The following is a 57,671-nucleotide window of genomic DNA, read 5'->3' as shown; positions in this document are numbered from 1 at the left end:
GTAATAGCTTTTCGCATACGCGATTGAGCCACTGTCACCTTCTAAGCCATAATCCGTGACCTGCCATGTCGCGTTCTGGTTGATGTTAATACCAAACAGGCTGAACAAGGTGTGGTCTGCGTTAACGTAATGGATATCTTCCGCCCGTGTAATATCGCCGGTGGAATATTTAAAGTACAGCGTCCCTTCTGCATCGTGGCTAAACGTAAAATCGGCAATATGACATTCCGTTACGTAGGTGTTGGTCCCTGCGCCACCATAAATAACATTGTAGCCGCTGTGATCTTTAAAACTGTCATCTCCCCCACCACCGCAGAGATAATCGTTACCCTTCCCGCCTTGTAATAAATCATTTGTTTCGGTACCAATAATAAATGTCGACCCCACATGTGTTACGGATTTATTGAGATCCGAAACCCAGGTCGTGGAACGGTATGCTTCAGAAAGATTAGAAACAATGATATTGGAATTTTGATGGGTGAAATCATAGATTTCAGAATCCATAATTCGTAATGCACCGTCCGTATAGCCCTGACCGGAGTGCCCGGCCCAGGACGCCATATTCGCGATCGAAAAGATCTTACAATCGTTGGTCAGGCCGGCATAGTAATCATTAAAGGAGACGATGTTGTTGGTGCAGGTTTCAAGCGGCGTGTCGTGGTTAAATAAACTGTCCAGCGTCAAGCTGTGACCCGTTAACACACGAAATACCGGATCGTTCTCATAACCAATATTAAGCACTTTGTCATCGGCCAGGTTTTGAGTCGGAGAGGCGAATGCGACGTAGCTTGCGTCCTCAAAGAAACCACCCCACTGGCCCTGTGCGGACAGGGTTGCCATGCTGTTAACAGCCAGTCCGCCAAGACTATGTCCGGTAATGATGATGTCATGACCGGTCAGGCCATTTGCCGTGGCAAACGCGGCCACCGAACTCATGAGGTTTTTATACGCGTTGAGAACATAGTTATCCGCATAGCCGTCGACCAGTGCAGATAATACGTCGCTGACGGTATCCATCGCGGTATTGATGGTATGCTGAAGTGAAGGCGCGCTGGCGTAAGTGCCCGTCCCCCAGAAGCTAATGCCTATATTGACCAGCTTGCCATTGGCGTCATATTTTCCCATAACATTGCATTCGGCGCTGGTTTCAAGAAGACTTTCGCCATAAAAAGCACCATAGGGATTAGTACAGCCGCTGTAGTTAAGCGTGGTCCCGTCTAATACTTTCCAGCCATTTTCTTCTGTATAGGTATAATCAGCATACGTAGCTGCACCAAAATTGATACTTTCAATGGTCAGTGCATCCTTAATAAGCTGCGTGTTTTTCTCGCCCTGATAATCGAATACAGGCATAGTCGTCCCTCTGTTTATTATCAACAATCATTGAGCAAAATACGAATCAAGTAACATAACGTTATCATTGTTTATTTCGCCCGTCTGCGCGAGCAAACTGACCCATGCCTTAATGACAGCATGTTTTTCTGCAGTAAGCTCAACTTTGGTTTTATAGAAAGATTGTTCTGCATTTAATAAATCGATATTCATGCGCTGACCAGCCTGAATGCTTTTTTTCGTCGCTTCAATCTGTCGCCTGGCGGCGTCCACCGCGGAAGCATAGGCAGCAAGGCGCTCTGACGCATGGAGGCATTTATTTAAGGATTTTTTAATTTCGCTGTAGGTCGCCAGCCGCTGTGCATCATGAAGATATTTTGCCTGCTCATAGCGGGCCGCTGCCTGACGCAGGGACGCTGAAACGCCGCCCCCGGAAAAGAGATCCATGCTGACGCGCAGGCCTATGCTGTCGGTACGATATTTCTGATGAATGGTATTGTCGTTGCTTGAATCGTTCTCCGAATGCATCGCGTAAAGCTGTACCCGGGGAAGCGCGCCAGCGCGGCTGCGTTCAATTTCATAGCGTTTTTCTTCCACGTTATGTCCGGCAGAAAGGATATCGGGATTATGCGCGGCCGCCTTTTGTTCCCAGTATCGATAGTCTCCTGATGCCAGCGGCAGCTTAAGCGGCTTTTCACCGAGTATCGGCAGCGCTGCCGTCTGCGAGAGATCCACACCCACGATCGCTGATAACGCAACGTTAGCCGTATCCAGCGTATCACGCGCCTCCACCTCATCCGCAATCGCCAGGCTGAGCGCAGAGGCGGTCTCGGTGACATCCGTTACTGCGCCCTCACCGGCCTCGAACTGTCGCTGAGCCTGCTTTTTCTGCTCTTCCAGCCCCTGACGATGCAGAGCCGCAAGCTGAAGCCGTTGATGCGCCTCGGTAAGATCCAGCCAGGCGGTAATGAAACGGTTTTGCAGATCAATCAGACTGCTTCGGTAGCGTTCATCAGACTGCATTTTTTTGATAATGCCGATGCGATACCCCGCATAGGCATCGTAATCAAACAGCGGCTGAACAACGGTAACCGATCCCGAATAACTGTCATATTGTTGATGCTGCACCACCTCAGAACGCTCCCCCAACAAATTTGTCTGCTGGTACTGCTGCCGTTGCCAGTTACGCGGTGCGCGCTGATAGCTAACGCTGACTTTTGGCAGTAACCCGGCGCGACCAATGGGGATGTACTCTTCTCCGGCAAGCTGATCCTTCACAGCAGCGCGGTACTGCGGATCGTTGTCCAGCGCCATGAACCAGCCCTGGGTCAGTGTCAGCGCACCTGCTGAAAAGGACGTCATCAGCGCGAGCAGATACACAACAGGTATGAATTTTGCGGTAAGCATCTTTACTCCTCGATGAACGACCGCGATGCACGATCCACAATGGGTTTCAGCAGATAGCTCAACAGCGAGCGCTCTCCGGCTTTAATAAAGACCTCTACTGGCATACCCGGTTTAACCTCCTCGCTCTTCAGCTTTTTCATCCCCTCCGGCGTAACAGCGATCTGAATCTTGTAGTAGGGCTGCTGGGTAGTGGGATCGGTCTGGCGATCCGCTGACACCAGCGATACCCGGGCCGGAATTTTCGGCGTGCTTTGCTGGTTGAAGGCGGTAAACATCAGGGTAACGGGCATGCCCTTATGGACTTTATCGATCAGGGCGACGTCAATTTGTGAGTCGATAATCAGGGGGGAGGCCTGCGGGACAATTTCCAGTAGCTGCTCGCCCGCACTCACCACCGCGCTGTCGCTGGCAAGCGCGAGGTTCATTACCACACCATCCTGCGGTGCGACAACGCGGGTCAGGGAGAGATCGACACCGGAGAGCGTCAGCTGTTTTTTGCTCTCGCTGACCTGCAGGCGAAGCTGGTCAATTTGCGTTTCAATATCTTTCCGGTTATCAATCAACCGCTGCTGCATGCCGCGTTTGAGCTGGGCGATCTGATTCCCTAACTCTACGATTTTGCTGCGGGTTTCACCCACCTCGCCCGCCAGAGACGCCGATTGCACCTGGATATCGAGATAGCGGTTACGGGGGAAATAGCCCTCTTCCATTAGTGGTTTCAGGTCTTTGAGTTGACGATTTAACAGTGCGAGTCCTTGCGCTTTCGTCTCGCAGGTTCTGACAAGAGAATCGCGCTGGCGAGCCAGCCCTGCAATGGCCTGAGCGTCGTTTTCCTGAGCATTTTTCAGCGCCTCCTGCCGGGCATGCATAAGCTGGCGTTGCTGAGCCACTATGGGCTTGATCGCATCCCGCAGGGCTTCGTCTTCTGTCTCAGGGGGTAAGGTCAGCGTTTGCATGCCCGCCAGCTCAGACTGCAGGCGACTTTCAGCAATGAGCGACGTCAGATAATGCTGGCGCGCAGCGGAGAGTTGGGCGAGCGTCGATTGCTGGCTGAGCAGCACCAGCAGGTCGCCTTTATGTACCGTCTGCCCCTCTTTGACGGCGATGCTTGTCACCACACCGCCTGTGGGTGCCTGTACGGCCTTACGGTAGCCGTCCACCACCACGGTTCCGGTGGAAACAACACCTTTATCCAGCGGCGCCAGTGCCGCCCAGAGCAAGAAAGATCCCAGACCTGCCAGCAACACTACCCAGCCAAGGCGGACAAACGGAACGACGTCAACAAGGGGCGTCTTCTGCGCATCGCTATTATGCATGGGCTTTTCCTTGTTCAGCAGGGACGCTGTTTGTCTTATTTACCGGGCGAGTTGACTGCTGTAAGAGTTGTGCCGTTGGGCCATAAAGCTTGGTTTTTCCGCCTTCGAGGACGAGCAGATGGCTGGTCAGCGGCAATATTCCCGGACGATGAGAAATGATGACAACGCTTTTTTTCTGCTGCCGGAGCTGTCGGATAACCTGCTGCAAAGCCTGCTCACCCGATTCATCGAGGTGAGCGTTGGGCTCATCAAGGATCACGAGTGCCGGGTTGCCGTACAGCGCCCGGGCCAGGCCAATGCGCTGTTTTTGCCCACCCGACAGGGACATCCCCTGCTCGCCGGTCAGGGTGTTATACCCGTCAGGCATACGCAAAATCATGTCGTGGATCCCGGCCATCTTTGCCGTGGCGATCAGTTGCGTTGAATCAATCTCACCAAACTGGGCAATATTCTCAGCGAGGGTTCCCGTGAAAAGCGTAACGTCCTGCGGCAAGTAGCCGATTCCGGGACCCGGCTTCTGCTTCTGCCACTGATAAATATCCGCCCCATCCAGCCTGACATCCCCCTCTCCGGCAGGCCAGACACCGCACAACACTCTGGCGAGACAGGATTTCCCCGATGCACTGGCTCCCACAATTCCCAGCACCTCACCCGGGTTTACCCGCAGAGTGATGTTTTGCAGTATGGGCTGCCGGGGGTTTCCCGGAGGGAAAACGGTGACATTTTCCACTGTGAGCACTCCCTGCGCAGCCGGCAGGCGAATGCTCTCCTGCGCCGGGGGAAAGTCTCCCGTCAGACGAACCACGCGTTCCCATGCCAGACGAGCTGACCGGTAGCCTTTCGCCACGCTGATGAGTTGTTCCACCGGTGACAGCGCTCTTCCGAGCAAAATTGACCCCGCGATCATCATACCCGGCGAGATGTCTCCCAGGATCGCCAGCCAGCAGCCCAGCCCCAACATCAGGGACTGAAGCGCCATGCGTACGGTTTTGGTGACGGCAGACATCAGTACAGCGCGTTCACTGGCCGCACTCTGGCAATAAAGGAACTGTTGATGTCCGCGCCACCAGCGCGCTTTAACGTTGTCAGTCATCCCCAGGGCATGCAGCGTCTCAGCAGATTGTAAGGAGCTGTTAGCCTGGTGATTTGAGATCAAGGCATACCCCCCCGCTTCATTCAAAAGCTGACGCGTCGTTTTTTCGTTAATAAACGCCAGGGCCAGCAGCAGACACGCGCCTGAAAGCGAGAACACCCCGAGCCAGGTGTTAAAAAGGAAAATAACGCCGAGGTAAACGGGAAACCAAATGGAATCAAAAACCGCAAATAACGCCGGGCCGGTAACAAACTGGCGTATAACGGTGAGGTCGCTGATAGCCTGCCCGGCATTCGGGCTGTGCTTAACGAGATTACTTTCACATGCAGCGGTATAGATTGCAGGCGAAAGCGCATTATCAAATTGATTACCCAATCGGATGATGACGATGCCACGCGCGTAATCAAGGAGTGCCATGACGGCAAACATAAATAACACCAGCAGCGTCAACATAAAAAGCGTTGTGGTATTCCCGGATGACAGCGCGCGATCGTAAACCTGCAACATATAAATAGATGGTGCCAGCATCAGTATATTTATGACCGATGAGAAAAACGCAATCGTCACGAATATGCGCGTGCGAACGCGTGCAAAATTCTTAATTAGCCCCAAAGGTTCAATCATTCCCTAACTCTCTGATGTTTTGGTCACTTCTCATGCCATGAGAAAGACGCGAGACGTCCATAATGAAAAAGATTTAACATCAAATATAAAAAAGCAGACAATCAGACGCAGTGCCGTTCGGTATGCCCCAACAGTAAACTGTAATTTTCTTAGATGTTATGATGATTCATTTTATTCTTTTTTTCTTTCGCCCTACCAAATTGCAGGATCAGAGGGTCAGTATATAAATCAACATTACTCGTAACGCAACCATTAATTAAACAAGTATACGTTTAGTGAATATTTCTTATTGTAATACATCGACTCAATAATAATTCACGCCATCGCATCATGCTTGCACAGGATAAACAGCGCGCACTTTATTATAGGGGATTTATTGCCCCCCCAATATCGCATCGCGAGGTAACGGGAAGAAGTCTGTCGTGAGTTCCATCAGCCAATCACGCACGCAGTTGCTAACCGCATACGGTCTGTCGGGGCGAATCCTTCGTTTATAGCGAGTCAGACAGGGCATGAAAATGCTAAGATGGTTTATGAGGTATATTCAAAGTGGAGAGTCGGTATGAATGCCGATCAGGTTGGTATGCTGAATGAGCGACTGCAAACGCTACTGCCCCCAGGATGCCCTCAGGGATAAACGACACTGGATAATTTCGTTTAATATTAGTAAGATAGCCACTTAACATATCATACCTTAAAAATTATGCGTCTGGTTTTATCGTCCTTTTTTGCACTCAGTCTGTTCAGTAGCCAGGCCTTTGCTGCCCCCGAGCCAACTGAGCAGCCTGATATTCGTGACAGTGGCTTCGTCTACTGCGTCAGCGGACAGGTTGATACCTTCAACCCACAAAAAGCGGGTAGCGGCCTGATTGTGGATACTCTCGCCGCTCAGCTTTACGACCGTCTGCTTGATGTTGATCCGTACACCTACCGTCTGGTGCCGGAGCTGGCGGAAAGCTGGGAGGTGCTGGACAACGGCGCAACTTACCGTTTCCGTCTGCGTGATGACGTTGCGTTTCAGCATACGCCGTGGTTTACCCCCACGCGCAAGCTGAATGCAGACGATGTGGTCTTTACGTTCCAGCGTATCTTCAACCGCCATCACCCCTGGCATAACGTCAACGGGGGGAACTTCCCCTATTTCGACAGCCTGCAGTTTGCCGACACCGTTAAAAGCGTCCGCAAACTGGATAACCGGACGGTTGAATTTTCCCTGACGCGCCCGGATGCCTCTTTCCTCTGGCATCTGGCGACCCACTATGCGTCCGTCATGTCCGCTGAGTACGCGGCAAAGCTGAACAAGCAGGATCGTCAGGAGCTGCTTGACCGCCAGCCGGTCGGCACCGGTCCGTTCCAGCTGGCCGAATACCGCGCCGGGCAATATATTCGCCTGCAGCGCCACGAACACTTCTGGCGCGGCACGCCGCTGATGCCGCAGGTAGTGGTCGACCTCGGGTCTGGCGGTACGGGGCGGCTCTCAAAGCTGCTGACCGGCGAATGTGACGTGCTGGCCTGGCCTGCCGCCAGCCAGCTCACTATTTTACGCGACGATCCGCGCCTGCGCCTGACGCTGCGCCCGGGTATGAACATTGCTTATCTCGCTTTTAACACCGATAAGCCGCCGCTGAATAACCCGGCAGTTCGTCATGCACTGGCGCTGGCCATTAACAACCAGCGTTTGATGCAGTCCATTTATTACGGCACCGCGGAAACCGCCGCCTCTATTTTACCGCGCGCCTCGTGGGCGTATGACGGTGAAGCCAAAATCACGGAATACAATCCGGCAAAAGCACGCGAACAGCTTAAAGCGTTGGGCGCTGAAAACCTGACGCTGCAGCTCTGGGTACCGACCAGCTCTCAGGCATGGAACCCTAGCCCACTGAAAACCGCCGAGCTGCTGCAGGCTGATATGGCGCAGGTGGGTATAAAAGTGATCATCGTTCCGGTTGAAGGGCGTTTCCAGGAAGCGCGCCTGATGGATATGAACCATGACCTCACGCTGACGGGCTGGGCGACTGACAGTAACGACCCGGACAGTTTCTTCCGTCCGTTGTTAAGCTGCGCGGCAATAAACTCACAGACCAACTACGCTCACTGGTGCAACCGCGAGTTTGACGCCGTTCTGCAAAAAGCGCTGGCGTCACAACAGCTCTCGTCACGCATTGATGCCTATGATGAAGCGCAAAAGATCCTCGCTAAGGAACTGCCCGTGCTGCCGCTGGCCTCTTCCCTGCGTCTGCAGGCCTATCGTTACGATATTAAAGGCCTGGTACTGAGCCCGTTTGGCAACGCCTCCTTCGCCGGGGTCGACCGTGAAAAAGAACAAGAGGTGAAAAAACCATGATCATTTTTACCTTGCGTCGACTCCTGTTACTACTGGTGACGCTCTTTTTACTGACCTTCGTGGGCTTCAGCCTGAGCTACTTTACGCCGCACGCCCCGCTTCAGGGATCGTCGCTGTGGGATGCCTGGCTGTTCTGGTTCAATGGCCTGCTGCACTGGGATTTTGGCGTCTCCAGTATCAACGGACAGCTTATCTCTGAGCAGTTGAAAGACGTGTTCCCGGCCACAATGGAGCTCTGTATTCTGGCCTTCGGCTTTGCCCTGATGGTGGGAATTCCGGTGGGCATGCTCGCGGGGATTTATCGCAATAAATGGCAGGATAAATTTATCAGCGCCCTCGCCCTGCTCGGCTTTTCTATCCCGGTCTTCTGGCTGGCGCTGTTGCTGACGCTGTTCTTCTCTCTGACAATGGGCTGGCTGCCGGTTTCAGGCCGCTTTGACCTTCTCTACACGGTTAAATCGGTGACCGGTTTCGCCATAATTGATGCATGGCTCTCTGACTCCGTCTGGCGTCACGAAATGATCGTCAGCGCCCTGCGTCATATGGTGTTGCCGGTGCTAACGCTTGCGGTGGCGCCAACAACCGAAGTGATCCGCCTGATGCGCCTGAGCACCATGGAAGTGTTTGATCAGAACTACGTTAAAGCTGCGGCCACGCGCGGTCTCTCACGCCTGACTATCTTGCGTCGTCACGTACTGCATAACGCGCTCCCGCCGGTTATTCCGCGCCTTGGGCTGCAGTTTTCGACCATGCTGACCCTGGCGATGATCACCGAGATGGTCTTTAGCTGGCCAGGTCTGGGCCGGTGGCTCATTAACGCCATTCGTCAGCAGGATTACGCCGCCATTTCAGCAGGCGTCATGGTGATTGGTTCGCTGGTGATTATTGTTAACGTGATTTCCGATATTTTGGGTGCAATGGCCAACCCGTTGAAGCATAAGGAATGGTATGCCTTACGATAGCGTATACAGTGAAAAGCGCACGCCCGGTGCGCTACGTACCGTGTGGCGTAAATTCTATGGTGACACCACGGCAATGATCGGCCTGTACGGCTGTGCCGGTCTGGTCTTGCTGTGCGTATTTGGATCGTGGTTTGCGCCATACGGTATCGACCAGCAGTTCCTCGGCTATCAACTGTTGCCCCCGTCGTGGTCGCGCTATGGGGAAGTTTCCTTCTTCCTGGGCACCGACGATCTGGGCCGTGATGTGCTGAGCCGCCTGCTGAGCGGTGCCGCCCCAACGGTGGGTGGTGCGTTTGTGGTGACGCTTGCCGCCACAGTTTGCGGTCTGGCGCTGGGCATTTTTGCTGGCTCCACCCACGGTCTGCGCTCGGCGGTGCTGAATCACATTCTGGACACCCTGCTCTCTATCCCATCGCTGCTGCTGGCGATCATTGTGGTGGCCTTTGCCGGGCCGCACCTGACGCATGCCATGTTTGCCGTGTGGCTGGCAATCCTGCCCCGTATCGTTCGCTCTGTGTACAGCATGGTGCATGACGAACTGGAGAAAGAGTATGTTGTTGCTGCCCGTCTGGACGGTGCCACCACGCTGAATATTCTCTGGTTTGCCGTTCTGCCGAATATCGCAGCCGGGCTGGTCACCGAGATCACCCGCGCCCTGTCGATGGCGATACTGGATATCGCTGCGCTGGGTTTCCTCGATTTGGGTGCCCAACTGCCGTCACCGGAATGGGGTGCGATGCTGGGCGATGCGCTGGAGCTTATCTACGTCGCCCCGTGGACAGTTATGTTACCGGGTGCGGCCATTATGGTCAGCGTGTTGCTGATTAACCTGCTGGGCGACGGTATTCGCCGCGCAATTAATGCGGGGGTGCAATAATGCCGCTTCTTGATATCCGCAACCTCACCATCGAGTTTAAAACCGGTGAGGGCTGGGTTAAGGCTGTCGATCGAATCAGCATTACCCTTGCTGAAGGTGAAATTCGCGGGCTGGTGGGCGAATCCGGCTCCGGGAAAAGCCTCATCGCCAAAGCCATTTGTGGTGTAGCGAAGGACAACTGGCGCGTCACCGCCGACCGCATGCGTTTTGATGATATTGACCTGCTGCGCCTCTCTCCGCGCGAGCGTCGCAAGCTGGTGGGCCATAACGTCTCGATGATTTTCCAGGAGCCACAATCCTGCCTTGACCCGTCCGAGCGCGTAGGTAAGCAGCTGATGCAGAATATCCCCGGCTGGACCTATAAAGGCCGCTGGTGGCAGCGTTTCGGCTGGCGCAAACGCCGCGCCATTGAGCTGCTGCACCGCGTCGGGATCAAAGATCATAAAGACGCAATGCGCAGTTTCCCCTACGAACTCACCGACGGTGAATGCCAGAAAGTGATGATCGCCATCGCGCTGGCCAATCAGCCGCGTCTGTTGATTGCGGATGAACCAACAAACGCCATGGAGCCGACCACGCAGGCGCAGATATTCCGTCTGCTGACGCGGCTGAATCAGAATAACAACACCACCATTTTGCTGATCAGTCATGACCTGCAAATGCTCAGCAAATGGGCGGATAAAATTGATGTGATGTACTGTGGGCAAACGGTGGAAACCGCCCCCAGTGAAGATCTGATTACCACGCCGCACCACCCCTACACCCAGGCGCTGATTCGTGCGATCCCGGATTTTGGCAGCGCCATGCCGCACAAGAGCCGTCTGAACACGCTGCCGGGTGCGATCCCGCTTCTGGAATCATTGCCGATAGGCTGTCGTCTTGGGCCACGTTGCCCGTATGCTCAGCGTAAGTGTATTGAAACGCCGCGTCTGACGGGGGCGAAAAACCATCTTTACGCCTGTCATTTCCCGCTGAACATGGAGAGAGAGTGAAATGGTCGAAACCTTACTGGAAGTACGCAACCTGAGTAAGACCTTTCGCTACCGCACCGGGCTGTTCCATCGCCAGACCGTGGAAGCGGTGAAACCGCTGAGCTTTACGCTGCGCGAAAAGCAGACGCTGGCGATTATTGGCGAGAATGGTTCCGGCAAATCCACGCTGGCTAAGATGCTGGCGGGCATGGTTGAGCCAAGCGGCGGTGAAGTGCTGATTGACGATCATCCGCTGGCATTCGGCGATTACTCCTTCCGCAGCCAGCGCATCCGTATGATCTTCCAGGATCCCTCCACCTCGCTCAATCCGCGCCAGCGTATTTCGCAGATCCTGGATTTCCCGCTGCGGCTGAATACCGATCTGGAGCCTGACGCTCGCCGTAAACGTATCTTTGAAACCCTGCGTATGGTCGGACTGCTGCCCGATCACGAAAGTTACTATCCGCATATGCTGGCTCCGGGACAAAAGCAGCGTCTGGGGCTGGCGCGCGCCCTGATTTTGCGCCCGAAGGTGATTATTGCTGACGAAGCCCTCGCCTCACTGGATATGTCGATGCGTTCGCAGTTAATTAACCTGATGCTGGAACTGCAGGAAAAACAGGGGATCTCTTATATCTACGTGACCCAACATCTTGGCATGATGAAACACATCAGCGACCAGGTGATGGTCATGCATCAGGGAGAAGTTGTCGAGCGCGGCAGCACGGCGGATGTGCTGGCCTCCCCACTCCACGATTTAACAAAACGCCTGATTGCCGGACATTTTGGTGAAGCGCTAACTGCTGATGCATGGAGAAAGGATCGTTAAAAATATCCCTTAGCTATTGCGTAACCCGCCAGCCAGAAGAGTGAATACCTCAATGGCATGGGGCAGCGTTTTCTGCGGGTCGTCACTCGCGGCAATGAGCAAGGCAGCATTCAGCGCAGCGCCATTCAGCAGATGGGCTGCGACTTTTGCATCAACCGGTTTAAGAACGTCGCATGCGATCATTTTTTCGATGGTGTGACGAGTCGACTCCAGGCAACTGTTCTGGCTAGGCCATTGCGCCGGATCGCCCAGAACAGCTGGACCATCAAGAAGAACGATACGCTGCACTTCCGGAACCAGCGCCATTTTGATATAAGCGACGCCTTCCGCCAGCAACCTCTCCCAGTCATTTTCCGCAGTGGAAGCAATGGTTTTCGCTTTTTCAGCCATTTCACTGTCTATCTGTGCGACTACAGCCGCCAGTAACCCTTTCTTATCGCTGAAATTATGGTACAGCGCACCGCGCGTTAAGCCCACGCTGGCAGTCAGTTCATCCATTGAGGCAGCGGCATATCCTTTTTCAGCAAACGCCTTACGGGCTGCCTGTATCATTTTTTCGCGATTTTCCTGTGCCGTCTCAGCACGACGTTTTGCAGCCATGGGGGTTCCTTGGTTAAGCAGCGTTTTCCATTTGACATACACGGCGTATGTGGATTACATTTTTTCACATACATCGCGTATGTTACTTCTACTTTGTCATCACGACAATAACCTCGACTATAAAAGGAAATGCTATGCACCCACGTGAACCTGTATTCCCGGCCAACCGTCATGCCCTCTATCAAGAGCATGGCTATTCTGCTGCCATCCGCTCGGGCGATTTGTTATTTGTTTCTGGCCAGGTCGGCAGCCGCAGCGATGGCACACCTGAGCCCGATTTCGCCGCTCAGGTACAGCTCGCATTTGATAACCTCCAGGCTACCCTTGCGGCCGCGGGATGTACCTTTGACGATATTATCGATGTAACGACATTTCACACCGACCCTGAAAACCAGTTTCCCGTCATTATGCAGGCGAAAAAAATGGCGTTCCCACGTCCTCCTTACCCAAACTGGACTGCCATAGGCGTTAACTGGCTCGCTGGTTTTGATTTTGAAATTAAAGTTATTGCCAGAATCCCTTCGCCAGTCAATTAACTTTCGGCATAATTTGCCCAGCATGAAACTCATTTACCGTTAAGTAATAACTGACACGCCAATGAAAGACAGCATCAGAAGGTATATTCTCTCCTGGGTGGAGGAAAATAACTTTACTATTTTACATATTGATGACCTGGTTGCGGATATCGGATACAGCAGACGAACCATTGAAACCTGGTTTAAGGAGCACTATCAGCTCTCGTTAGGAGAATATATTCTCAGAAGAAGGCTGAGCCGTGCTGCTATTATGCTAAGGATGACGTCGATTCCGGTGACGGATATTGCTTATCTTTTCCATTACCAGAGTAGCCAGGGTTTTTCCAGAGCCTTTAAAAAAATGACCGGGCTGACACCCTCTGAGTACAGACGTGCCAGAGTGTGGAATTTTGATGTTTTACAGCCCTCTTTTTTATTAAGCGACCATCAAACTCCAGAACTCGAAATTTGTGAACTGAATGAAACATTTCTCTATACACATCAAATTATCGAACATGATCATCTTTTTGATACCTCGGTCCATGATATTACTAAAAAAATCAAGAAACTGCTTATCGAAAATCGTCATGAGATTGATCGCATCACCCTTGTGCCTCGCCCACCCGAACGCTTAGGCAAAAGCCGATCTTATCTTGTTGAGGTCTTAATCTCGTATTCCTTACAAAGCGACACGACTGCAAAAAGAGGGACGTGTGTAGTAAAAGGAAAATACGCAAAAATGACCTTCAGCGGTAGCTGGGAGGGCTACAGCGCCTTTAACAAAATTGCCTTCGTTAAAGCAATGGTTAAAAAGCGTCTGGCGTTGCGCGAGGGCATTTATTTAATGCAGTTTAATTCTTACAGCGATGAGCATGTTAATTTTGACGTTTTTATCCCCATTTTATAAGCTCACCCGCATTCTGCGTGTCTGCTTACGATTCTGTTTTTACCGTTGTGCTTGGCCTCATAGAGCGCCTCATCCACGTTACGAATAATATCGGTGCTGTTGAGGTTGCTCTGAATGGCTGAGCACACGCCGATACTCAGCGTCACCTCTGCAGGAAGCGCGTAAAGGTTACCCTGTCCGGTCCGGTGCTGGACATTATGGCGAATACGCTCGGCAACGGATACCGCCAGGCTCTCGTCAGTATTCGGTAGCAGAAGACCAAACTCCTCACCGCCCAGTCTGGCAAAAATATCCTTATCCCGGATACTGTCTTTGATAATATCCACCACCGCCAGAAGGACGCGATCCCCTACCGGATGACCCCAGGTATCATTAATAGACTTAAAGTTGTCGATATCCAGCATCATTATGCTCGTGCCTTTTTCTGTCCTGAGCATGCGGTTACGTTGAAGCGCCTCATAAAAATACTTACGGTTGAAGATCTGCGTAAGCGGATCGCGATTAATTCGATCACCAAAAATCTTTAACGTGCTGAATACGTGAAATAACAAGGTGAAAATAACAAATAATTTACTAAATACCTCTACTGTACGGCTAATATACCAGAGTGACATATTATACGTATCGAGCAGCAACAGGAAAAAGTTGTAAATGATGGCGGAGAGACACACCACGATAATACTGTTCCACATGCCTGAGGACAGTCGCGTCACATAGGTCATATAGCAGAGTAAAAACGACCAGAGCGTGATCAGAACGTTAACGTACCGGACATCCCAGACGGGAGCATGCTGGTCACGACCATCTGCCGCTATCGTTAATGATAATGCAGGATGATAGCTGCTCATATAATGGGCCAGAACCGGGAACACAACCAGCGGAATAAATAATGTTAACGCCAGGCTGAACTTATTAATCCGTCCTGACGACGAACGTGTTGTGATTTTTTCCACCCGAACGGCGAGCGCCAGTAAAAAGATAAAGCTTAGTTGCCTGAAAAAATAGAATACAGCCGTGTCGTTTGTTTTTACCGCATTAGAAAAACCAGCGTATTCAGGATATTGAATAATAACGATCGTTTCAATGAAATAAACCAGTCCACTTAAAAACGCCATACTCAGAATCAATGAGGACAGGTGTGTTCTGTCAGACGCATACTGCATCTGGATAAAAATAAAGATGATGGTATCCAGAAAGAACAGCGCAATCATGACGATTAAATATGTGGTCATGGGTACTCTGAAGCCTGGATTATCATTCACGCAAAAAGAGTTTACCGCGATCATCAGTGCAAACAGAAATGCACCGGAAAGCATGATCATTTTCTCGGCCAACGTAATGTTATTCATCATCCTTCTTACCGCATAACTATAAAGACGCAAACCGCCCCCTGACCGGCACGGTCAGGGGGATCGTACTACTACTCTGAGGTGACATTTACCACGTCACCATGGTTGTCAAAATCAACGTATAACTTTTTATTAGCCTGGAACTGCTGATAAACCGGCAGGGAAAGTGAAAAGCTCATCGCCAGTTCCGCCTCACTCGCCACACGGGCAGGAGGAACCGCAATTCTCTGATGCTTATAGCGGTTGTAAATCGCCCAGAGCACCAGTACCAGCGCGTTAAGTATCGCCAGGATGAAATAGAAGAACAGCCGCAAAAAAGCGTCATTCCCCTGCGTAAACCCCTTCAGGAATAAAGCGATAAACCCCGAGGCAAAGTACACAAACACAGCCCACAAAAGACAGGTTACGATCAGTTCCAGACACTCCCGGAAGACGCTTTTTTGCGAATTGATAATCCAGTGTTTCATGTTACCCCCTTGCAATCCCGCGATCCGGACTGACCCAACGCGCACGGGTGCTACGGGGATTCAGCATCACAACAGTGAACGCGACAAGCGTGGTGAATAAACTGATAAGCCAGAAGATGATCGGATACCAGATGATCCAGAACAGCGTGGCAACGATGTTATGCTCATAGCGGTACTCAATCAGGATACTCACCAGGAATTGCACCAGACACAGGCTGCAAAGCAGCACTCCGGCATTTTCTGACACCGATGAAATGGAGAGCCCTCCCGTTGATCCGTTCTGGATTACCTCCGCCAGGATGACCACCCCACTGACCAGGCAGGTGAATGCCCATGCCGTCGTCGCGCAATATTCCATAAAAAGGGGCCACATATGCCTGTGTTTCCAGCGCCAGAGGGAGCCCATGTTTTTCAGGAAAACCTCCGCGCCCCCCTTCGCCCAACGTAAACGCTGTTTCCACAGCCCGCGCAGCGTTTCCGGCATTAAAATCCAGCACAGCGCCCGCGGTTCATAGAACACAGACCAGCGACGAAGCTGTAGTTTCCAGCTGATATCAATATCCTCCGTGATCATGTCATCGCTCCAGTAACCCACATCCGCCAGCGCGCTCCGGCGGAACGCCGCAATTACCCCTGAAACGGTAAACACCTGGCCATAGACCCGTTGCGTACGTTTGATAAGACCAATGATCGATGAAAATTCACCGACCTGGACTTTGCCGATTAACGTTGAGCGGGTGCGGATCCGCGGATTGCCGGTCACAGCCCCCACACGCGGGTTATCAATCATCGGCGCGACAAGCCAGGCTGCGGCGTCACGATCCAGACAGGCGTCGCCGTCAATGCAAACCAGAAACTCCCCTTTTGCAGCGGCGGCACCACTTTTCAACGCAATCGCTTTTCCCTGGTTCTCCATCAAATGCACAACACGCAGGCGGGGATAACGCTCGGCCAACATATTTAGCTGAAAGCCCGTGTCGTCCGACGATCCGTCATTCACTGCAATAACTTCAAAATTGTCATACCGCTGTGACATAGCCGCCGCGATGGTCTCCTGAATATTTTTCGATTCATTAAAACAAGGGATAACGATCGAAATTAAGGGGTTATCTTTAATCATCAGTACCGACGCATCTTTACCCCACTCCCAGTGCCGCTCGCGATAGAACCAGAAAAAGACGCTGCCTGCTATCCAGAATATCGACATAAAGAACGGCCAGAAAAAGACATATCTCAGCATCACCTCTGCGGAAAACAGCAGGGTTAACCCGACAGGGATACACAACACCAGAATTAAAATAACGATTGAGAAATAGCGATTATTCATCTTCAGGGTACCAGTTCGTTGAGAATTCCGGCCGAATAACATTTATTTTCGGCTGATTATTCAAAAAGTCATCAGGGTAATAGCCATAATGTTTCATTCCAGAGAGCTGCATAATACGCATCCACTCCGCAATCTTGCGGGATTCAATACGCTGGTGTTGCCCGTCCGGTCGCCAGTCCCGAGCCTGAAGCTCGATAATCATCTTATTTTTCCCGTCAGATAAAGCCGCTGCGCGCGCAATAAGTGCCTTAAACCACTTGTCGCTCTCCCGATCCTTCACACCCTCCATGTAGGGCATCGCCATGACGGCCGTCCAGTCATAGTGCGTAAGAAAGTCATTGGGGTTCTGTGCAAACCACGCTTCGCTTTTCGGTTCAATCAGCGGTAGCGCATACAGGTTACGCGCCGTTTTGATTTGCGGGCCACGGATAGCTTTTACTTTATCCGCCAGTTCAAGGGTGAAACGGGTGAGTGTTTCGGTTTTGAACCGGGTCCATGCCTCAAATTGCTGCGCGTCATCGCGAATTGCCCTGATATCACGGCTAAAACCCGCTTTTTCATAAGCGGCCAGTGCTACAGAGCTGGCGTCCTCCGTATCGGTCAGCACGGCGTCGTCATGAAAAAGAATGCCGTCAAACGAGGCATGCGCCGCCAGATCTTGATACATATCACCAATGCGCTGCCTCGCCTAAGCATCAAATGGTGACAGACGCCGATACTGTGATGGACTGACCTGAGGACGTTCGTCATCGTCTGCCGCCAGGCTATGCACGCGGGTTAAGTTTGCCGACATATCCCAGCTCAGGACCGGCATCCAGGCATAAACGGCCGCGTTTGCCCGGGTGCGAAGCTGCCACGCAATGCGACTGAAAATGTCAGCCTTCACCGGCAGCCAACGGTTTGGGAAGTAGACCGCCTTCACCAGACCATCACCCGCCGGATCGGCAAACGCCTGCAGGTAAACGGTGGTGATCCCCATATCTTTAACCCTCTGAATGAGGGCATCGATATTTTTTTCCATCTGCCCGGCATCGGGATCAAACACATAGTCCAGATCGACATGCATCACGCGCTGGAACGCTTGTTCCTGCACCCCCGTGACCTGAAGCGCAAACTCTTCAAGGGTAGGGTTGCCATTTATCAGGATCCTCGGAATTGAATCCAGCTCCGTGGCCGTTGAAAGCCCATCCTCCAGCGTGAAAAACATGTCAAAGCCGAGAGCCTTAAGCTCCTGAATTGCCGTCCCGTTCGCCGCGCCATATGGCCACACCCAGGCCGTAGGGGCTTTACCGGTATGCGTCTTAAAGTGGCTTATCAGCATCTTTGCGTCTTGCCGTATGCGCGAACGATACTCCTTTTCGGTTTCGTAGCGCTGATCGCTCTTGAGAAACCGACGATTCGCAAATGCAGGCAGCATGCTGCCGCTCGGATTCGCCAGGGTGCCAAAATGGCTGTTCCAGGTATGCGCACCTATCTCCACCAGCGGAGAACGGGAAAGCTCCTGTACCTGCTGCCAGGTTGCAAAGCGTTCACGCGCGATCTTTTCATCGCCGTACTGCACCGGTTGCCCGGCGGGGGTGTCAATCCAGTTGCCAACCGGTGCCCATAAAGCAGGCCACTGAAAGGCAACAAGCAGCGGGAAGACACGCGTATAAAAGCTACTGAAGCCGTCGTCGAAGGACAATAAAACCGCTTTTTCCGGTAAGGGCTTACCCCCGCGGTGTGCCTCACGGATCTGCGCCAGGCTAACCGGCTTGTAGCCATTTTCACGTAGCCAGGCAAACTGCTCTTTCAGCGCGGAGGTGCGCACGGACATAAAACGCTGATCCGTTTCGCCATCTTCCACTTCATGATACGCAATCGTCACGAAGCCATTCGCCGGCCATGGCATTTCGGCACGTAACTTTTCGCGCAGGGCCGGGCTGGTATAGGCAGGCCCGCGCCCGTCGACGCACGCTGCTACGAGCATAATGCCAAGCAGCATGAGTAATGTTTGAAATCCTTTCCGTAACATACGTTGCCTCAGAATCGAAGGTTCACATTAAAATCAACAGATAGATTGTGTTCCTGCTTTCCGTCGTAGGGGCGTTTATCCCAGCGTATCGTCGCACTCGCTTCTCCCCCGTAGCGCCAGGACACGCGCTGTCCATAGCCCAGTTGGGTGATGAGCCCGCTGCCATAGCTCTTCTGCCACGCATTTCCTGCACCGGCACTGAATCTCTGCGTCCAGCTGTTTTCGTACCGGCGCCACAGCCGATGATCCAGTGTCATCCCGGCCATCACGTCCATACGTTTTTCCGGACTGAAGTAAGGCACGTCTGACTGGCTGTTAATGCCGTAATAGACGCCCGGCTGGAGGTTCAGGCTCACATCAGGCGAAGCCCAGACCTGTTCCTGACCGTTGAGGAAATATTCATTCCGGTGGTTTCCGTCAGAGAAATCGGTCTTCAGATAGCGCGCGCTGTATTGTCGACTTTCATGCTGATACCAGCGTATCTCCACCCCACCGCTGTTCGCGGTAATGCCGTTTTTCATGGCACGCATCGGCGCATTACGCGACACGCGTTCACCTTCCAGCCCCAACTGCCAGCTATCGTTAAAATCGATACGGGTCGAAAGCCGGGCCCCGATTTTTTGATCGCCACTGAAACGTCGGCCCGAGACTTCAGCCTCCGCCCAAAGGTCTCGCGAACGCCATTCCAGCCCCATGAGTCCGTCATGCACTACGCCTTTTCCCTCCTGGAAACGGCCGTCAAAAAAGCCGTAGCCAACGAATCCTCGCCAGTTATAATTCAGCGGAGCGCTATAAAGGGTGCTGTTGAAGCTAACATCGTGACGTCCTGCGTCAGGAGAGTCAGAATCAATACCAACCGTTCCTGCCACTCGTAATTCGGCACGCTGGTGGGTAGCAAGCGCCCTACTGAGCTGCTTTACCGCCGCATTGTCAGGAGCGCGTTGCACCACATCCTTTGACAGCTCCTCAGCCTGTTGCCACTCCTGAAGATCCAGCGCGGCATAGGCCTGTTCGGTTTCCAGGGCAATGCTGGACGGTTCAAGCAATTCGGCCTGCTTTAGGCTCTCTTCTGCGGCTCGTGGCAGTCCGCGTGCAAGAAGAACGCGCGCATGATCAATACGCAATCCCTGGTTACCCGGCGCCGCCTGCGCAAGGTTGCGCGTCAGTGATTCCGCTCGGGCCAGGTCCTGTTCGTACATCGCCAGCGAGGAACGGAACTGTTGCCCTTCAAGCCACTTATCATTCGGCACGGGCACTGACGATCCGCGTGGATAAACGGTGGCTGGCGTGGTATCAACGACGCGTTTCGTCAGCAGCATCGCAGGGCGGTAGTTTTCACTCTCCAGGTGGCTATAAAACAGATCGGCACGTTCCTCCTCCGAAATGTCATCGACCTTCTGGGGTGTCTGATAAAACAGCCTTGAGAGCATTGCCTGCGCCCGATCGGGCTGACCCGTTTTGAGATACGCCGACGCCACCCAGTACTGGGCATACTCCGGCAGCACGAAGTCATCCTGTTGCATCTGCTGATATTGCGCGATGACCTCTTCGTGGCGATTGCGTGAAAGCAAGGCCCCGAGTCTGTCGACGTAAATTCGGCGGTATACCGCGTCATACTCCGGCTTATTTTTCCACTCGGCGATCATCCCGTCATAAAGGGATAAAGCCCGATCGGCGATAACGTAGCGCTCTTTTTCGCTGCGGGTCGGCATGAACGCCAGCCTGACTAACTCAGCCGCCGCGTCCGCGCGCTCGCTGGCCTGTGGCTGTTTCCCCTGCGCCTGCACATGCTTGAGTTCGGCTGCCGGCAACTGATTGTTTGCCAGCGCCTCACGCCAGGCATCAAACAACATTTCCGGGTGTGCTGACTGGCGCATCGCCTGTGTGATGGCCAGTAATTCTTCGGGGTAATGGCCGGCAAGCCTGTGTACATACGCTTCCGCCAGAGAATTTTTGCTGTCTGGCGCTCTTTTTTGCAGCAGGCGTATTTCGCGCAGCGCCCCGTCATACTCACCGCTGTCGGCGAGGGTCAATACTCTTCCCCGGCAAAACTCCGCCGTGTACGGGCTTTCATCACAGATACGGTCCCAGACTTGTAGCGCTTTTTTCCACTCCTGCTTATTGCGCCAGGCAACCGCCAGTGCGGCCAAGGCTCTCGCCGGCAGCGTGTAATTCTGGTGACGGGAATAGACCTCGATGACCTCGTCATTTTTGCCTGCCCAGAGGGCGATCTGCATCCAGTCGGCAACCTGAGATTCATCAAGCTGGTGATGACCCGAAAACCAGGTTAATGCAGGTTGTGTATTGCCTTTTCTCGCCTCGATAATCATGGCGTCGTACTGATTATTATCCGCGGGCATCATGGCCGACACCGTCACGTATGGGAGAGAAAACGTTCCGGCAATTAACGTTTTTGCTAATAACTGTGCAATCCTCATGCATATAATCCATATATCCGTATAAAATAAACTTAGCGCTGCATTTTATTTTGTATTAGATAACGTGAAAAATATTCTTCTCCTGATGCGTATTGAAAAAAATGGCGAAATTCAGCTAACTTACTTTCATATTTTTCCCTGTCCTTCTCTGAGATCCTTTTCAGAACGCAATCCTGTAATGAGTCCATTCCCAGCCACTCGCTAAATGCGACGGACCAGGCAATCGAGTCGATATCATCGTCATCGTATTGATACATTTCCTCTTTCATCAATTACAACTCCCTTTGTAAGATATTTATTTCTAAGCGAAGGCACGAAATATTTCCTGTTTTCAAATTTTTACTTTACGCGTAAATATAAGAATAAAATTTCTGATGTGCTTCGACCCGCGATAAATTTTAGTCAGTTGAAACGGCTGAACGGATCATTTTGCGCAAAAGGTCCGGGCGTATCGACGCGGCGGCGTCGTTCTCCCTTCTCTGGTTGGATGAGGCGAACCTGACGCGCAGTGGTATACTGCTGAGAACCCTGTGAAACAGAGTAGTAAAGCGTCAGCTCAATACTTCCCGGGAGCCCCGTCGCGGCAGAAGAGCAAGAAATAGCGTGACACAAGGGGCAGTGAGTGGGCTATAATTTCGAGCTGATTTCGAATAATTTTGAAATACTGCCTGTAACGCTATGAATTACAAGGCAAAATAAGCAATGAATATAAGGATTAAAGCTATGGGTTTTCTTTCCGGTAAGCGCATTCTGGTAACCGGCGTTGCCAGCAAACTGTCCATCGCATACGGCATCGCACAGGCAATGCATCGCGAAGGCGCTGAGCTGGCGTTCACCTACCAGAACGACAAGCTGAAAGGCCGTGTTGAAGAATTTGCCGCGCAGCTGGGTTCCAGCATTGTTCTGGAATGTGACGTTGCACAAGATGAAAGCATCGATGGCATGTTTGCTGAACTGGCAAAATCGTGGGACAAATTCGACGGTTTCGTTCACTCCATCGGCTTCGCACCTGGCGACCAGCTGGACGGTGACTACGTGAACGCGGTAACCCGCGATGGCTTTAAAATCGCTCACGACATCAGCTCTTACAGCTTTGTTGCGATGGCGAAATCTTGCCGTGCCATGCTGAACCCGGGCTCCGCCCTGCTGACCCTGTCCTACCTGGGCGCAGAGCGCGCAATCCCTAACTACAACGTGATGGGTCTGGCTAAAGCGTCTCTGGAAGCAAACGTCCGCTACATGGCGAACGCAATGGGCCCTGAAGGCGTGCGCGTTAACGCCATCTCTGCAGGTCCAATCCGCACCCTGGCGGCTTCCGGTATCAAAGATTTCCGTAAAATGCTGGCACACTGCGAAGCGGTTACCCCGATTCGTCGTACCGTTACCATTGAAGATGTGGGTAACTCTGCAGCATTCCTGTGCTCTGACCTTTCCGCGGGTATCTCCGGCGAAGTGGTTCACGTTGACGGCGGCTTCAACATCGCTGCAATGAACGAACTGGAAATTAAATAAGTTTGTGACTCTCTTCCCGCCCGGGAAGAGAGTTTTTCCCGGCCCGCCCTCTCTCGTTATTCCGTTCTGCTATTTGTTATCACCTAACAATATTTTTCCCCTCATCCGCCTTACGCCAGGATATTGATCGCCATTTTGAGATCAAGGAACGCCCATGGAACAACGCCGTTTTTCCGGCAAAGGCCACTGGTACCACGAAACCCAGTCAAACCACGCGCAGACGGATGTCCTGCCTCTGGTGCCCGAAGCCGCTAACGTCGACGATCGTTTTTTGCTCGATTTAGCCTTACCGGATGAGATTGTTACTGCCTGTGCTGGCTGGCTTACTCCTGCCCGGGCGTTATGTCACCGGCTGTTTCCACTCGATATCGCCGTCAACCGTCTGCATACGCTGAGTGCCTACGACAGGCTGAGCACCGCGCTGACGGTGGCGCAGGCCTGCGGGGTTCAAAGGCTCTGTAACCATTACGCCGCCCTTCTCGCCCCCCTTCCCGGCCCGGACTCCTCTCGCGAAAGTAACCGCCGTCTGGCCCAGATCACGCAGTATGCCCGCCAGCTTGCCAGCTCACCGGATGTCATCGATGATAAAGCGCAGAACCAGCTTGATGAGGTGGGCCTGACAACGTATGACATTGTGCTCATCAGCCAGATTATTGGCTTCATCGGTTTTCAGGCCCGCGTGGTAGCAGTATTTCAGGCGCTGCTGGGCCACCCCGTACGCTGGCTGCCGGGACACCATATTCAACCGCACACGCTGCCCGCCAGGCCCGGCGCCTGGATCGCTCTACTGCCTGTCGTGGAACTGCGCTATGCCAGTGCACATCAACTTGAGTCGCTTTCACGCTGGCAAGCCGAGCCCGCACTTCAGGCGCTGACGCCTGTGCTCTGCCACGAACCCACGTTGCTCGATCTGACGGGAGAAATCCTGAACCATTGCCGCAATGAAGACCGGGCCGCGTCGCCAGCGCTCTTAGCGGCCGTGGAGTTGTTGACACGTTCACCGGACCGTTTCAGTGCAGCACAGTTTAACCCGCTCACGGAGGAAGGACTTCCCGCTGGCCGGGCGATTGCACTGCTTACGCGAAGCGCGTTAGACGGCTGGCTGGAGCGTTTGAAAGTGGCGCTTGGCAAAGCGGAATAACCATACTATTTACCCAAAGAGCGCTTGCTGTGGCAGTGAGAATCGCGTAAAACTGTCAGCCGCTCAATGGCTACGAAAATAGAACATTATGTTTCAGGACAACCCGCTGCTAGCGCAGCTTAAACAGCAACTGCATTCCCAGACGCCGCGTGCAGAAGGGGTCGTAAAAGCCACGGAAAAAGGCTTTGGTTTCCTTGAAGTCGACGCGCAGAAAAGCTACTTCATTCCGCCACCGCAGATGAAGAAAGTGATGCACGGCGACCGCGTCATGGCGGTTATTCATACCGAAAAAGAGCGTGAATCTGCCGAGCCGGAAGAACTGATCGAGCCGTTCCTGACCCGTTTTGTGGGCAAGGTGCAGAGAAAAGACGATCGTCTCTCCATCGTGCCGGATCATCCTCTGCTGAAAGGCGCCATCCCCTGCCGTGCCGCTCGCGGCGTTGAGCATGATTTTAAAGAAGGTGACTGGGCCGTTGCGGAAATGCGCCGTCATCCACTGAAAGGCGATCGCGGTTTCTATGCGGAACTGACCCAGTTCATCACGTTCGGTGATGACCATTTTGTACCGTGGTGGGTTACGCTTGCGCGCCATAATCTTGAGAAAGAAGCCCCGAACGGCGTCGCCACCGAGATGCAGGACGAAGGTCTTGAGCGTCGCGATCTGACCGCCCTGGAGTTTGTTACTATCGACAGCGCCAGTACGCAAGATATGGATGATGCGCTGTACGCTGAAGAACTTGCCGACGGCAAACTGCTGTTAACCGTGGCCATTGCCGATCCTACCGCCTGGATTGCTGAAGGCAGCAAGCTGGACGATATCGCGAAAGTTCGTGCGTTCACCAACTATCTGCCGGGCTTTAACATCCCGATGTTACCGCGTGAACTCTCCGACGATCTCTGCTCGCTGCGTCCGAATGAAGTGCGTCCGGTTCTCGCCTGCCGCATGACCATTGCTGCGGACGGCACGATTGAAGATGATATCGAATTCTTCGCTGCCACCATTGAATCAAAAGCCAAGCTGGCTTATGACGACGTTTCTGACTGGCTGGAAAATACCGGCACCTGGAAACCGGAGTCAGACGCCATTGCTGCACAGATTCGTCTGCTGCACCGCATCTGTCTGAACCGCAGTGAATGGCGTCAAACCCATGCGCTGGTATTCAAAGATCGTCCGGACTATCGCTTTGTTCTGGGTGAAAAAGGCGAAGTGCTGGATATCGTGGCCGAGCCGCGACGTATTGCAAACCGCATCGTCGAAGAGGCGATGATCTCCGCCAACATTTGTGCCGCTCGCGTGCTGCGCGACAAGCTGGGCTTCGGTATTTATAACGTCCATACCGGCTTTGATCCGGCCAATACCGAAGCGCTGGCAGCCCTGCTGAAGAATCATGACGTGCATGTTGACCCGGAAGAGGTGCTGACCTTGCAGGGCTTCTGCAAGCTGCGTCGCGAGCTGGACGCACAGCCTTCTGGTTTCCTCGACAGCCGTATTCGTCGGTTCCAGTCCTTTGCTGAAATCAGCACAGAGCCTGGCCCGCACTTCGGCCTCGGTCTGGATGCCTACGCGACCTGGACATCTCCAATTCGTAAGTACGGCGATATGGTTAACCACCGCCTGCTCAAAGCGATCATCAAGGGCGAATCCATTGCACGTCCTCAGGATGACACGACCCTGCAGATGGCAGATCGTCGGCGCCTGAACCGCATGGCGGAACGTGACGTAGGTGACTGGCTGTACGCCCGCTTCCTGCAGGACAAAGCCGGCACAGACACTCGCTTCGCTGCAGAAATCATTGATATCAGCCGTGGGGGGATGCGCGTACGTCTGGTGGATAACGGGGCGGTGGCCTTTATCCCTGCGCCGTTCCTGCATGCCGTTCACGATGAACTGGTCTGTAGCCAGGAAAACGGGACTGTGCAAATCAAAGGTGAAACGGTTTACAAGGTCACCGACGTGATTGACGTAACTATCGCCGAAGTCCGCATGGAAACCCGCAGCATCATCGCGCGCCCTGCCGCCTGATAAGCTGTTCAATTGTCGGCCCTTTCCTTGCCGGACGGGCCGACAATTTTTTCTTTTACGCCACGCTGCAAATTCTTCATTTTTTCTTACTATTTTCAGACTTCCCCCGCCCAAATTCGCCAGAATTATCTACAGTAAAAGAGTGCCGTTATATTCGGTTACGTGAATTTTTATTTGCTAAGTATCCTTTTTTACCTGACTCGTTTTATTATAAGAAACCCGGGAAAAAACAATAAGTTCACATCGGTCTGGCCGTGGTCTCACCTCGAAAAAGCCGATTACAACTGAATAAATTGTGCGCTAACAGGTAGCTGCAGGAGAAAACATGATGGACGATCTGGAGCAGAATTTGCTGTTTCGTTACATGGGAACTCACAGCCCCTGGTGGCGACTGACAGCGGACAGCAATGCTCTGCACCTTTCCACCAGCGAAAATGCCGATGTCACTCAGGTGGTGGCGCTGGATGATGAACAGGCCGAACTTATTCGCCAGTTAACCGTCATTACGTCCAGTATCTCTATGACGCTCTCTTTGTACGGCGAAGATGTTCCTGTTCACCTTGTAGGACGCAAAATAACCCGTAATGAGTGGGCCGGAACAGCCTCTGCGTGGAACGATACGCCTTCCGTAGCCCGGGACCTTGCTCAGGGGCTGTCCTTTGCGGAACAAGTGGTTTCGGAAGCCAACTCCGTTATCGTAATCCTCGATCAGAACGGCAATATTCAGCGGTTTAACCGCCTGAGCGAGGAGTACACCGGCCTGAAAGAACAAGAAGTTATCGGCCAGAACGTGTTTAAGCTGTTTATGAGCCGCAGTGAAGCGGCAGCCTCTAAGCGCAACATCACCGGCTTCTTTCGCAACGGCAGCTCTTACGAAGTCGAGCGCTGGATCAAAACGCGAAAAGGACAACGATTGTTTCTGTTCAGAAACAAATTTGTCCACAGCGGTAGCGGTAAAAATGAAATTTTTCTTATCTGTTCCGGCACCGATATTACGGAGGAGCGCCGCGCCCAGGAGCGCCTGCGGGTGCTGGCCAATACCGACACCATCACCGGGTTGCCGAACCGCAACGCGATCCACGAACTGATTTCAGATGCCATCGACAGCCGCGGTGAGACGCAGGTTGGCGTGGTGTATCTCGATCTCGATAACTTCAAAAAGGTGAACGACGCCTACGGGCACATGTTTGGCGATCAGTTATTACAGGCGGTCGCGCTGGCCATTCTGAGCTGTCTGGAAGAAGGCCAGGTGCTGGCGCGACTCGGCGGCGATGAATTTATTGTCATGGCCACCAATACCTCTCAGGGTTCTCTGGAAGCGATGGCATCACGCATTCTGACCCGTCTGCGCCAGCCGTTCAGAATTGGTTTGATTGAAATTTACACCGGTTGCTCGTTAGGTATCGCCCTCGCCCCGCAGCACGGTAACGATCGGGAAAGCGTCATCCGCAATGCCGATACCGCCATGTACACGGCGAAAGAGAACGGCCGGGGTAAGTTCTGCGTCTTCTCGCCGGAAATGAACCAGCGCGTGTTTGAGTATCTCTGGCTGGATACCAACCTGCGCAAAGCGCTGGATAACGATCAACTGCTCATCCACTACCAGCCTAAAGTCACCTGGCGCGGTGAAGTCAGAAGCCTTGAAGCGCTGGTGCGCTGGCAATCACCAGAACGCGGGTTGATTCCTCCGCTGGAGTTTATCTCGTATGCTGAGGAGTCAGGGCTGATTGTGCCGCTTGGCCGCTGGGTCATGCTTGATGTAGTTCGCCAGGTGGCGAAATGGCGCGACAAAGGCATTAACCTGCGCGTGGCGGTGAACGTCTCGGCCCGTCAGCTGGCAGATCAAACCATTTTCAGCGACTTAAAACAGGCCCTGAAGGATCTGGATTTTGAATACTGCCCTATCGACGTAGAGTTAACAGAAAGCTGCCTCATTGAAAACGAAGAGCTGGCGCTGTCGGTGATCCAGCAGTTCAGCCAGCTTGGTGCGCAAATCCATCTGGACGATTTTGGTACCGGCTACTCGTCTTTGTCGCAGCTGGCACGCTTCCCCATCGATGCGATAAAACTCGATCAGTCATTTGTCCGGGATATTCATAAACAGTCTATTTCCCAGTCGCTGGTGCGGGCCATCGTCGCGGTGGCGCAGGCACTTAATTTGCAGGTCATTGCCGAAGGTGTGGAGAACGCAAAAGAAGACGCCTTTCTGACTAAGAACGGCGTCAACGAACGGCAGGGTTTTCTCTTTGCTAAGCCCATGCCCGCTGCCGCATTCGAGCGATGGCTAAAGCGATATCAGGCGCGTAAACAGCACTAACTGGCTTTGCGTAAACCCGCCGCCTGGTGGCGGTTTTGCAGCATGACCAGACGCTCCATATAGGCGATATCTTTTGGTTCAAGGCAGAACGCAGCGTCAACCCAATCTTCCGTGATATCCATCAGCTCACTGCGAGGCAGCTGCAGCACGCGGGTACGGGCGCGTAACATCGCCTTTACGCCGTTCATCTTTGGCCGCAGCGTGTCAATGAACGTTCTGACGGAGACGTAACTTTGCCCGGGTTCGAACAGGACATCCACTAACCCATGCTGTTCATACCATTCTGCCGTATGAGACTCCCCTTTGTAGATGAGCTCCTCCGCCAGCTTCATGCCTGAGCGGCGAGCAACCAGCGAGTACCCCCCCATGCCGGGGAAAAGGTTGAAGGCGATCTCAGGGAAGCCTAAGCGGGCATCGCGCTGGGACAGCACAAAGTGGTGCGCCAGCGCGGCTTCGAATCCGCCCCCTAACGCACTGCCTTCGACCATCGCCAGGGTAATAGCCCCCGTATCAAACCCCCGTGACGCCGCATGAACGCAGTCCACGCAGGCTCGGGCATAGGCTCTTAACGCTTCGCGGCGTCCGTTTTGGATACATTCGACAAAGAACTGTAAATCACCTCCCGCATTGTACATCTCGGGTACCAGCGAACCGGTAACCCAAAAATCGACCGCAAACCCGGACTGGCGAACAAGCCAGGAGAGGTTCATGATCTCTTCGATTAACGCATGGTTGAAGCAAGGTCGTGGCTGCGCCCGCAACATCATCCAGACTGTGCGGCGCTCCTCCTCATAATACCCGGACAACTGAGTGAAACGTTCAGTATCGGTAAACAGTGTGCAGGTAGTCTGATTGATAACTGTCATAGTCTAATTCCTCATATAAAAAAGCGCCTTGCGCGCAGTTTTAGACTAATCCACTCATTCATCACGCTGCATGCGGGGGAATAAATTTATTATTTTCATTTATGTAATTTAGTTATTGCATTTTTTCCCTTCTCTTTTGAATCCATTTTCTGCATCATTGAAAATATTAACTTTTCGTACCCGGGATGAGATTATGTCTAACATTGATGCGCAGGCCGTAGCCCAACGAATTGATACCGTGCTGGATATACTGGTGGCGGGCGATTATCACTCTGCGATCCGTAACCTTGAGATCCTGAAGTCTGAACTTCTGGCTCAGACTGGCGCCGAAACCGCGTCAGAAAACAGACAGCCAAAAGCCCCGTGGGAAGTTTAACCACGCCCTATCCGCCCTCGTTTCGCTTTATTAAATGGATGCTATGAATTCCCGACAACAAATCATTTTGCAGATGGTCATCGATCAGGGGCGCGTGAGCGTCGTCGATCTCGCTAAAACGACAGGCGTTTCTGAAGTCACCATCCGTCAGGATCTGAATCTACTCGAAAAACAGAGCTACCTGCGTCGTGCGCATGGGTATGCGGTCCCGCTGGACAGCGAGGACGTAGAAACCCGCATGATGAATAACTATGCCCTCAAACGTGAGCTGGCTGAGTTTGCCGCGTCCTTAGTGAACAATGGCGAAACGGTCTTTATTGAGAACGGCAGTAGCAACGCCCTGCTGGCCCGCACCCTGGCCGAGCAAAAAGACATCACCATCATTACCGTCAGTAGCTATATCGCTCACTTGTTGAAGGAGACACGCTGCGAGGTCATCATGCTGGGCGGTATCTATCAGAAAAAAAGTGAGAGCATGGTCGGCCCACTGACGCGTCAGTACGTGCAGCAGGTGCATTTCAGCAAGGCCTTCATCGGTATTGACGGCTGGCAGCCCGAAACCGGCTTTACCGGTCGGGATATGATGCGTTCAGACGTTGTGAACGCGGTACTGGAAAAAGAGTGTGACGCAATCGTGCTGACCGACAGTTCAAAATTTGGCGCGGTCCATCCTTATACGATGGGGCCAATATCCCGGTTCAGCCGCGTAATTACCGATGACCGTCTGAGCGAAGCGCATCGGAATAAACTCCAGGAAGACGGACTTATCGTCGACATTATTAAAAAACCCGCCTGATTCCGCGAGCGCCTGAATTTCAGGCGCCTCTTAACCTCTCTCTGAGAGGAATCCTAACCCCCCTTTAAGAGTTTTTACCTGTTTAACTGACCCTGAAGACGTAAAATTAATGTTAGCGATATAACAGGAAGTGACTATCACCTGCGTGATGACGTAACACCTGCGCGACCAGCTTTCACGGAGAACAGTATTTAAGTATTCATTTAGTCTATACTTAAAGCGTGCATCTTTCCGTGAATCGATAATTCAGGAGAAAGTATTATGACCTTAACCAGCAAAAAATTAGCCGCCGCTGTTCTGGCAATCACTGTAGCAATGTCCCTGAGCGCATGCTCTAACTGGTCTAAACGTGACCGTAACACCGCCATTGGTGCCGGTGCTGGTGCACTCGGTGGTGCAGTATTAACAGACGGTAGTACGCTGGGTACATTAGGTGGTGCTGCTGTTGGTGGTATTATCGGTCACCAGGTCGGCAAATAATTATTATACGCCCTGATGGGCATCGCGATATTTATCGCATTTCAGGTCTGACTTACGCACGTATAAAACAAGAGCCACGGTAAATACCGTGGCTCATTTATTTTAGCCGCCCGCCAGTTTTACTTTCATCCCTTTGGCTTCGAGATGCGATTTAATGACATCGCGTTTATCACCCTGGATTTCGATTATCCCTTCTTTGACGGCACCGCCGCAGCCACATTTCTTTTTCAGTTCAGCCGCCAGTTTCGCCAGTTCTGCATCATCCAGATCGATACCCGTGATAAGGCAAACACCCTTACCTTTACGCCCGCTGGTCTGGCGCTGGATACGGACAATACCGTCGCCCTTCGGGCGCTCTGCTTTCGCTTTCGGTTCATCAATGCGCCCGGTTTCGGTTGAATAGACCAGACGGCTGTTTGAATCGGTCATTACGCCCCCTTTTTCAGTGATGCGTTGATAGCCTTAAGCGTCTCTGCCGGATTAGCAGATTGTGTCACCGGACGGCCGATCACCATGTAATCCACGCCTGCCGCCAGCGCCTGCTCAGGGGTCCTAATACGGCGCTGATCGCCAGCCTCGCTGCCCGCTGGGCGAATACCCGGCGTGACCAGTTTGAAATTCTGGCCCAGCTCCGTTTTGAAACGCACCGCTTCCTGCGCGGAACAGACAACACCGTCCAGGCCGCAATTCTGCGTCAGCCGCGCAAGACGTTCTGCATGTTCAGCCGGTAACAACGTCACACCGAGGTCACGCAGGTCATTTTCGTCCATGCTGGTCAGCACCGTTACCGCAATCAACAAGGGGGCGTCGCTGCCAAACGGCAGAAGCGCTTCACGCGCGGCTGTCATCATTCTCGCCCCACCCGATGCATGCACGTTAACCATCCATACACCCAACTCGGCAGCCGCGGCAACGGCGTGCGCCGTGGTGTTTGGAATATCATGGAATTTGAGGTCGAGGAAAACGTCAAAACCGCGCTGTTGCAGATCGCGTACGATTTGCGGTCCAAATAACGTAAACATCTCTTTGCCCACTTTAAGGCGACAGTCGCGAGGATCAATACCGTCGACAAAAGCCAGAGCAGCGTCACGTTTATTGTAATCAAGAGCAACAACAACAGGAGAATCAGTAACTACGCGGGAAGTGGAGGAAGTAACAGACGTCATGACCAGCCCTTTTCGTCTATGGGCGCGCAGCGGCGCGGAACAGATAAACGGCGTGCATTCTACCTGCCAGCGCCACAAATTGACAGGATCGTTTTATTCCCTGCCAGGCTGGCAAACCGCACGATGCTGAATGGGATTGTAAAAAGTGATAAGTATGTTGTAACTAAAGTGAGGTGTTTTAAAAAATTACTGCCCATCGAGACCGCGAATAGGCTTGATGGTTGACCAGGCCCGGCACGAAGGACAGTGCCAGTACAGCGTATACGCGGTAAAACCACACTTCTGACAGCGGTAGCGCGGCTTGCTACGCACCTGTTCGCCCACCATGTCACGCAGCACCATCAGGCTCTCTTTAGCACGCCCTTCTTCTGCGTCGTTCAGATGGTAATCCATCAGCTTATGGAAAACCCGCATGGTAGGATGACGCTGCAGCTGACGCGTAATATAAACCTGCGCCGTGTCGCTGCCCTCATGCTGCTCCACTACGTCGGAAAGCATCAGCTCCGCAGTGGCTCCGGTGTTCTCTTCCACGCAGCGGCGCAGGAACGCTACCCACTCATCCTGTTTACCCAGCTGTTGATAACAGGTCTGCAGCATTTCAAGGGTTTCACTGACCAGCTCTTTGTCCTGATCAATGACGCGCAGCAGGCTTTCAACAGCTTTGGCATAGTCGCCACTCGCCATAAACACGCGCCCCATCATGATGGAAATACGCGCGCTGTTGCGGTCTGCGGCGGCCCCTTTCTTCAGCAACGCCATGGCTTTGTCCATGTCGTCGTTCCCCATCTGCTGCAGGGCCAGTTCGCAGTAAAAATGGGCTATCTCGACGCGCTGTTTGTCTTTACCCAACTTAACCAGACGTTCAGCGGTATCAATGGCTTTCTGCCAGTCGCTGGTGGCCTGGTAAATCTGCAGCAGCTGCTGCAGCGCACCTATGCGGAAATCTGTTTCGTCCACCAGTTGCGAGAACATGTCTTCCGCACGGTCATACAACCCCGCCGCCATGTAATCGCGGCCCAGCTGTTGTACTGCCAGCAGGCGCTGATCGTAAGTTAACGAGGCGCTTTCCATGAGGGTCTGGTGAATACGAATGGCACGGTCAACCTCGCCGCGCGAGCGGAACAGGTTGCCCAGGGTCAGGTGTGCTTCAACGGTCCCTGTGTCCTCTTTTAACATGTCGAGGAACAGGTCGACCGCTTTGTCCTGTTGATTGCTCAGGAGGAAGTTCACCCCTGCAACGTAGTCGCGGGAGAGTCGGTTCGCCTCATCCTGTTTTGTTTGTTGCGCACTTCTGCGGCCCATATACCAGCCATAGGCAGCGGCTACAGGCAAAAGCAGAAACAACAACTCCAGCATATTCGATTATTCCTTGACGACCGGCACACCAGAGCTTTCCGGGATGTCGGACGCAGGCGCAATTTGATGTTCGAGGCGTTTAATTTTACGTTCAGCGCGCGCAAGCGAAACACGTACTTTTAACCAGAACAGACCGCAAACCAGCCAGCCGATGGCGAAACCCGCTGCGAACAAGACCGCCAGCAGGCTCGAAACCCGATACTCGCCCTGCGCCAGCAGATAGTTAAACGTCACCTGTTGATCGTTTTGTGCACCCAATGTGACTGAAATGACAAAAATCGCCAATACCAGTAAGAAAATGAGTAAATATTTCACATTACTTCCCGTTATGTGGTTCAAGCGAATAAAGTGTGTTCAACTTACCGCAATCAGCCTTATAAACTACCATTTTAGCGACGGGCGCGAAACGGAAAAAGTGACGCGCCCGTCATGGATTTATGGGCTGAATGCGCAAAATCAACCTTCAGACGTCACTGTGCTCCCTTTCGGCGATCTCTTCTTTCTCTTCCGGCGGCGGCGTTAACGGACCGCAGAGCCGTTCAGCCAGCCAGGTGGCAAGGGTAACAAGCAGCCATGAAATGAGCGTCGCCACCACTAAATCGCGTGGCCAGTGCATGCCCAGCAGTAGACGGCTCCCCATCACCCCCGTCGCCCAGACCAGTAAAATGGCGATAGTGACAGTACGACGCCGCGGCCATAAAAGGCCGACGGCAAGAAGTGCCCAACTGGCGGCGAACATGGTGTGCCCGGATGGAAACGCAAAGCCGGTCTCTTTTTGCCAGTGTTTACGTAAAAACGTTGGGATATCCTGCTGTTCCGCAAGCTGTTCTTTTACCAGCGCACCGCGATCTTTACGTTTTAAATTGTAGAACTCATTCACCGGAACATGATGCGTTTTTTCCAGCCAGACCACAAAAGGCCGCGGCTCCTGCACATGGCCTTTCACCCAGGATTTTACCCCCTGGCCAACGAGAATCGCCCCACCGAGGATAGCAAAGAGCACCAGCGCTGCGCGGAGACGAAAGCGCAGGCACCACAAAAACCAGGCGCAAAGCACTACATGAGTAATGATGCCCCATGGCTGGGTGACCGTCTCTGTTATCCAGTATAACGTTTTCAGCCACAGGGTATTGTGCCCGGGCTGCCACATCCAGCCTGATACCCAAACGGCTAATGGCATTATCAACAATATGGCCGCACCTGCTGCCGTTCGTCTGGCGATTGAAAGCATGTCTTCTCCTTTTTCGCTAAGCGTCACAATCATAACTGAAATTCATCCGACGGGTGGATATGTCGGATCGTGCGTTTAACGTTCGTATAGCATGGCAGCCATTAGGCGAACCTGCTGAGCTTGTGGCAAAATGAACGGATACAGAAAGCAAAAACAGGCGGAAGACACGAAACGTGTCAGCCTACTCTGGAGAATCACATGCAGCTTAAACGTGTGGCAGAAGCCAAACTGCCAACCCCATGGGGCGATTTCCTGATGGTGGGATTTGAAGAACTGGCGACCGGACAGGATCACGTCGCGCTGGTGTACGGCGACATTTCAGGACAAACCCCGGTACTTTCTCGCGTTCATTCGGAGTGTCTGACCGGTGATGCGTTGTTCAGCCTGCGCTGTGATTGCGGTTTCCAGCTGGAGGCAGCACTCTCTCATATTGCCGAAGAGGGTCGCGGTGTGCTGCTTTATCACCGCCAGGAAGGGCGCAATATTGGCTTGCTGAATAAAATTCGCGCCTACGCGCTGCAGGACCAGGGGTACGACACGGTAGAAGCAAACCACCAGCTCGGCTTCGCTGCCGATGAGCGCGATTTCACGCTGTGTGCGGATATGTTTAAGCTGCTGGGCGTGGATGAAGTACGCCTGCTGACTAACAACCCGAAAAAAGTCGAAATTCTGACCGAAGCGGGGATCAATATCGTTGAGCGCGTACCGCTCATTGTGGGACGTAACCCAAAAAACGCGCACTACCTCGATACCAAAGCCGCCAAAATGGGGCATCTGCTGAGCGAGTGATCGCAAAGTGCCCGGCAACGCCCTCGCGTGCCGGGCTGGCTCCATCAGTCCAGCATCTTACGAATCACGTAATGTAGAATGCCGTCGTTCTGGTAATAGGTGAGTTCTGTTGCCGTATCGATACGACACCGGCAGTCGAGCACCTCTGTTTTACCGTCTGCGCGCGTTAATTTCACCGGCACCGTTTTACCCGGCTGCAGATTTTGCAGGCCGCTAATGTCAATCAGCTCTTCCCCGGTGAGGCCCAGCGTTTTACGGGTGACGCCCTGCGGGAATTCGAGTGGCAGGATCCCCATCCCTATCAGGTTTGAACGGTGGATACGTTCAAACGATTCGGCAATCACCACCCGAACCCCAAGCAGACGCGGGCCTTTGGCCGCCCAGTCACGGCTGGAGCCAGAGCCGTACTCTTTCCCGGCGATAACCGCCAGCGGCGTGCCTTCCTGCTGGTATTTGACGGCGGCGTCATAAATTGAGATCACGTCGCTCCCCGGCAAATGTCGCGTCATGCCCCCTTCCACGCCCGGCACCATTTCATTGCGGATACGGATATTGGCAAACGTGCCGCGCATCATCACTTCATGGTTACCACGACGCGAGCCGTAGGAGTTGAAATCCCGGCGCTCCACACCCCGGCTCTGCAGGTAACGGCCTGCTGGACTGTCGGCTTTGATGCTTCCCGCCGGCGATATGTGGTCCGTGGTGACGGAGTCTCCCAGCATCGCCAGAATGCGCGCGCCGTGGATATCCTGAAGCGGTGCAGGTTCAGCCAGCATCTCATCGAAGAACGGCGACAGGCGGATATAGGTCGAATCATCCTGCCAGTCATAGGTATCTGAACTCACGACGTCGATGGCCTTCCATTCCGGCGTACCTTCAAACACCTCCGCATACTCTTTGCGGAACATTTCGGTAGAAACTTTCTCTACGGCCAATGCAATTTCCCGGGCAGATGGCCAGATATCCTTCAGATAGACCGGATCATTCTTGCGATCGTGGCCAATCGGATCGGTGACCAGGTTGATATTCATATTCCCGGCCAGAGCGTATGCCACAACCAGCGGTGGAGACGCCAGCCAGTTGGTCTTGACCAGCGGATGAATACGGCCTTCAAAGTTTCGGTTACCGGAGAGAACGGCCCCGACGGTGAGATCGCCCTGCTTGATCGCCATCTCAATCGGTTCAGGTAACGGACCCGAGTTCCCGATACAGGTGGTGCAACCGTACCCCACCAGGTTAAAGCCCAGCTCATCCAGATACGGCGTTAATCTGGCCTGTGCAAGGTAATCTGAAACCACTTTGGAGCCCGGTGCCAGAGAGGCTTTTACCCACGGCTGTGGCTTAAGCCCCAGCTCTACCGCTTTCTTCGCCAGCAGACCGGCCGCCATCAGCACGCTGGGGTTCGACGTGTTTGTACAGGAGGTTATGGCTGCAATGACAACCGCACCATCCGGAAGCTGATACTGATGTCCGTTCAGGACATAGTCGATTGGGCGGTGGTCTTTTTTCGCCGTGTTAACTTCCAGTTCATTACTGGCGGCAAAGGCTTTCGGTACGTCACTCAACGCCACCCGATCCTGCGGACGTTTTGGCCCCGCCAGGCTCGCCTCGACGGTCCCCATATCCAGTTCAAGTGTGCTGGTAAATACCGGTTCATCGCCCGGGTTACGCCACATCCCCTGCGCTTTGGTATACGCTTCAACCAGCGCCACCTGCTCTTCGCTACGGCCACTCAGGCGCATATATTCCAGCGTGACAGTATCGATGGGGAAAAAGCCACAGGTTGCGCCATACTCCGGCGCCATGTTGGCGATGGTAGCACGGTCGGCAAGCGGTAATGAATCCAGCCCGTCACCGTAGAATTCGACAAATTTACCCACCACACCATGCTTACGCAGCATCTGCGTTACGGTAAGTACCAGGTCTGTGGCAGTAATGCCTTCCGACAGTTTGCCGGTAAGCTTAAAGCCCACCACATCAGGGATCAGCATCGATACCGGCTGGCCAAGCATGGCCGCTTCGGCTTCAATTCCGCCAACGCCCCAGCCCAGAACGCCCAGGCCGTTAATCATGGTGGTATGCGAATCGGTGCCCACCAGAGTATCCGGATAGGCCACCCACTCTTTATCCTGCAATTCACTCCAGACCGCTTTGCCCAGGTATTCAAGATTCACCTGGTGGCAGATACCCGTACCGGGCGGAACGACGCTAAAGCGGCTAAAGGCCTGCTGCCCCCACTTCAGAAAGACGTAACGTTCGTGGTTACGCTCCATTTCCAGACGTACGTTTTCGCCAAAGGCATCGTCGTCACCAAAGTGGTCCACGGTGACAGAGTGGTCGATAACGAGATCAACGGGAGAGAGCGGATTTACTTTAGCGGTATCGCCGCCAAGGCGCTTCACCGCTTCGCGCATTGCCGCAAGGTCAACCACAGCAGGGACCCCGGTAAAGTCCTGCATCAGAACCCTTGCCGGTCGATAGGCAATTTCTCTGTCAGCATGGGCATGCTTAAGCCACCCTGCCAGCGCCTGGATATCTTCAAGGGTGACGGAATCACCATCCTGCCAGCGTAAGAGGTTTTCCAGTAAAACTTTCAAGGACTTGGGTAAACGCGAAATGTCCCCAAGCGTCCTGGCTGCCAGCGGCAGGCTGTAGTAGTGCCAGGTTTTATTTTCTGCCTGTAATGTGTCCTTACTGGCTTCGCGTAGGGTTACCGACATAAGCTCCTCCTTAATTACAGAGATGTCCTGACAATCATCAGGGCTGTAATTAAAGATAACACAAAGATGTCGTAACGTTTTGATAACAACCCGAAATGATAAATCCAGGAATGTTCCAGTGCGGGGGAGAAAACAAAAAACCCCGCCGTAGCGAGGTTTTACGATTTAGTGAAGGGCCAGCCAGATAAGCTGTGACCAGAACAGAATCGACGCGGAAAAAACGCCGAGCCATGACCAGTATTTCATAGACATCATGTTATTCATCATAGGGACACCAGGCATTATTTATTAAAGGTTCCGAGGTCTGCCCTCAGTTCAATATTGCTGATGTGTATTTATTAAAGAGTACAAATGCATTGAGCCTTTATTCAGACTATTTGCATCATTACGCAATTAAGTAAATTATTGTTTTTTGGGTTCGTCTTCTGCGAACACATCAATAAACGCTTGCTGTTGCGGCGTCAGTTTCCAGGACGCGGGTACGGCAGTGGCAGGTGCTTTGCGCACTTTGTGGCCCCTGTCACGAAGCTGACACATCTGTTTAACTGTTTCTGTACGTACCGTCACTGCCATATTCAACCCCAATAGTTCCAGGCCAGGAAAGCAACCACCACCCAAAACAAGGCGGAGACGAGAAAGACCGCCAGCCAGGCTTTACGCTTGAGCGCAGGATCCCTTTGCGGTTCTTCACTTCCTGAAGGCATTGCTAACCTCATACAATCGATATCGCTTATCATTTAGAGACCAAACAATTGGTACAATTAATCATCTGTTGAGATAAATCCTAAAGAAACTTTAGCCGAAAAGCCAGTGAATTTACGTATCTATTGATGGGAAATATTCATTCTTTTGACCAGAAATAAATATTTGAAAGGAAATATTTGCGAAGCCAAAAATTAGTTCTATTTTTGTCGCCAATTCACGACATTATAACCACACTGAATAAATGGTTAATGACATTATACGGCAGTTAAGTGCAGATGATGATAATTCTAATTTAGCTTTGAGAGGTTATTTCGGTATCTTTCCTGGGCGGAAAGATACCGGGAGTGATTATTTTGCCGGAAGTTTGATGTCTTTAAACATCTCTTCGATATCTTCATTAGAACGTAATGCTACAGCCGTATCGACCACGTCGCGCGTTAAATGTGGGGCAAAGCGCTGAATAAAATCATACATATAGCTACGCAGGAAGGTACTGCGACGGAAACCAATCTTAGTGGTGCTATGGCTGAAAATATCATGCGCATCAAGACGCACGAGGTCAGGGTCGGATACGGGATCAACCGCCATGCTGGCAATCACCCCTACCCCCAGTCCAAGCCGCACGTAGGTCTTAATTACGTCAGCATCGGTTGCGGTGAAGACGATACGCGGCGTTAATCCTGCACGATTGAATGCAGTATCAAGCTCGGAGCGCCCGGTGAAGCCGAAGGTATACGTCACTAAGGGATATTGCGCCAGCTCTTCAATAGTGACCGACCCTTTACCGGCTAACGGGTGATCGGGCGTGACGACAATAGAACGGTTCCAGTGATAACACGGCAGCATAACCAGATCGTCATACAGATGCAGCGCTTCGGTTGCGATAGCAAAGTCCGCATTACCCTTCGAAACCGCCTCAGCGATTTGCGTCGGCGAGCCCTGATGCATATGGAGAGAAACACGTGGATAGCGCTCAATAAAGCCCTTAATAACGCCCGGCAGCGCATAGCGTGCCTGGGTATGGGTGGTGGCAATATACAGCGACCCTTTATCCGGCCAGGTATGCTCTCCCGCCACCGATTTAATGGCGTCGACTTTAGAGAGGACCTCCCGCGCGATGCGGATAATCTCCTGCCCTGCTGGCGTCACCTGGGTGAGGTGTTTACCGCTACGAGCAAAAATCTGAATACCTAACTCATCTTCCAGCATGCGGACCTGCTTGCTGATACCCGGCTGAGAGGTATATAGCCCCTCAGCGGTAGAAGAGACGTTAAGGTTGTGGTTTACCACCTCAACAATATAACGAAGCTGCTGTAATTTCATGCCAGACCATCCGATTTAGCGCATGCGGTCAATCGCTTAAGACGATTTGATAATAAGAAAAGGGTTAACTATAACCACTATATCATTTATAGCCTGACTGTATAGTACGGAACAAAAAATAATAACAAGGTAATAAAAAAGGGCCGGAAGTCCGGCCCTTTCACAGGTAAGTTACGGTAAGGAAAGATTATTTCTTGCCTTCAACCCATTTGCCATCCACAAAGAATGCTGACCAGCCGGTCGCCTTACCCTCTTTCTCTGCCGCAACATACTGCTGCTTCGTTTTACGGCTAAAACGCACAACGGTTTTATTGCCTTCCGGATCCTGCTGTGGCGCATCGGCCAGGTAGCGCAGTTTCTCAGGCAGGCGGTCGCGGAAACGGTACAACTCTTCCACCAGTGGCGCGCGGGTTTCGCGCGATTTAGGGAAGGTGTTTGCCGCAAGGAACACGCCGGCAGCACCATCACGCAGCACGAAGTAAGCGTCGGACTTCTCGCACGGCAACTCTGGCAGCGGAACCGGATCTTCCTTCGGCGGCGCGACTTCACCGTTACGCAGGATTTTACGCGTGTTCTTACACTCGTCGTTGGTGCACGCCATGTACTTGCCGAAGCGCCCCATTTTCAAGTGCATCTCAGAACCACACTTCTCACACTCAACGATAGGACCGTCGTAACCTTTAATGCGGAATTCACCCTCTTCGATCTCATATCCATCGCAGGTCGGGTTATTACCGCAGACGTGCAATTTACGTTTTGGATCGATGAGGTAGCTGTCCATCGCGGTGCCGCATTTCTTGCAGCGACGTTTTGCACGCAGAGCATTGGTTTCCGCATCATCACCTTCCAGCACGTTGAGCACTTCGTTCTCAGGTACCAGGTTAATGGTGGTTTTGCAGCGTTCTTTCGGCGGCAGCGCGTAGCCAGAACAGCCGAGGAAAACGCCAGTGGTGGCAGTACGGATCCCCATTTTACGACCGCAGGTTGGGCAGTCGATGCTGGTCAGGACCATCTGATTCGGCAGCATGCCGCCCTCTTCAGGATCTTTTTCCGCTTTTTCAAGCTGGTTGGTAAAGTCGCTGAAGAAGCTATCGAGAACCTTTTTCCACTCGGCCTGATGGCTGGCAACCTGATCGAGGCTGTCTTCCATTTGCGCGGTGAAGTCGTAGTTCATCAGTTCGCGGAAGTTGGCTTCCAGGCGGTCAGTGACGATCTCGCCCATTTTTTCCGCATAGAAACGACGGTTTTCAACACGAACGTAACCGCGGTCCTGAATGGTCGAAATAATCGACGCATAGGTGGACGGACGGCCAATACCGCGTTTTTCCAGCTCTTTAACCAGAGACGCTTCGCTGAAACGCGCTGGCGGCTTGGTGAAGTGCTGGGCAGGCACGAGATCAACCAGAGAGAGCTCATCCCCTTTGTTTACCGCAGGCAGGGTTCTGTCTTCATCACCCTTACGCAGCGCAGGCATCACTTTTGTCCAGCCATCGAAGCGCAGGATACGGCCACGCGCTTTCAGGCGGAATTCACCCGCGCCAACGGTCAGCGTGGTGGAGTCATACTGTGCTGGTGTCATCTGACACGCCACGAACTGACGCCAGATGAGCTGATACAGCTTCTGGGCATCGGCTTCCATATCTTTCAGCGATTCGGCTAATACGGAGACGTCAGAAGGACGAATGGCTTCGTGCGCTTCCTGAGAGTTCTCCTTGCTGGCGTACTGGTTTTCACTCGCTGGCAGGTATTTCTTACCAAAGTTGTCACTGATGTAGCCGCGCACCATGTTGACGGCATCCTGGCTCAGGTTTGTCGAGTCAGTACGCATATAGGTGATATAACCCGCTTCATACAGACGCTGGGCCATCATCATGGTTTTCTTCACGCCATAACCCAGGCGCGTGCTCGCAGCCTGTTGCAGCGTAGACGTAATAAACGGTGCGCCAGGTTTGCTGCTGGTCGGTTTGTCTTCACGCTCCAGAACCTGGTAGCGCGCTTTTTCCAGCAGCGCCACGGCAGCCATGGTCTGCTCACGGTTTTCAGGACGGAACGGTTTGTCATTCTGATGACTCACCTGCAGCGGCAGCGCATCTCCACCCGGCGTGGTGACATTGGCATCCACTTCCCAGAACTCTTCCGGGACGAAGGCTTTGATCTCACGCTCACGTTCAACAACCAGACGCACAGCAACGGACTGCACACGCCCTGCGGACAGACCGCGGGCAATCTTTTTCCACAGCAGTGGAGAGACCATGTAACCCACGACACGGTCCATAAAACGGCGTGCCTGCTGCGCGTTTACGCGGTCGATGTTCAGTTCACCCGGCTTCTCAAACGCCTGGCGAATCGCATTCTTCGTAATTTCGTTAAACACTACACGGCTGTAGCGTTTGTCGTCACCCCCGATCACTTCCCGCAGGTGCCAGGCAATGGCTTCCCCTTCGCGGTCAAGGTCGGTTGCGAGATAAATGTGGTCTGCTTTTTCTGCAAGCTGCTTCAGCTCGTTAACGACTTTTTCTTTGCCGGGCAGCACTTCATAGTGTGCATCCCAGTTATGCCATGGGTTAACACCCATACGGTTGACAAGCGCGCTACGTTCATCCTTTTTAGGCTTTTTAGCCCCTTTGGTGGAGGTAGAGTCTGCGCTCTTTTTGCTGGCTGAGCCACTGGTCGGCAAATCGCGGATGTGACCGACGCTGGACTTAACCACGTAGTCATTACCCAGATACTTATTGATCGTTTTGGCTTTTGCCGGGGACTCAACGATGACGAGAGCTTTACCCATATTCACCTTTACCTAATTTAATTCTTCCAGGAATACGCCGCATGTTGATTTCCCTTCCACTGACGACGAGCCATTGATATTGAGACTGCGTCAGGGGATATCAACCCCTTTGTCTTACTGAACGTCATAGCGTTAACGCCCAGGTGATTGAGTTATCGGGTATTTTTCTCACATCGGATGTAATTCGTGACGAATTCCCGGTCGAATGTCAAGCAATTCTGTTGCCAGAATGACGAAAGCGCACACTCTACCTGATAAAATTCGTTACGCAACTTTATTAGCATGCAAAAGCAAATCCTGCCAGCCAGGTCACGGCACCTTACCCCCTCACATTACAGGGAAAATTTGCCCCCAAAGCGCCCCCGGCGTAGACTATTGTCACTGTTTAAGGAGTGGATTATGCAGAATACAACCCAACCCATTGATCGAGCCTCTCTGCTTATCGAAGCAAATAAGCTGATTCGTGACCATGAAGACACCCTGGCGGGCATTGAAGCGACCGGCGTGGAACAACGTAACGGCGTGCTGGTATTCAGCGGCGAATACTTCCTTGACGAACAAGGGTTACCCACCCCGAAAAGCACCGCCGTGTTCAATATGTTTAAATACCTGGCGCACACGCTTTCAGAGAAATATCACCTGGTCGATTAACGCAAAACGCGAGGCTCTGGCCTCGCGTTTTTGTTTACAGCAGCGGTTTTTGTCCGCGTTGCAACCAGCGGAGCAGCAGGCAATCCGCGCTTTCGGCCGCGCTGTTCGTAAAGCGGTCAAGCAGTCGCTTACGCTGGGTAAAGCGCACGCCAACCAGTTCGCGCCCTTCCATTAGATTCAACAGCAGGTCGTCACTGGTGCCCACTTCATCCACCAGCCCTTTTTCCTGCGCCTGCGTACCGTACCAGTGCTCCCCAGTTGCCACCTGGTCAATATCAAGCGCCGGGCGCATACGGTGCACAAAGTCTTTAAAGAGGTGATGGGTTTCATTGAGATCTTCACGGAATTTCTGACGTCCTTCTTCCGTGTTCTCCCCCAGCAGCGTCAGGGTACGTTTGTACTGACCCGCCGTATGCAATTCAATGTCGATCTCTTTGCTTTTCAGGAAACGGTTAAAGTTCGGGATTTGCGCAACCACCCCGATGGAGCCAATAATAGAAAACGGCGCCGCAACAATTTTATCCGCCACGCAGGCCATCATATAGCCACCGCTCGCCGCGACTTTATCCACCGCAACCGTCAGCGGGATCTGTTTTTCACGCAGACGCTGTAGCTGCGAAGCCGCCAGCCCATAACCATGAACGACCCCACCCGGACTCTCAAGACGGACGACCACCTGATCCTGCGGTTTAGCCACGGCAAGCACGGCGGTGACTTCTTCACGCAGGGAAGAGACTTCATGGGCATCCATGCTGCCTTTAAAATCGAGCACATAGACACGCGGGGTTGACGTTTCCTCCGGCGCGTTAAGCTTCGCTTTGGCTTTTGCCGCTTTGGCGTCCTGCTTATGCTTTTTCTTCTGCGCCTTGTGCCACAGTTTCTGTTGATGGCTGTCAAGCAGGGCCAGCGACATCTCTTCCTGCATCTCTTTATACTGCTCGCTCAGGCGGGTAATGCGTAACTCACCACGCTGACGTTTGCGCTGCGTCAGGTTAACAATCAGAACGGCCACTACCGCAATGGCAATCACCACCGTCGCGATCTTTGCCAAAAACAACCCATATTGAGAAAGTAATTCCACGCGTTCCACCTTGATTTAACCACGAATCTTTCACGGCAGTGTACAACAGCCCTGCCCATGCGTCTCGCTCGTGACATTACCTCTGCGAGCCGTCTTCAGGAATCCCCCGATTCTGGTTTAAATATTTGCAAATTGTTAATTTTACAGCGATGCGTCCTGTAGACTGATTGAATTCTCATGCTAATTCGGGCATAAAGCCGAAAAGTCACACAATAAGGCGTCTTTGCATCACTGTGCGCCGAGGAGTCACCGTGCATTATCAACCGCAAAAAAATCTGCTGCAGAACCGCATCATTCTGGTCACTGGTGCCAGCGATGGCATTGGCCGCGAAGCGGCACTGACCTACGCTGACTATGGCGCGAGCGTAATTCTCATTGGCCGTAACGAAGAAAAACTCAAAGGAGTGGCTCAGGAGATTGACGCCGCCGGTGGCATTCCTGCCCGCTGGTACACGCTGGATCTGCTCACCTGTACCCCTGAAACGTGCCAGGAGCTTGCCCACCGCATCAGCACCCACTACCCACGACTGGATGGCGTACTGCACAATGCCGGCTTGCTTGGGGAGGTTCGCCCGATGGATGAACAGGATCCTGAAATCTGGCAGCAGGTCATGCAGGTCAATATCAACGGCACCTTTTTTCTGACCCAGGCACTGCTTCCTTTATTACTCAAATCTGATTCCGGTTCGCTGGTGTTCACCTCCTCCAGCGTAGGGCGCGAAGGCCGCGCAAACTGGGGGGCGTATGCGGTCTCAAAATTCGCGACCGAAGGGATGATGCAGGTGCTGGCGGAGGAGTATCAGAGCCGTCATCTGCGCGTGAACTGCATTAACCCAGGCGGAACGCGTACCAAAATGCGCGCCAGCGCCTTCCCGACGGAAGATCCACAGAAGCTTAAAACCCCGGCAGATATTATGCCGCTCTATCTCTGGCTGATGGGCGATGACAGCCGCCGTAAAACAGGGATGACCTTTGATGCCCAGCCAGGCCGTAAACCCGGGATTTCGCAATGAGTGAAGAACGTCACCAGCAACGTCAGCAGCGCCTGAAAGAACAGGTTGATGCCCGTGTTGCCGCTGCGCAGGATGAACGCGGGATCATCATCGTGTTTACCGGCAACGGCAAAGGCAAAACCACCGCTGCCTTTGGTACCGCCACGCGCGCCGTTGGTCACGGGCAGAAAGTGGGTGTTATTCAGTTTATTAAAGGGGAATGGCCCAACGGTGAACGTAATTTACTTGAGCCGCACGGGGTTGAGTTCCAGGTGATGGCGACAGGCTTTACGTGGGATACCCAAAACCGGGAAACCGACACCGCGGCCTGCCTCGCGGTATGGGAGCATGCAAAACGAATGCTGGCAGACCCGGCCCTGAACATGGTGTTACTGGATGAGATCACCTACATGGTCGCCTACGACTATCTGCCGCTGGACGCCGTACTGGAGGCACTCAGGAATCGCCCGGCGCATCAGACGGTGATCGTCACAGGCCGCGGCTGTCATCGGGATATTCTGGAATTAGCGGATACCGTCAGCGAATTGCGTCCGGTTAAACATGCTTTTGATGCCGGTATCAAAGCGCAAATCGGCATTGATTATTGATAAAAAAGCCCGGTGAAATTAACCGGGCTTTTATTTTTAACCGTTGTTATTACGGCTGCCAGCGCGGCGATTATTGTTCACCTGGCTGTGGCGTTTCACCGCACGACGGATCTGGTTCGCCTTCATGCGACGACGATCTTTCTCCACCGCCACTTTGGAAGTGGTTTCTGGCGCCAGGCCCACCAGTTCACGCAGGTAGTTGGTCTGCGTCAGGTCCAGTTCGGTATAGCCACCACGTGGCAGACCTTTTGGCAGCAGAATATCGCCGTAACGGACACGGATCAGACGGCTAACCTGCACGCCCACCGCTTCCCACAGACGACGAACCTCACGGTTACGGCCTTCGGTCAGGGTAACGTTGTACCACTGGTTGATCCCTTCACCACCGGTAAATTTGATGGTTTTGAACGCTGCAGGACCGTCTTCCAGCTGAACGCCACGCGACAGATCGCGCAGTTTGTTCTCATCAACCTGGCCGAACACGCGTACGGCGTATTCGCGTTCCACTTCACGACTTGGGTGCATCAGACGGTTTGCCAGCTCACCATCCGTTGTGAACAGCAGCAGACCGCAGGTGTTCACATCCAGACGCCCTACGGCAATCCAGCGTGCGCCACGCAGTTTAGGCAGACGGTCAAATACCGTCGGGCGACCTTCCGGGTCGTTGCGCGTACACAGTTCGCCTTCCGGTTTGTAGTACGCCAGCACGCGGCAGATCTGCTCAGCAGATTCTTTAACCGAGATAAGATGACCGTCGATACGGATTTTAAGCCCCGGCACGATTTCTACGCGGTCACCGAGCGTGGCGATTTTACCGTCCACACTCACGCGTCCGGCTTCGATAATGGCTTCGATTTCACGGCGTGAGCCGTGGCCGGCACGCGCCAGCACTTTCTGTAACTTCTCGCTCATTGAGCTTCCTCAGGTGTCGCCTTCACAGGCGTCGAATCAGGTCAAACCAGGGCTATGCCCTGATTTGATGGCCGCGTAGTATAGCTGCTTACACCTTTACAAGAAAGGCTTAACATCGCCCACGCCTTCGCGAATCACTTCCGGTGCATCTTCCGTTAAATCGACAACCGTGGTCGGCTGCTGACCGAGGTAACCGCCATGAATAATCAACTCAACTACCTTTTCCAGACGGTCTTTGATCTCTTCCGGATCGGACTCGGTGAATTCACTGCCGGGCAGCATCAGCGAGGTTGAGAGCATCGGCTCACCTAACGTTTCCAGCAAGGCCTGGGCAATCGGGTTAGACGGCACGCGCATCCCGATGGTTTTGCGCTTTTCCTGTAACAGACGGCGCGGAACCTCTTTCGTCCCTTTCAGGATGAAGGTGTAGTTGCCCGGCGTGTTATTTTTAATCAGACGAAATGCCACGTTATCGACATAAGCATAGGTCGATAGCTCAGAGAGATCCCGGCACATCAGGGTAAAGTTGTGACCGTCCGGCAACTGGCGAATACGGCAAATACGCTCCATCGCCGCTTTATCTTCAATCTTACAGCCCAGCGCATAACCCGAATCGGTCGGGTAGACGATAACGCCCCCTTTACGCACGATCTCCACGGCCTGATTAATCAGGCGCGGCTGCGGATTATCCGGATGAATATAGAAAAACTGACTCATACTTCCCTCTCTTCAAGTTGCTGTGGCTGTTCCCAGAGCTGCCAGACAGGCTCAACGCCTGCGGGTAACCAAAGCTTGCGTCCCAGTTCTATCCACGCACAGGGCTGATGAAAATCTGAGCCTTGTGACGCCAGCAAACCAAACTGGCGGGCGTAGGTCGCAAGCTGCGAACGCTCGTTGGGCGCCTGCTGACACTGGGCGACTTCCATCGCCTCGCCACCGCATTCGGCAAAATGCGCCAACAGTCTTTTCAGCCATTTAGCAGAAAGATTATACCGCCCCGGATGGGCCAGCACGGCCTTACCGCCAGAATGATGAATCACATCAATAGCTTGTTTTATTGTACACCACTGTGGCGGAACATATCCGGTTTTCCCGCGGGCCAGATAGCGTTTAAAGACATCCGCTATCGTTGTGGCCTTGCCGGCCTCAACCAGAAAACGGGCAAAATGACCGCGCGTTACCGCCCCCCCGTTTGCCAGCCTTTGTGCCCCTTCCAGTGCGCCCGGAATATGCGCCTTTTCCAGACGTTCAGCGATCATTTCTGCGCGCTGGTTGCGGCGCGTTTTTTGTTCTTGCAAAAACGCACACATTACCGGATGGTCTATATCGATGTTCAGGCCAACAATATGGATTTCGTGATTCTCCCAGACGGTCGATATCTCGACGCCAGGAACCAGTTTGAGTGCCAGACCACTGCGGGCAATCTCGGCGCGCGCGGCTGGAATGGCATCGGTTGTATCGTGATCGGTTATGGCCAGCGTGCCAACCCGCATTTCAACGGCACGATGCACCAACGCTTCGGGCGTCAGCAGACCATCGGAGGCCTGGGTATGGCTGTGTAAATCATAAATTACGGCGTAGGTGGTATCGCTCAAAGCACTTCCCGTCACAGGTTAGAGACATCTTAAAAGCCCATGATACCGACTTGCCACGAAATTCTGAAATCAAGGGTTGACAATACGCCATCGAACTAGTTAACTAGTACGCAAGTTCACACGAGAAAGGTATCTGAAAATGACTGCACATTTCACTCTGCACGGTTGGTGGCGCACTTCCTGATTTCCGGGCAGTGTCACACGTCTGCGTACAGCAAACAGATACCCGCCCGCTCATCAGCGGGCTTTTTTTTGAACAGAATAAATGAGAACAACATAATGCAAACAGCCAAACCACACCTCGAATTGCTGACCAGCGAGGCGGCCTATCGCCACAACCCAACCGCGCTGTTTCATCAGGTCTGCGGTGCGCGTCCAGCCACGTTGTTACTGGAATCCGCCGATATTGACAGCAAAGACGATCTCAAGAGCCTGCTGTTGGTGGACAGCGCGCTGCGCATTACGGCGCTAGGTGACACCGTCACTATCAAAGCGTTATCGGATAACGGTGCGGCTCTGCTGCCGTTACTGGATGCGAGCCTGCCTGCTGGTATCGAAAATGAACACCATCCTGAAATGCGCGTTCTGCACTTCCCGCCGGTGAGCCAACTGCTGGACGAAGACGCACGCCTGTGCTCTCTTTCCGTTTTTGATGCCTTCCGTCTGCTGCAAAATCTGGTCACCGTGCCGGAAGATGAACGCGAAGCAATGTTCTTTGGCGGGCTGTTTGCTTACGACCTGGTGGCCGGGTTCGAAGATTTACCGGACATTGAACAGGGTAACCGCTGCCCCGACTACTGCTTCTACCTGGCCGAAACCTTACTGGTGATCGACCACCAGAAAAAAAACACCCGTATTCAGGCAAGCCTCTTCACGCCATCCGCGACAGAGAAAAAACGCCTTGAGCAGCGTATTGAGCAGTTGCAGCAACAAATGACCGAAGCGCCGCCTGCGCTGCCTGTACATCGTGTCGAGAAAATGACCTGTGAGGTTAATCAGAGCGACGATCAGTACGGTGCCGTGGTTCGCCAGATGCAAAAAGCGATTCGCGCCGGAGAAATTTTCCAGGTTGTTCCGTCCCGTCGTTTCTCTCTGCCCTGCCCGTCGCCGCTCGCGGCCTATGACGTGCTGAAAAAGAGCAACCCAAGCCCGTACATGTTCTTTATGCAGGACAACGATTTCACCCTGTTTGGCGCATCCCCTGAAAGTTCACTGAAATATGACGCCACCAGCCGCCAGATTGAGATCTACCCGATTGCCGGAACCCGGCCACGCGGCCGTCGAGCCGATGGCTCGCTGGATCGCGATCTCGACAGCCGCATTGAGCTGGAAATGCGTACCGACCATAAAGAGCTCTCCGAGCATCTGATGCTGGTTGATCTGGCCCGTAACGACCTGGCGCGCATTTGTACCCCTGGCAGCCGCTACGTGGCGGACTTAACCAAGGTCGACCGCTACTCGTTTGTTATGCATCTGGTATCCCGCGTGGTGGGCGAACTGCGCAGCGACCTCGACGTGCTTCACGCCTACCGCGCCTGTATGAACATGGGCACGCTGAGCGGCGCGCCGAAAGTTCGCGCCATGCAGCTGATCGCGGCGGCTGAAGGGCGCCGTCGCGGCAGTTACGGTGGTGCAGTGGGCTACTTCACCGCCCATGGCGATCTGGATACCTGCATTGTGATCCGCTCCGCCTACGTTGAGGACGGTATCGCTACCGTGCAGGCAGGCGCAGGGATTGTTCTGGATTCTGTTCCGCAGTCTGAAGCTGACGAAACCCGCAGTAAAGCCCGCGCTGTATTGCGCGCCATTGCTACCGCACATCACGCACAGGAGATTTTCTGATGGCTGACATTCTGCTGCTCGATAACATCGACTCTTTTACCTATAACCTGGCAGATCAGCTGCGTGCGAATGGTCACAACGTCGTTATCTATCGTAACCATGTTCCGGCACAGACGCTGATAGACCGTCTGGCAACCATGCAAAACCCGGTGCTGATGCTCTCTCCTGGCCCAGGTGCCCCCAGTGAAGCGGGCTGTATGCCGGAGCTGCTGACCCGTATGCGCGGTAAACTGCCGATTATCGGTATCTGCCTGGGTCACCAGGCGATTGTGGAAGCCTATGGCGGCTACGTGGGTCAGGCAGGTGAGATCCTGCACGGCAAAGCCTCCAGCATTGAACATGACGGCCAGGCGATGTTTGCCGGCCTGCCAAATCCGCTGCCGGTTGCGCGCTATCACTCCCTGGTAGGCAGCAACATCCCGGCCGGGCTGACCATTAACGCCTCGTTTGAAGGGATGGTAATGGCCGTGCGTCACGATGCGGATCGCGTCTGCGGCATGCAGTTCCATCCGGAGTCGATTCTCACGACCCATGGCGCGCGACTGCTGGAGCAGACGCTGGACTGGGCGTTGCAGAAACTGGAGCAGACCAACACGCTGCAACCGATTCTGGAAAAGCTGTATCAGGCGCAGACCCTGAGCCAGCAGGAGAGCCACCAGCTCTTCTCTGCCGTGGTTCGCGGTGAGCTGAAACCTGAACAGTTGGCGGCCGCGCTGGTAAGCATGAAAGTGCGCGGCGAAAGCCCGCAAGAAATCGCCGGTGCCGCCACGGCCCTGCTGGAAAATGCCGCCCCCTTCCCGCGCCCGGATTATCAGTTTGCGGATATTGTCGGCACCGGGGGAGATGGCAGCAATAGCATCAATATCTCCACCGCCAGTGCCTTCGTGGCCGCGGCGTGTGGCCTGAAGGTGGCGAAACACGGTAATCGCAGTGTCTCCAGCCGCTCGGGCTCGTCCGATTTGCTGGCTGCCTTCGGTATTAACCTGGATATGAACGCCGAACGCTCCCGTGAAGCGCTGGACGATCTGGGCGTCTGCTTCCTGTTTGCGCCGAAGTATCACACCGGTTTCCGCCATGCGATGCCGGTTCGTCAGCAACTCAAAACACGCACGCTGTTTAACGTACTGGGGCCGCTGATCAACCCGGCGCACCCGCCGCTGGCGCTGATTGGTGTTTACAGCCCGGAACTGGTTCTGCCAATTGCCGAAACCCTGCGCGTGCTCGGTTATCAGCGCGCGGCAGTAGTTCACAGCGGGGGAATGGATGAAGTGTCCCTTCACGCGCCAACTCTCGTTGCGGAACTGCGCAATGGCGAAATCCTGAGCTATCAGCTGGAAGCCGCCGACTTTGGTTTAACGCCGTATCATCAGGAGGCGCTGGCAGGCGGCACGCCGGAAGAAAACCGTGACATTCTCACGCGCTTATTACAAGGTAAGGGAGAGGTCGCCCATGAGGCAGCCGTGGCAGCCAACGTCGCCATGCTGATGCGATTGCACGGCGAAGAAGATCTCAAAGCCAACGCACAAAAAGTTCTGGACGTACTGCGCTCTGGTGCAGCTTACGATCGCGTTACCGCACTTGCGGCAAGAGGGTAAAGAATGCAGACCGTTTTAGCGAAAATCGTTGCCGATAAGGCCATCTGGGTGGAAGCCCGCAAAGCGCAGCAGCCGCTTGCCAGTTTTCAGAACGACGTCGTCCCAAGCAGCCGTCGTTTCTATGATGCCCTGCAGGGCGTGCGCACCGCATTTATTCTTGAGTGCAAAAAAGCCTCCCCGTCGAAAGGCGTTATCCGTGAGGATTTCGATCCGGCGCGTATTGCCGGCATTTATAAGCATCATGCGTCGGCGATCTCCGTGCTGACGGATGAGAAATATTTCCAGGGCAGCTTCGATTTTCTGCCTGTTGTCAGCAGCATCGCGCCGCAACCGATTCTGTGCAAAGACTTTATTATCGACCCGTATCAGATCTGGCTGGCGCGTTTTTACCAGGCTGATGCCTGCCTGCTGATGCTCTCGGTACTCGACGACGAGCAGTATCGCCAGCTGGCTGCGGTGGCGCACAGCCTCAACATGGGCGTGCTGACCGAGGTGAGCAACGAAGAAGAGCTGGAGCGTGCCATTGCACTGCAGGCGAAAGTGGTCGGGATTAACAACCGCGATCTGCGCGATCTGTCAATCGACCTGAATCGTACGCGTCAGCTGGCACCGCGTCTGGGCTCTGGCGTGACCGTTATCAGTGAATCCGGGATCAACAGCTACGCCCAGGTGCGTGAGTTGAGCCACTTCGCCAACGGTTTCCTGATTGGCTCCGCGATGATGGCACATGACGATCTCAATGCCGCAGTGCGTCGGGTGCTGTTGGGTGAAAACAAAGTGTGCGGCTTAACCCGCGAACAGGATGCCCAGGCCGCCTATGAGGCGGGGGCTATTTACGGCGGGTTAATCTTTGTGGGCTCCTCACCGCGTGCGGTGAGCGATGAACAGGCACGCAAGGTGATAGCGGCAGCCCCACTCAGCTATGTGGGCGTCTTCCGTAACGCTGATATTGCGGACGTTACGGCAAAAGCCGAAGCGTTATCCCTTAGTGCAGTACAACTGCACGGTGATGAAGATCAGGCATACATCGATGCCCTGCGTGCCGGGCTGGCTCCTCAGGTTCAGATCTGGAAAGCGCAGAGCGTGGGCAGCACCCTGCCAGCACGTAACCTGAATCATGTTGATAAATACGTGCTCGATAACGGCCAGGGCGGTACAGGCCAGCGTTTTGACTGGTCACTGCTGAACGGCGAAGCGCTGGACAATGTCCTGCTGGCGGGTGGACTTAGCCCGGATAACTGTGTGGAAGCAGCCAAAACCGGCTGCGCGGGCCTCGATTTCAATTCAGGCGTAGAGTCGCAACCGGGCATCAAAGATGCCAGTAAGCTGGCCTCGGTATTTAAAACTCTGCGTGCATATTAAGGAAGAAAAAATGACGACATTACTTAATCCGTATTTTGGTGAGTTCGGCGGGATGTACGTTCCGCAGATCCTGATGCCCGCACTGCGCCAGCTGGAAGAAGCGTTTGTGAGCGCACAGAAAGATCCAGCGTTTCAGGCTGAATTTACCGACCTGCTAAAAAACTACGCGGGCCGTCCAACAGCGCTGACCAAATGCCGTAACCTGACTGCCGGCACCAAAACCACGCTGTACCTCAAGCGTGAAGACCTGCTGCACGGCGGCGCGCATAAAACCAACCAGGTGTTAGGACAGGCACTGCTGGCAAAACGGATGGGCAAAACCGAGATCATCGCCGAAACCGGCGCGGGTCAGCACGGCGTGGCATCAGCACTGGCCAGCGCCCTCCTCGGCCTGAAATGCCGTATCTATATGGGGGCGAAAGACGTTGAGCGTCAGTCTCCGAACGTATTCCGTATGCGTCTGATGGGCGCAGAAGTGATCCCGGTTCACAGTGGTTCTGCCACGCTGAAAGATGCCTGTAACGAAGCGCTGCGCGACTGGTCTGGTAGCTATGAAACCGCGCACTACATGCTCGGCACAGCCGCTGGCCCGCACCCGTTCCCGACTATCGTGCGTGAATTCCAGCGCATGATTGGCGAAGAGACCAAAGCGCAGATCCTTGAAAAAGAAGGCCGTCTGCCGGACGCGGTGATTGCCTGCGTGGGCGGGGGATCAAACGCCATCGGGATGTTCGCTGATTTTATCGACGAAACCCGTGTTGGCCTGATCGGCGTGGAGCCAGCGGGTCACGGGATTGAAACCGGTGAGCACGGCGCTCCGCTGAAACATGGCCGCGTGGGGATCTACTTCGGCATGAAAGCGCCGATGATGCAGACCGATGAAGGTCAGATTGAAGAGTCGTACTCCATCTCTGCCGGTCTGGATTTCCCGTCCGTCGGGCCACAGCATGCGTTCCTGAACAGCACCGGACGCGCGGACTACGTCTCCATCACCGATGACGAAGCGCTGGAAGCGTTTAAGACGCTGTGCCGCAGCGAAGGGATCATCCCGGCACTGGAGTCCTCGCATGCTCTGGCGCATGCGCTGAAAATGATGAAAGAAAACCCGGAAAAAGAGCAACTGCTGGTCGTTAACCTTTCCGGTCGCGGTGATAAAGATATCTTCACCGTTCACGATATTCTGAAAGCACGAGGGGAAATCTGATGGAACGCTACGATAACGCATTTGCACAACTGAAATCCCGCCAGGAAGGCGCGTTCGTTCCCTTCGTAACCCTGGGCGATCCGGGCCCGGAACAGTCGCTAAAAATTATCGACGCCCTGATTGAAGCCGGTGCCGATGCGCTGGAGTTGGGGATCCCGTTCTCTGACCCGCTGGCGGATGGCCCGACCATTCAGAACGCCACCCTGCGTGCCTTTGCCGCGGGCGTCACCCCAACGCAGTGTTTTGAGATGCTGGCCGCGATCCGTCAGAAGCACCCGACCATTCCGATTGGCCTGCTGATGTATGCCAACCTGGTGTTTAACCGCGGAATCGACGAATTTTATGCCGAGTGCGCGCGGGTCGGCGTAGACTCCGTGCTGGTGGCCGACGTCCCGGTTGAAGAATCTGCACCGTTCCGCCAGGCGGCTATGCGTCATAACGTGGCGCCGATTTTCATCTGCCCGCCAAACGCCGATGACGAACTGCTGCGCCAGATTGCCTCTTACGGCCGTGGTTACACCTACCTGCTCTCCCGCGCGGGCGTGACGGGTGCTGACAACAAAGCCGCGCTGCCGCTGCATCATCTGGTAGAAAAACTGGCTGAATACCACGCAGCACCTCCGCTGCAGGGATTCGGGATTTCATCCCCGGATCAGGTTACGGCGGCAATTGACGCAAAAGCGGCAGGCGCGATCTCCGGCTCTGCTATCGTCAAAATCATTGAGAAGAACGTAGACAAACCCGATCAGATGCTGGCTGAACTCAAAGCATTTGTTACGGCGATGAAAGCCGCAACGCGTAAAGCCTGATCCTTCCACCGTCTGGCGACTCAGCCAGACGGTCTTCCTCTTATATTCCCGCTATCACTTAAGCGTTACGCCAAAATTGATCCCATCGATATTTTCGGCGTGAATGGCTTTTCAAACCTTGCCGTAAGCGTATGATTTGGTCTCTTTTCGGCTTTAAACCTTCTGAGTTCAGAGGCTTACTCATGTCATGGCAATACTTCAAACAGACTTACCTGGTTAAGTTCTGGTCACCAGTACCGGCCGTCATCGCGGCGGGGATCCTTTCCACCTACTATTTCGGCATTACCGGCACCTTCTGGGCCGTAACCGGCGAATTCACCCGCTGGGGTGGGCAACTGCTGCAGCTCGCTGGCGTACATACCGAGGAGTGGGGTTACTTTAAGCTTATTCATCTGGACGGCACGCCGCTGACCCGCATCGACGGTATGATGATTATCGGCATGTTCGGGGGCTGTTTTGCCGCCGCGCTGTGGGCTAACAACGTTAAGTTGCGAATGCCTAAAAGCCGGATACGCGTTATGCAGGCGATTGTCGGCGGCATGATTGCCGGGTTCGGCGCCCGTCTGGCGATGGGGTGTAACCTGGCCGCTTTCTTTACCGGCATTCCACAGTTTTCGCTGCACGCCTGGTTTTTTGCTGTCGCCACGGCGATTGGCTCTTACTTTGGCGCGAAGTTTACCCTCCTGCCGCTGTTCCGCATTCCGGTCAAAATGGTGAAGGTCAGCGCTGCCTCGCCGCTGACGCAAAAGCCTTCTCAGGCGCGTCGTCGTTTTCGTCTCGGCATGCTGGTCTTTTTCGCCATGGTCGCCTGGGCGCTCTGTACGGCGCTCAACCAGCCTAAGCTGGGTCTGGCCATGTTGTTCGGTGTCGGTTTCGGCCTGCTGATAGAACGTGCGCAGATCTGCTTCACCTCGGCGTTTCGCGATATGTGGATCACCGGCCGTACAATGATGGCCAAAGCGATTATTGCGGGTATGGCGGTAAGCGCCATTGGCATCTTCAGCTATGTGCAACTGGGTGTTGAGCCGAAAATCATGTGGGCTGGTCCGAACGCGGTGATTGGCGGTCTGCTGTTTGGCTTCGGAATTGTACTGGCTGGCGGGTGTGAAACCGGCTGGATGTACCGCGCGGTTGAAGGTCAGGTGCATTACTGGTGGGTAGGTCTGGGGAACGTCATCGGCTCCACCCTGCTGGCCTGGTACTGGGACGATTTGTCTCCGGTGCTGGCCACGAACTGGGACAAGGTGAATCTGCTCAGCACGTTTGGCCCGCTCAGCGGGCTGCTGGTGACCTACGCCCTGCTGCTGGTCGCTTTTTTACTGGTTGTCGTGCAAGAGAAACGCTTCTTTCGCCGTGCCACGGTTAAACCTGAACCCCAGGAGAATGCAGCATGAAAGAGATTGTGCCTGACTACCGCCTTGATATGGTCGGTGAACCGTGTCCTTACCCGGCTGTCGCTACGCTTGAAGCGCTCCCGCGGCTTCAAAAAGGGGAGATTCTGGAAGTGGTGAGCGACTGCCCGCAGTCCATCAACAACATTCCTCTGGATGCCAAAAACCACGGTTACACCGTACTGTATATTCAGCAGGATGGCCCGACCATTCGCTATCTTATCCAGAAGTAAACCGCCAGGTGACGGGGGGCGTCCCCCCCGTCAAAAAAGCTGCCTCACCTCCCATTTTGATGGCGAACACAACGCCACTGAAAATGGGAGCACTACACTTAAAGTGGATAAAAAACAAACAGGAGGTGAGGTATGTTTAATTCAATTTTAGTCCCTGTCGATATCTCTGAAAGTCGTCTGACCGAACAGGTGATTCCCTATGTTCAGGCAAACGCAGCAATCGGTAACGGTAAAATCCATTTTCTGACGGTAGTGCCTTCTTTCCCTTACTATTCATCGCTTGGGCTGGCGTATTCGGTTGAAATGCCAAAGCTGGCGGAGATTCAGGAAGAAGCCCTTACGAAGCTCAAAGAGATGGTTAAGCAGTTCAATTTACCTGCCGATCGTGTGGAGACACACGCCATTTCAGGTGCGCCTAAAGATCAGATCCTGAAGCTG

Annotated in this window: 52 protein-coding genes, 2 pseudogenes and 1 other annotated feature (2 of these 55 running past the window's edge); of the genes and pseudogenes, 28 read left to right on the top strand and 26 right to left on the bottom strand. The window is 53.6% G+C overall.

What is annotated here, in order from left to right:
• The 4 genes in view from PUZ33_RS01660 to PUZ33_RS01645 are tightly spaced (at most 27 nt apart) and all read right to left on the bottom strand, a layout consistent with a single transcriptional unit that may run on beyond the window.
• A protein-coding gene (locus PUZ33_RS01660) for a polyurethane esterase (RefSeq protein ID WP_058681304.1) crosses the window boundary here: on the bottom strand, positions 1-1,353 show its 5' portion. It extends 381 nt beyond the left edge of the window; only the first 1,353 of its 1,734 coding nucleotides appear in the window; its start codon is at positions 1,351-1,353; its stop codon lies off the left edge, out of view.
• Positions 1,354-1,380: 27 nt separating this feature from the next.
• Entirely contained in the window at positions 1,381-2,739 is a 1,359-nt protein-coding gene (locus tag PUZ33_RS01655) for a TolC family outer membrane protein (RefSeq protein ID WP_058681305.1), read from the bottom strand.
• Positions 2,740-2,741: 2 nt separating this feature from the next.
• Positions 2,742-4,055 (bottom strand): HlyD family type I secretion periplasmic adaptor subunit, encoded by a 1,314-nt coding sequence (locus PUZ33_RS01650; protein WP_058681306.1) that lies wholly within the window; start codon positions 4,053-4,055, stop codon positions 2,742-2,744.
• On the bottom strand, positions 4,048-5,772 hold the full coding sequence (locus tag PUZ33_RS01645) for a type I secretion system permease/ATPase (RefSeq protein WP_080398905.1): 1,725 nt from the start codon (positions 5,770-5,772) through the stop codon (positions 4,048-4,050). Before PUZ33_RS01645 ends, PUZ33_RS01650 begins: the two co-directional genes overlap by 8 nt.
• A 472-nt stretch (positions 5,773-6,244) precedes the next feature.
• On the opposite strand from PUZ33_RS01645, the pseudogene PUZ33_RS01640 reads away from it, so the two are divergent.
• The 6 genes and pseudogenes from PUZ33_RS01640 to sapF form a co-directional block, all read left to right on the top strand.
• A pseudogene (locus PUZ33_RS01640) lies at positions 6,245-6,409 on the top strand (site-specific integrase); the annotation flags it as partial.
• A gap of 66 nt (positions 6,410-6,475) precedes the next feature.
• Complete coding sequence (sapA, locus tag PUZ33_RS01635; RefSeq protein WP_058681307.1) at positions 6,476-8,116, top strand: ABC transporter substrate-binding protein SapA; 1,641 nt, start codon at positions 6,476-6,478, stop codon at positions 8,114-8,116.
• Positions 8,113-9,078, top strand: coding sequence for a putrescine export ABC transporter permease SapB (sapB, locus tag PUZ33_RS01630; RefSeq protein ID WP_013096396.1), 966 nt, complete (start codon positions 8,113-8,115; stop codon positions 9,076-9,078). Before sapA ends, sapB begins: the two co-directional genes overlap by 4 nt.
• Positions 9,065-9,955, top strand: a complete 891-nt coding sequence (gene sapC, locus PUZ33_RS01625) for a putrescine export ABC transporter permease SapC (protein ID WP_020690956.1) — start codon at positions 9,065-9,067, stop codon at positions 9,953-9,955. Before sapB ends, sapC begins: the two co-directional genes overlap by 14 nt.
• Positions 9,955-10,947: a peptide ABC transporter ATP-binding protein SapD gene (gene sapD, locus PUZ33_RS01620; protein WP_013096394.1), complete on the top strand. Its 993-nt coding sequence runs from the start codon at positions 9,955-9,957 to the stop codon at positions 10,945-10,947. Before sapC ends, sapD begins: the two co-directional genes overlap by 1 nt.
• Position 10,948: 1 nt before the next feature.
• A complete protein-coding gene (gene sapF, locus PUZ33_RS01615; protein ID WP_013096393.1) occupies positions 10,949-11,755 on the top strand; it encodes a putrescine export ABC transporter ATP-binding protein SapF in 807 nt (268 codons plus the stop codon).
• A 9-nt stretch (positions 11,756-11,764) separates the two neighbouring features.
• On the opposite strand, the gene PUZ33_RS01610 is transcribed toward sapF, so the two are convergent.
• Entirely contained in the window at positions 11,765-12,355 is a 591-nt protein-coding gene (locus tag PUZ33_RS01610; RefSeq protein ID WP_058681308.1) for a TetR/AcrR family transcriptional regulator, read from the bottom strand.
• Positions 12,356-12,489: 134 nt separating this feature from the next.
• Between PUZ33_RS01610 and PUZ33_RS01605 the strand changes: the two genes are divergently transcribed.
• The gene (locus PUZ33_RS01605) at positions 12,490-12,891 is read left to right on the top strand and encodes a RidA family protein (protein ID WP_058681309.1); all 402 of its coding nucleotides are present in this window, start codon (positions 12,490-12,492) and stop codon (positions 12,889-12,891) included.
• Between the two features lie 61 nt (positions 12,892-12,952).
• Positions 12,953-13,777, top strand: coding sequence for a helix-turn-helix transcriptional regulator (locus tag PUZ33_RS01600; RefSeq protein ID WP_058681310.1), 825 nt, complete (start codon positions 12,953-12,955; stop codon positions 13,775-13,777).
• A 2-nt stretch (positions 13,778-13,779) separates the two neighbouring features.
• On the opposite strand, the gene PUZ33_RS01595 is transcribed toward PUZ33_RS01600, so the two are convergent.
• The 6 genes and pseudogenes from PUZ33_RS01595 to PUZ33_RS01570 all read right to left on the bottom strand — a co-directional run bounded on the left by PUZ33_RS01595 (position 13,780) and on the right by PUZ33_RS01570 (position 21,641).
• Positions 13,780-15,129, bottom strand: a complete 1,350-nt coding sequence (locus PUZ33_RS01595) for a sensor domain-containing diguanylate cyclase (RefSeq protein ID WP_235836500.1) — start codon at positions 15,127-15,129, stop codon at positions 13,780-13,782.
• A 68-nt stretch (positions 15,130-15,197) separates the two neighbouring features.
• Entirely contained in the window at positions 15,198-15,593 is a 396-nt protein-coding gene (pgaD, locus tag PUZ33_RS01590; protein WP_058681312.1) for a poly-beta-1,6-N-acetyl-D-glucosamine biosynthesis protein PgaD, read from the bottom strand.
• Position 15,594: 1 nt separating this feature from the next.
• Positions 15,595-16,920 carry a poly-beta-1,6-N-acetyl-D-glucosamine synthase gene (gene pgaC, locus PUZ33_RS01585; RefSeq protein WP_058681313.1) on the bottom strand — a complete coding sequence of 442 codons (1,326 nt, stop codon included), beginning with the start codon at positions 16,918-16,920 and terminating at the stop codon, positions 15,595-15,597.
• Positions 16,913-18,934 (bottom strand): annotated as a pseudogene (pgaB, locus tag PUZ33_RS01580) (poly-beta-1,6-N-acetyl-D-glucosamine N-deacetylase PgaB). Before pgaB ends, pgaC begins: the two are co-directional and overlap by 8 nt.
• Positions 18,935-18,942: 8 nt before the next feature.
• Positions 18,943-21,372 carry a poly-beta-1,6 N-acetyl-D-glucosamine export porin PgaA gene (gene pgaA, locus PUZ33_RS01575; protein ID WP_072203680.1) on the bottom strand — a complete coding sequence of 810 codons (2,430 nt, stop codon included), beginning with the start codon at positions 21,370-21,372 and terminating at the stop codon, positions 18,943-18,945.
• Between the two features lie 32 nt (positions 21,373-21,404).
• Positions 21,405-21,641 carry a hypothetical protein gene (locus PUZ33_RS01570; RefSeq protein ID WP_058681314.1) on the bottom strand — a complete coding sequence of 79 codons (237 nt, stop codon included), beginning with the start codon at positions 21,639-21,641 and terminating at the stop codon, positions 21,405-21,407.
• Between the two features lie 454 nt (positions 21,642-22,095).
• Here PUZ33_RS01570 and fabI point away from each other — a divergent pair, with 454 nt between their 5' ends.
• The 4 genes from fabI to pdeR all read left to right on the top strand — a co-directional run bounded on the left by fabI (position 22,096) and on the right by pdeR (position 28,365).
• Positions 22,096-22,884 carry an enoyl-ACP reductase FabI gene (gene fabI / locus PUZ33_RS01565; RefSeq protein ID WP_013096384.1) on the top strand — a complete coding sequence of 263 codons (789 nt, stop codon included), beginning with the start codon at positions 22,096-22,098 and terminating at the stop codon, positions 22,882-22,884.
• Positions 22,885-23,038: 154 nt separating this feature from the next.
• On the top strand, positions 23,039-24,025 hold the full coding sequence (locus PUZ33_RS01560) for a CMD domain-containing protein (RefSeq protein WP_023620804.1): 987 nt from the start codon (positions 23,039-23,041) through the stop codon (positions 24,023-24,025).
• Between the two features lie 88 nt (positions 24,026-24,113).
• A complete protein-coding gene (locus PUZ33_RS01555; protein ID WP_058681315.1) occupies positions 24,114-26,048 on the top strand; it encodes an exoribonuclease II in 1,935 nt (644 codons plus the stop codon).
• Between the two features lie 325 nt (positions 26,049-26,373).
• Positions 26,374-28,365, top strand: coding sequence for a cyclic di-GMP phosphodiesterase (gene pdeR / locus PUZ33_RS01550; protein WP_013096381.1), 1,992 nt, complete (start codon positions 26,374-26,376; stop codon positions 28,363-28,365).
• On the opposite strand, the gene PUZ33_RS01545 is transcribed toward pdeR, so the two are convergent.
• Positions 28,362-29,231: a crotonase/enoyl-CoA hydratase family protein gene (locus PUZ33_RS01545; protein WP_045903104.1), complete on the bottom strand. Its 870-nt coding sequence runs from the start codon at positions 29,229-29,231 to the stop codon at positions 28,362-28,364. The genes pdeR and PUZ33_RS01545 overlap by 4 nt on opposite strands.
• A 193-nt stretch (positions 29,232-29,424) precedes the next feature.
• On the opposite strand from PUZ33_RS01545, the gene PUZ33_RS01540 reads away from it, so the two are divergent.
• The 3 genes from PUZ33_RS01540 (at position 29,425) to osmB (ending at position 30,883) form a co-directional block, all read left to right on the top strand.
• Positions 29,425-29,607, top strand: coding sequence for a YciZ family protein (locus PUZ33_RS01540; protein ID WP_013096379.1), 183 nt, complete (start codon positions 29,425-29,427; stop codon positions 29,605-29,607).
• Positions 29,608-29,650: 43 nt separating this feature from the next.
• Positions 29,651-30,403, top strand: coding sequence for a DNA-binding transcriptional regulator YciT (gene yciT / locus PUZ33_RS01535; protein ID WP_058681316.1), 753 nt, complete (start codon positions 29,651-29,653; stop codon positions 30,401-30,403).
• A 261-nt stretch (positions 30,404-30,664) separates the two neighbouring features.
• A complete protein-coding gene (gene osmB, locus PUZ33_RS01530; RefSeq protein WP_008501216.1) occupies positions 30,665-30,883 on the top strand; it encodes an osmotically-inducible lipoprotein OsmB in 219 nt (72 codons plus the stop codon).
• 102 nt (positions 30,884-30,985) lie between these two features.
• Here osmB and yciH read toward each other — a convergent pair whose 3' ends face one another.
• The 5 genes from yciH to pgpB form a co-directional block, all read right to left on the bottom strand.
• Positions 30,986-31,312, bottom strand: coding sequence for a stress response translation initiation inhibitor YciH (gene yciH, locus PUZ33_RS01525; protein ID WP_058681317.1), 327 nt, complete (start codon positions 31,310-31,312; stop codon positions 30,986-30,988).
• Positions 31,312-32,049 carry an orotidine-5'-phosphate decarboxylase gene (gene pyrF, locus PUZ33_RS01520; protein ID WP_252107550.1) on the bottom strand — a complete coding sequence of 246 codons (738 nt, stop codon included), beginning with the start codon at positions 32,047-32,049 and terminating at the stop codon, positions 31,312-31,314. Before pyrF ends, yciH begins: the two co-directional genes overlap by 1 nt.
• A gap of 186 nt (positions 32,050-32,235) precedes the next feature.
• Positions 32,236-33,405, bottom strand: coding sequence for a lipopolysaccharide assembly protein LapB (gene lapB, locus PUZ33_RS01515; protein ID WP_013096375.1), 1,170 nt, complete (start codon positions 33,403-33,405; stop codon positions 32,236-32,238).
• Positions 33,406-33,411: 6 nt separating this feature from the next.
• Positions 33,412-33,720 carry a LapA family protein gene (locus PUZ33_RS01510; protein WP_013096374.1) on the bottom strand — a complete coding sequence of 103 codons (309 nt, stop codon included), beginning with the start codon at positions 33,718-33,720 and terminating at the stop codon, positions 33,412-33,414.
• Between the two features lie 148 nt (positions 33,721-33,868).
• On the bottom strand, positions 33,869-34,636 hold the full coding sequence (pgpB, locus tag PUZ33_RS01505; RefSeq protein ID WP_058681318.1) for a phosphatidylglycerophosphatase B: 768 nt from the start codon (positions 34,634-34,636) through the stop codon (positions 33,869-33,871).
• A gap of 198 nt (positions 34,637-34,834) precedes the next feature.
• On the opposite strand from pgpB, the gene ribA reads away from it, so the two are divergent.
• Entirely contained in the window at positions 34,835-35,425 is a 591-nt protein-coding gene (ribA, locus tag PUZ33_RS01500) for a GTP cyclohydrolase II (RefSeq protein ID WP_013096372.1), read from the top strand.
• 44 nt (positions 35,426-35,469) lie between these two features.
• Here the strand turns inward: ribA and acnA are convergent, their stop codons facing one another.
• From acnA to topA, 5 genes are all read right to left on the bottom strand, one after another.
• Positions 35,470-38,145 (bottom strand): aconitate hydratase AcnA, encoded by a 2,676-nt coding sequence (gene acnA / locus PUZ33_RS01495; RefSeq protein WP_058681319.1) that lies wholly within the window; start codon positions 38,143-38,145, stop codon positions 35,470-35,472.
• A 165-nt stretch (positions 38,146-38,310) separates the two neighbouring features.
• Positions 38,311-38,409 (bottom strand): small membrane protein YmiC, encoded by a 99-nt coding sequence (gene ymiC / locus PUZ33_RS01490; RefSeq protein ID WP_044159376.1) that lies wholly within the window; start codon positions 38,407-38,409, stop codon positions 38,311-38,313.
• Positions 38,410-38,720: 311 nt separating this feature from the next.
• Positions 38,721-38,861: a YmiA family putative membrane protein gene (locus tag PUZ33_RS01485; RefSeq protein ID WP_213382645.1), complete on the bottom strand. Its 141-nt coding sequence runs from the start codon at positions 38,859-38,861 to the stop codon at positions 38,721-38,723.
• Between the two features lie 337 nt (positions 38,862-39,198).
• Positions 39,199-40,173, bottom strand: coding sequence for an HTH-type transcriptional regulator CysB (cysB, locus tag PUZ33_RS01480; RefSeq protein WP_006175683.1), 975 nt, complete (start codon positions 40,171-40,173; stop codon positions 39,199-39,201).
• A gap of 187 nt (positions 40,174-40,360) precedes the next feature.
• Positions 40,361-42,958, bottom strand: coding sequence for a type I DNA topoisomerase (gene topA, locus PUZ33_RS01475; protein ID WP_058681320.1), 2,598 nt, complete (start codon positions 42,956-42,958; stop codon positions 40,361-40,363).
• A gap of 399 nt (positions 42,959-43,357) precedes the next feature.
• Here topA and PUZ33_RS01470 point away from each other — a divergent pair, with 399 nt between their 5' ends.
• Complete coding sequence (locus PUZ33_RS01470) at positions 43,358-43,609, top strand: YciN family protein (protein ID WP_003856804.1); 252 nt, start codon at positions 43,358-43,360, stop codon at positions 43,607-43,609.
• Between the two features lie 34 nt (positions 43,610-43,643).
• On the opposite strand, the gene sohB is transcribed toward PUZ33_RS01470, so the two are convergent.
• The gene (gene sohB / locus PUZ33_RS01465; RefSeq protein ID WP_058681321.1) at positions 43,644-44,690 is read right to left on the bottom strand and encodes a protease SohB; all 1,047 of its coding nucleotides are present in this window, start codon (positions 44,688-44,690) and stop codon (positions 43,644-43,646) included.
• Between the two features lie 251 nt (positions 44,691-44,941).
• Here sohB and PUZ33_RS01460 point away from each other — a divergent pair, with 251 nt between their 5' ends.
• Together PUZ33_RS01460 and cobO are read left to right on the top strand one after the other, a co-directional pair.
• Positions 44,942-45,703, top strand: a complete 762-nt coding sequence (locus PUZ33_RS01460; protein ID WP_023620279.1) for a YciK family oxidoreductase — start codon at positions 44,942-44,944, stop codon at positions 45,701-45,703.
• Positions 45,700-46,290, top strand: coding sequence for a cob(I)yrinic acid a,c-diamide adenosyltransferase (gene cobO / locus PUZ33_RS01455; protein WP_013096364.1), 591 nt, complete (start codon positions 45,700-45,702; stop codon positions 46,288-46,290). Before PUZ33_RS01460 ends, cobO begins: the two co-directional genes overlap by 4 nt.
• Positions 46,291-46,326: 36 nt before the next feature.
• Here the strand turns inward: cobO and rluB are convergent, their stop codons facing one another.
• The 3 genes from rluB to rnm form a co-directional block, all read right to left on the bottom strand.
• Complete coding sequence (gene rluB / locus PUZ33_RS01450; RefSeq protein WP_013096363.1) at positions 46,327-47,202, bottom strand: 23S rRNA pseudouridine(2605) synthase RluB; 876 nt, start codon at positions 47,200-47,202, stop codon at positions 46,327-46,329.
• A 96-nt stretch (positions 47,203-47,298) separates the two neighbouring features.
• On the bottom strand, positions 47,299-47,919 hold the full coding sequence (locus PUZ33_RS01445) for an L-threonylcarbamoyladenylate synthase (RefSeq protein WP_013096362.1): 621 nt from the start codon (positions 47,917-47,919) through the stop codon (positions 47,299-47,301).
• Positions 47,916-48,797 (bottom strand): RNase RNM, encoded by an 882-nt coding sequence (rnm, locus tag PUZ33_RS01440; protein WP_013096361.1) that lies wholly within the window; start codon positions 48,795-48,797, stop codon positions 47,916-47,918. Before rnm ends, PUZ33_RS01445 begins: the two co-directional genes overlap by 4 nt.
• Positions 48,798-48,936: 139 nt before the next feature.
• Between rnm and trpL the strand changes: the two genes are divergently transcribed.
• From trpL to uspF, 9 genes are all read left to right on the top strand, one after another.
• Positions 48,937-48,981, top strand: a complete 45-nt coding sequence (trpL, locus tag PUZ33_RS25185; RefSeq protein ID WP_106993556.1) for a trp operon leader peptide — start codon at positions 48,937-48,939, stop codon at positions 48,979-48,981.
• Positions 48,958-49,051: a sequence feature (Trp leader region), on the top strand. It overlaps the preceding gene by 24 nt.
• 25 nt (positions 49,052-49,076) lie before the next feature.
• The gene (locus tag PUZ33_RS01435; RefSeq protein ID WP_029883574.1) at positions 49,077-50,639 is read left to right on the top strand and encodes an anthranilate synthase component 1; all 1,563 of its coding nucleotides are present in this window, start codon (positions 49,077-49,079) and stop codon (positions 50,637-50,639) included.
• Positions 50,639-52,234 carry a bifunctional anthranilate synthase glutamate amidotransferase component TrpG/anthranilate phosphoribosyltransferase TrpD gene (gene trpD, locus PUZ33_RS01430; RefSeq protein WP_020690934.1) on the top strand — a complete coding sequence of 532 codons (1,596 nt, stop codon included), beginning with the start codon at positions 50,639-50,641 and terminating at the stop codon, positions 52,232-52,234. The genes PUZ33_RS01435 and trpD overlap by 1 nt, the downstream gene beginning before the upstream one ends.
• A gap of 3 nt (positions 52,235-52,237) precedes the next feature.
• Complete coding sequence (gene trpCF, locus PUZ33_RS01425; protein WP_058681322.1) at positions 52,238-53,596, top strand: bifunctional indole-3-glycerol-phosphate synthase TrpC/phosphoribosylanthranilate isomerase TrpF; 1,359 nt, start codon at positions 52,238-52,240, stop codon at positions 53,594-53,596.
• A 10-nt stretch (positions 53,597-53,606) separates the two neighbouring features.
• The gene (trpB, locus tag PUZ33_RS01420; protein ID WP_013096356.1) at positions 53,607-54,800 is read left to right on the top strand and encodes a tryptophan synthase subunit beta; all 1,194 of its coding nucleotides are present in this window, start codon (positions 53,607-53,609) and stop codon (positions 54,798-54,800) included.
• Positions 54,800-55,609, top strand: coding sequence for a tryptophan synthase subunit alpha (trpA, locus tag PUZ33_RS01415; protein WP_058681323.1), 810 nt, complete (start codon positions 54,800-54,802; stop codon positions 55,607-55,609). Before trpB ends, trpA begins: the two co-directional genes overlap by 1 nt.
• 182 nt (positions 55,610-55,791) lie before the next feature.
• Entirely contained in the window at positions 55,792-57,003 is a 1,212-nt protein-coding gene (gene yedE, locus PUZ33_RS01410; protein ID WP_058681324.1) for a selenium metabolism membrane protein YedE/FdhT, read from the top strand.
• Complete coding sequence (gene yedF / locus PUZ33_RS01405) at positions 57,000-57,233, top strand: sulfurtransferase-like selenium metabolism protein YedF (protein WP_058681325.1); 234 nt, start codon at positions 57,000-57,002, stop codon at positions 57,231-57,233. Before yedE ends, yedF begins: the two co-directional genes overlap by 4 nt.
• 132 nt (positions 57,234-57,365) lie before the next feature.
• Positions 57,366-57,671 carry the 5' portion of a universal stress protein UspF gene (gene uspF / locus PUZ33_RS01400; RefSeq protein WP_013096287.1) on the top strand. 129 nt of this gene lie beyond the right edge of the window, so the window shows 306 of its 435 coding nt (coding positions 1-306); its start codon is at positions 57,366-57,368; its stop codon lies off the right edge, out of view.

Origin of the sequence: Enterobacter cloacae complex sp. 2022EL-00981, from assembly GCF_028737495.1 — a bacterium.
Classification (GTDB): domain Bacteria; phylum Pseudomonadota; class Gammaproteobacteria; order Enterobacterales; family Enterobacteriaceae; genus Enterobacter; species Enterobacter cloacae.
Note: the sequence above shows the minus strand (reverse complement) of the source record. Positions and strands in the feature narration are given on the sequence as shown.

Coding starts and splice junctions, on each gene's coding strand:
- PUZ33_RS01655 (WP_058681305.1), bottom strand. CDS start 2,739: ATGCTTACCGCAAAATTCATACCTGTTGTGTATCTGCTCGCGCTGATG.
- PUZ33_RS01650 (WP_058681306.1), bottom strand. CDS start 4,055: ATGCATAATAGCGATGCGCAGAAGACGCCCCTTGTTGACGTCGTTCCG.
- PUZ33_RS01645 (WP_080398905.1), bottom strand. CDS start 5,772: ATGATTGAACCTTTGGGGCTAATTAAGAATTTTGCACGCGTTCGCACG.
- sapA (WP_058681307.1), top strand. CDS start 6,476: ATGCGTCTGGTTTTATCGTCCTTTTTTGCACTCAGTCTGTTCAGTAGC.
- sapB (WP_013096396.1), top strand. CDS start 8,113: ATGATCATTTTTACCTTGCGTCGACTCCTGTTACTACTGGTGACGCTC.
- sapC (WP_020690956.1), top strand. CDS start 9,065: ATGCCTTACGATAGCGTATACAGTGAAAAGCGCACGCCCGGTGCGCTA.
- sapD (WP_013096394.1), top strand. CDS start 9,955: ATGCCGCTTCTTGATATCCGCAACCTCACCATCGAGTTTAAAACCGGT.
- sapF (WP_013096393.1), top strand. CDS start 10,949: ATGGTCGAAACCTTACTGGAAGTACGCAACCTGAGTAAGACCTTTCGC.
- PUZ33_RS01610 (WP_058681308.1), bottom strand. CDS start 12,355: ATGGCTGCAAAACGTCGTGCTGAGACGGCACAGGAAAATCGCGAAAAA.
- PUZ33_RS01605 (WP_058681309.1), top strand. CDS start 12,490: ATGCACCCACGTGAACCTGTATTCCCGGCCAACCGTCATGCCCTCTAT.
- PUZ33_RS01600 (WP_058681310.1), top strand. CDS start 12,953: ATGAAAGACAGCATCAGAAGGTATATTCTCTCCTGGGTGGAGGAAAAT.
- PUZ33_RS01595 (WP_235836500.1), bottom strand. CDS start 15,129: ATGATGAATAACATTACGTTGGCCGAGAAAATGATCATGCTTTCCGGT.
- pgaD (WP_058681312.1), bottom strand. CDS start 15,593: ATGAAACACTGGATTATCAATTCGCAAAAAAGCGTCTTCCGGGAGTGT.
- pgaC (WP_058681313.1), bottom strand. CDS start 16,920: ATGAATAATCGCTATTTCTCAATCGTTATTTTAATTCTGGTGTTGTGT.
- pgaA (WP_072203680.1), bottom strand. CDS start 21,372: ATGAGGATTGCACAGTTATTAGCAAAAACGTTAATTGCCGGAACGTTT.
- PUZ33_RS01570 (WP_058681314.1), bottom strand. CDS start 21,641: ATGAAAGAGGAAATGTATCAATACGATGACGATGATATCGACTCGATT.
- fabI (WP_013096384.1), top strand. CDS start 22,096: ATGGGTTTTCTTTCCGGTAAGCGCATTCTGGTAACCGGCGTTGCCAGC.
- PUZ33_RS01560 (WP_023620804.1), top strand. CDS start 23,039: ATGGAACAACGCCGTTTTTCCGGCAAAGGCCACTGGTACCACGAAACC.
- PUZ33_RS01555 (WP_058681315.1), top strand. CDS start 24,114: ATGTTTCAGGACAACCCGCTGCTAGCGCAGCTTAAACAGCAACTGCAT.
- pdeR (WP_013096381.1), top strand. CDS start 26,374: ATGATGGACGATCTGGAGCAGAATTTGCTGTTTCGTTACATGGGAACT.
- PUZ33_RS01545 (WP_045903104.1), bottom strand. CDS start 29,231: ATGACAGTTATCAATCAGACTACCTGCACACTGTTTACCGATACTGAA.
- PUZ33_RS01540 (WP_013096379.1), top strand. CDS start 29,425: ATGTCTAACATTGATGCGCAGGCCGTAGCCCAACGAATTGATACCGTG.
- yciT (WP_058681316.1), top strand. CDS start 29,651: ATGAATTCCCGACAACAAATCATTTTGCAGATGGTCATCGATCAGGGG.
- osmB (WP_008501216.1), top strand. CDS start 30,665: ATGACCTTAACCAGCAAAAAATTAGCCGCCGCTGTTCTGGCAATCACT.
- yciH (WP_058681317.1), bottom strand. CDS start 31,312: ATGACCGATTCAAACAGCCGTCTGGTCTATTCAACCGAAACCGGGCGC.
- pyrF (WP_252107550.1), bottom strand. CDS start 32,049: ATGACGTCTGTTACTTCCTCCACTTCCCGCGTAGTTACTGATTCTCCT.
- lapB (WP_013096375.1), bottom strand. CDS start 33,405: ATGCTGGAGTTGTTGTTTCTGCTTTTGCCTGTAGCCGCTGCCTATGGC.
- pgpB (WP_058681318.1), bottom strand. CDS start 34,636: ATGCTTTCAATCGCCAGACGAACGGCAGCAGGTGCGGCCATATTGTTG.
- ribA (WP_013096372.1), top strand. CDS start 34,835: ATGCAGCTTAAACGTGTGGCAGAAGCCAAACTGCCAACCCCATGGGGC.
- acnA (WP_058681319.1), bottom strand. CDS start 38,145: ATGTCGGTAACCCTACGCGAAGCCAGTAAGGACACATTACAGGCAGAA.
- ymiC (WP_044159376.1), bottom strand. CDS start 38,409: ATGAATAACATGATGTCTATGAAATACTGGTCATGGCTCGGCGTTTTT.
- PUZ33_RS01485 (WP_213382645.1), bottom strand. CDS start 38,861: ATGAGGTTAGCAATGCCTTCAGGAAGTGAAGAACCGCAAAGGGATCCT.
- cysB (WP_006175683.1), bottom strand. CDS start 40,173: ATGAAATTACAGCAGCTTCGTTATATTGTTGAGGTGGTAAACCACAAC.
- topA (WP_058681320.1), bottom strand. CDS start 42,958: ATGGGTAAAGCTCTCGTCATCGTTGAGTCCCCGGCAAAAGCCAAAACG.
- PUZ33_RS01470 (WP_003856804.1), top strand. CDS start 43,358: ATGCAGAATACAACCCAACCCATTGATCGAGCCTCTCTGCTTATCGAA.
- cobO (WP_013096364.1), top strand. CDS start 45,700: ATGAGTGAAGAACGTCACCAGCAACGTCAGCAGCGCCTGAAAGAACAG.
- rluB (WP_013096363.1), bottom strand. CDS start 47,202: ATGAGCGAGAAGTTACAGAAAGTGCTGGCGCGTGCCGGCCACGGCTCA.
- PUZ33_RS01445 (WP_013096362.1), bottom strand. CDS start 47,919: ATGAGTCAGTTTTTCTATATTCATCCGGATAATCCGCAGCCGCGCCTG.
- PUZ33_RS01435 (WP_029883574.1), top strand. CDS start 49,077: ATGCAAACAGCCAAACCACACCTCGAATTGCTGACCAGCGAGGCGGCC.
- trpD (WP_020690934.1), top strand. CDS start 50,639: ATGGCTGACATTCTGCTGCTCGATAACATCGACTCTTTTACCTATAAC.
- trpCF (WP_058681322.1), top strand. CDS start 52,238: ATGCAGACCGTTTTAGCGAAAATCGTTGCCGATAAGGCCATCTGGGTG.
- trpB (WP_013096356.1), top strand. CDS start 53,607: ATGACGACATTACTTAATCCGTATTTTGGTGAGTTCGGCGGGATGTAC.
- trpA (WP_058681323.1), top strand. CDS start 54,800: ATGGAACGCTACGATAACGCATTTGCACAACTGAAATCCCGCCAGGAA.
- yedE (WP_058681324.1), top strand. CDS start 55,792: ATGTCATGGCAATACTTCAAACAGACTTACCTGGTTAAGTTCTGGTCA.
- yedF (WP_058681325.1), top strand. CDS start 57,000: ATGAAAGAGATTGTGCCTGACTACCGCCTTGATATGGTCGGTGAACCG.